This window comes from Muricoccus roseus (assembly GCF_900141905.1).
In the GTDB taxonomy this organism is placed as follows: Bacteria; Pseudomonadota; Alphaproteobacteria; order Acetobacterales; family Acetobacteraceae; genus Roseomonas; species Roseomonas rosea.
Genome location: NZ_FQZF01000037.1, coordinates 1 through 44,494, shown reverse-complemented (window position 1 = coordinate 44,494; position 44,494 = coordinate 1). Strand labels below are relative to the sequence as shown.

Genomic DNA, 44,494 nt, shown 5'->3' with positions numbered 1-44,494 from the left:
GGTGGAAGTCGGGTAACCGACGCAGCCGAGCGGTCCTAATCGCCCGATCGAACTCATCCCCCCCACCGCTGAGGCCTAAAAACCCTCGCCGTGCGCAGCACCAATACGCAAACCCCTCCCACACAACACACCAACCCATCCATCACACCATCCGTCCCCAAACCAAGATCTGGCCCGGTGGCCTGGTGCCTATAGCGAGGTTGCCACACCCGATCCCATCCCGAACTCGGCCGTGAAACACCTCCGCGCCTATGGTACTGCGTCTTAAGACGCGGGAGAGTCGGTCGGCGCCAGGCCACCAGACCAGATCTTGATCAAGGACGGATCACGCCGCTGCGCCTCATCGCGCAGCGGACATCGCGGGGTGGAGCAGCCCGGTAGCTCGTCAGGCTCATAACCTGAAGGTCACAGGTTCAAATCCTGTCCCCGCATCCAGAAATTAGCCCGCTAACTCAATGAGTTAGCGGGCTTTTTGATTCCTGTAACCAGCGCCGCAAATTCAACTCCGGAATCAAAACGGAATCACTGGGAAGAGAAATCCAGCGCGTTCTGGCGTACCATTGTATCAAGGATATCGGGCGAAGCTGTCACGGCGGCGGGTAACCGCGGGAGGAATTCGTCACCCACCGCCGATGGATGACCGAGGCGGCCTATGCCGGCTTCGTGGCGCCGGCGCAGTTCCTGCCCGGGCCGGCGAGCAGCCAGGTCGGCTTCTCCATCGGCGCGCTGCGTGGCGGATTGCCGGGCGGGCACGCCGGCTTGGCTCGGCTTCATCATGCCTTCGGCGCTGGTGATGCTGCTGGCGGCCTGCGGCGTCGATCTCGCGGCCGGCGGCACCGGGGCCGAGATCGTGCACGGGTTCAAGCTGGTGGCCGTGGCGGTGGTGGCGCAGGCGGTTCGGGGCATGGCGGGGCAACCTCTGCCCCGATCGCACGCGGGCGAGCATGGCCGTGCTAGCGGCGCTGGTGCTGTTCGCGGTGCTGCTGATCGGCCCGCCGCTGGTGGCGGCCTCCTCCCACGCGTTGGCGCTGTCCGAGGCCGCCTACCGCGCGGGCTCGCTGGTGTTCGGCGGCGGCCATGTGGTGCTGCCGCTGCTGGAGCGCGCCTTCGTGCCGGCCGGCTGGATCTCCGCCGATGCCTTCCTCGCCGGCTACGGCGGGGCGCAGGCGGTGCCCGGCCCGCTGTTCACCTTCGCGGCCTTCCTGGGCGCGGCGCAGGGGATGGCGCCGACCGGCGTGACCGGGTGCAACGATCGCGCTGGTCGCGGTCTTCCTGCCGGGGCTGCTGCTGATCTACGGCATGCTGCCCTTCTGGGCTGGAACAAGGGCCTACTCCAGCCTGATCGGCATCGTCGCCCTGGTGCTGGGGATCGCCGAATTCGTGAAGTACGTCTTCTTCCGCTGACGTGCGCCATGCGCACGTTGTATCGGTGGCCGGGCGCGAGAAAACAGCTAGCTGAAGGAGGAGCATCATGACTATTGAGCTGGACGCGACACGTCGGGCGCTAATGATCGGCGCCGCACAAGCGGTCGTCACGCTTGTGCTGTCGCGCCCCTCATGGGCGGCGGAAGCGTTGCCCAAGATGACCGTGACCCGCGACCCGAACTGCGGCTGCTGCGGTGGCTGGATCACGCATGTGAAGTCCGCCGGTTTTCCGGTTGAGGTGGTCGAAGCGCCTGACCTCGCACCCCTCAAGGCCAGGCTCGGCGTGCCCGAGACCCTGATCTCCTGCCATACGGCCGAAGTCGACGGCTATGTCGTCGAAGGACACGTCCCGGCCGACGCGGTCGAACGGCTGCTCATCGAGCGTCCACAGGCAACAGGTTTGGCGGTTGCGGGCATGCCGGTCGGTTCTCCGGGCATGGAAGTTCGAGGGGTGCCGCCCGAGACCTACGAGGTCGTTCTCTTTGCGCCTGGTGGGCAGCGCATATTTGCGCGTTATCGAGGGCCGCAGGCGGTCTGATCTCAAATCGTCAGTGGAGCAAAGCCTGTGACTACCTTGGAGGCCACTATCACTTGCCCGCAATGCGGTGCGACGTCGATAGAGACGATGCCAACGGACGCTTGCCAATATTTCTACGAATGTCAGGCTTGTGGGGGCGTGCTGAAGCCCAAGCCTGGAGATTGTTGCGTCTATTGCTCATATGCGGACGTGCCATGTCCACCGGTTCAGGAAAGTCGATCTGATTGCTGCAGGATCAAGCCCTGAGTCTCGTCCCATGCGCCGTATCGACCGCAGTGCTACGCTGGTAGATGCACCGCACCCGGGCAACGATTGATCCGTCCCCTCGTCCTGGAATTCAAGCCGTCAGCCACCCACGCCAGAACCGCTTCAGAATTTCCAGGACGACGACCAAACCTATGGCGGCGCCGAACGCGACGGCAAGATCATCGGCGTGCAATGGCCCGAAGCGGAAAAGACCGCGCGCCGGCTCCCATGCCAGAGCAATGCTCAGCAGGACAGCGGTCGCGGCGCTCACCCACCAGAGCGCGCGGTTGTCCCATCGCAGCGCCTCCCGTACTGAGCTGTCGAAGGACCGGTTGACCAGCACCAGCCCCAGATTGGCCAGCACGAGCGACACGAAGGTCAGCGCACGCACATCCCCTTCGGGCATGCCACGCTGCAGTGCCAGCAGATAGAGCACGGCGACCACTCCGAACGCGAGCGCGCCCTGCAACAGGCTCCAGAGCACGAGCCCCGACGAGAACAGGCGGCTTGTCGCCGCGCGCGGCGGCCGACGCATGATGTCCTTCTCCTCCTTCTCCGCCTCGAAGACCACCGAGCAGACCGGATCGATGATCATCTCGAGAAAGGCAATGTGGATCGGCGAGAAGATGATGGGCAGGCCAGTCAGCAGCGGCAGCAGCGCCAGGCCGGCGATCGGCACGTGCACGGCGAGGATATAGCCCATCGCCTTGCGCAGATTGTCATAGATCCGCCGGCCCAGGCGGACGGTCTTGACGACCGAGCCGAAATCATCGTCGAGAAGGACGAGCGCAGCGGCTTCCCGTGCCACATCGGTGCCGCGGCCGCCCATGGCGATACCGATATCGGCGGCCTTGAGCGAAGGGGCATCGTTGACCCCATCGCCGGTCATCGCGACGATCGCCCCCGTTGCTTTGAGCGCTCGGACGATTCGCAGCTTCTGCGCCGGCATCGTACGAGCGAAAACCGAGACCGAGGCGACGCGCCGACTGAGCTCGGCTTCGCTCATCGCCTCGATGTCGTCGCCGGTCACGACGGCATCGGTGTCGAGGCCCGCCTTGCCGGCGATCGTCAGGGCTGTCGCCGGGTAGTCTCCAGTGATCATGACGACGCGGATGCCGGCCGATCGGCATTCGCGCACGGCCTCGAGCACCGATGACCGCAGCGGGTCGGCAAGTCCGACGAGGCCGAGAAACGTGAACGCGAACCCTTTCGGCGATGTCGGCCAGTCTTCCCCGCGAAAGCGCGCCTCGGCCACCGCCAGGACCCGCATGCCCTCGGTGGCCATTCGGTCCACGTCGCGGGCAAGCGCGGCCAGCACTTCCGGATCGAACCGGCAGAGCGCCGCGATCGCCTCCGGCGCACCCTTGGCGGCCACCCTGCAATCGTCCGTCCCGGGGACCTTCCAAACCTGTGTTACCGCTAGGAGGTCCGGGCGCAGGCCATAGGTGCGTACGAGCTCTTCCTTACGCCCCGGATGACCCTCGCCGCGACCAAACTGCGCGGCCAGCGCGTGAAACGCCTTCTCCATCGGGTCAAACGGATCGGGGGCGCTCGCGAGTCGGCCGTAGTCGACGAGGCATCGGAACCGCTCTGGCAAGCTCCCCTCCCGTCTGGGCTCAAGACGGAGCATCTCAGCGCCGGCAGCGAGACAGACAATCGACATCCGGTTTTCGGTAAGCGTGCCGGTCTTGTCGGTGCATAGGACTGTAGCCGCCCCGAGAGTTTCGATGGCAGCGGCGCGGCGGGTGAGTACGCGCGCCTGCGAAATTCGCCAGGCGCCCATAACCATGAAGACCGTCAGGACAAGAGGGAATTCCTCGGGCAGCATCGACATACCGAGCGCAATGCCGGCCAGGAGTGCGTCGAGCCAGGATCCGCGCCAGAGGCCGAAGAGGATGACAGTCAGTGCGCATGCGGCGAGGCCGAAGAGGGCAAAGACCCGCACGAGTTGCCGGGTTTCCTGGGTCAGGTGGGGCGGCTCATGGTCGATCGCCTGCAGCGCCTGGCCGATTTGGCCGATCTCGCTGCGTGGCCCCGTGGCCTGAACCTCCGCCAAACCTTGGCCGCGCACCACGAGCGTGCCGGAGAAAACGAAGGGCAGATCGTCACCGCCTGGCCGTGAGGCGCGGCTCTCGACGTCCGCCACGACCTTGCGGACGGGGGCCGATTCGCCGGTGAGGAGCGATTCGTCGGCCTGCACGTCGGTTGCCGCGATGAGCCACGCATCAGCCGGCACCCGGTCGCCCTCGCCGAGAACGACGATATCGCCACGCACCACCTCGCGGCCTGGGATCCGTTCTCTCTCCCCGTCGCGAATGACGAGCGCACGCGGGCTCGTGAGATCGCGCAGGGCCTCGAGTACCCGCTCGCTGCGGCTCTCCTGCACAATTGCGATGATCACCGAAATCGACGCGAAAGCGAGAAGTATCAGCGCCTCGGTATGATCGCCGAGCAGCAGGTAGATCACGCCAGAACCGATGAGCAGGCCGAACATCGGCTCACGAACGACTTCGAGAGCGATTCGGAGCAGGGAGCGATGTCCTGCGCGTGGCAGCTCGTTGTAGCCTTCTGCCTTAAGCCGGGATTGCGCTTCCTCGCTCGTCAGTCCTTTCAAACCATCCCGCACGATGCCTGTCTCCTCGAGGTGCCGGGATGCCGCCGCGGCGTTGACAGCGAAGGATCGAACTTCGGCTGGTATGATGAGAGGTAGCTGCAGTTATCGGCAGCCGACCATCGTCCGAACGGGAGCGATGGCCAGCAGGCGGCGTGGCCTCCGATCACCCGCGTCCAGGCTGCCGTTCGAGGCGGCTGATGTCAGGCCGATCCGAATTTCATCGAACGTCCGATTCTCGATCGTACCCGTGCTGGGACCAAGCCGAACGGGCCAAGACCTTCATCCTAGCATCCATGTCGGTGGCGCTGCCGATGATCGTCGCCGCGATGGTCATCGATCGCTTGGCCCGCCGCCATCCCTACCAGATATTTTTCGGGAGCAGCCTCGAACGCCTCACGGTTTTCGCGATTCTCGAAATAGTAGGCGCGGTCCCGATAGACGGAAGAGATCGATGTACCGTCAACGGAATGCTTGCTCACTGGATCAAAAGCCGTTCGAGGGCTTGTTCCAGTGTCCGATGCTGCAGCGTCGTGCCCGCTTCCGTGGCTGTGTCGCATGGACCAGCCCATGCCGCAGCCGCCCATGCGGGTCATGAAGAAGAATGCGCCGACGGCAAGTGCGATCCATATCCAGTTCTGGGAGAACCAATTCATGCCTGCCTCCTGTCGGTTGAGACACCCAGGATCGCTCAAATCGTGGTGAGCGCTTTGAGGTAGGTTACAGATCGCCACCCGTCCTCGCGCTTCGCGGTGGACTGGGGAAAATCGCAGCGAACATCGATCGAAGACGTCGCGGCGCAGTCGGGTAATTGCCGCACGGTGCTTTTTTGAAGGCCCGGGAGCCGCCGAGCGGTCACGACGCGTCGGCTTGCCGGCTGTCTTGGGACTCCCAGTCGGTGATGTAATCGCGTATCAGGGGTACAGTATCCACGCGTTTGCTCAGCTGGATTTGGAACACGACGAGGCCCGCGTGCCGAAAGGCGGCCTCGCACCCCGCCAAGTAGAATTCCCACATTCGGCAGAACCGTTCATCATAGAGTGCGGCGGCACTTTGACGATTTTCGGCAAAGCGAAGCCGCCACGCCTTGAGGGTCTCAGCATAGTGTAGGCGAAGAACTTCGACGTCGGTGATGTAGAGGCCAGCCCGTTCGATGACCGGCACGATTTCCGAGAGCGCCGGGGTGTATCCGCCTGGAAAGATGTATTTATGGATCCACGGATTGGCGCCGCTGGGCCCCTCGGCAGAGCCGATCGTGTGGAGGAGCGCCACGCCATCGTCGGTAAGCAAGTTGCGGATCTTCTGAAAATATTCGCGGTAGTGACCGATCCCGACATGTTCGAACATGCCGACCGAGACGATGCGGTTGTATCGACCGGTCACCTGCCGATAATCCTGCAACAGGAACCGTACGTGATCGGCAAGACCAACCTCATCAGCGCGACGCTCGGCATAGGCATGCTGCTCGGTCGATAGAGTTACCCCGGTTACGTCGACGCTGGCGGTTTGCGCCATGTGAAGCGCCAGACCTCCCCAACCAGACCCGATATCAAGGACTTTCAGACCAGGACGAAGGAGAAGCTTGGTCGTGAGATGTCGCTTCTTCTGTGCCTGGGCTTGCTCAATTGAGTCGTCTAGTGAAGTATAATAGGCACACGAATACTGACGATCGGAATCGAGGAAAAGAGTATACAGTGCATCCGACAGATCATAGTGATGCGCCACGTTCGCGCGCGCCTTGGTCACGGGATTATATTGCGACACACGGCGCCCCAGTCGACGCAGGACGGCTTGTCCACGCCTTACCCAATGTCCGTATCCCCAACCGAGATTGGCGAGGCAGAGCTCCAGAAAACTGTAGATCTCGCCGCCCTCGATGATGATCGAGCCATCCATATAGGCCTCGCCGACCGCCAGATCAGGATTGACGAATAGCCGCCGGACAGTGGCCTGATTGGTGATCCGGATGGTGACGGATGGCAGGCCGCGCCCGACGTCGTGGATTTCGCCGCCGGGGCCGATGATAGTTAGAGAACCTTTGCGGATGATCCGACGAAAGAGATTCCGCAGAAGAAGCATGCTCCCGCTTGACCGAGAGCTTGTCCATGTGGCCAGAGGCGACGCGTCCAACGCTCTGCGCGGGCCGGGATCAGACAGCGGCGCTGCCTCAGGGTCATCGTTGACGGCTAGCATCATCATCCGCTCTGTCCCACGGTCATTGGTCATATCTTCAGAATTGCCTGTCTCAGATATGGTCAGGGGCTTGTTGCATGGCGCAATGCCATCAGGACGACAGTTCTCCGCTGGCAGGTCTTGAGCACCGTCATCCAATTCATAACGCTGCGCCGCAGAGAGAAGCTTGATCTGCGTTAAAGAACGCAGGCGGTACGGGACCGTAGGTTCAATCCGGTCTGGTGCTGTCAGAGGCCCTTGCTGTTCGCGGCATTTCCAGACGGGGTCTCGATCTTGGAAGAGCCGGCTGGACAATGACGAAAAGGCGCGGGGCCGATGACCAGCATTCGGAAGATGATGCGGAAGGACAAAGGGCCGCGAAGCCAGCGGACGCCGCTGTGCGACGTGCGCTTGTCGAGGCGCGGGAGGAATTCCTTGCTTTTCTGCGTCACCGATTGGGCAGCCGAGACGAGGCCGAAGAACTCCTGCAGCACTTCTCGCTTCGGGCGCTCGAACGTGCCTGGCAATTGCGGGATGTCCGCACGGTTCGCGGATGGCTCGGGCGCATACTCGCGACAACCCTCGTCGATCACCAGCGCCGTGTCATCAGACGCCGCCGCCGGGAGGTCAACATGGAACAGACCGCTGTGGAGAACCTGGCGATCGAGCCAGATCGGGAAACCGACGAGGCTGTCTGCAACTGCCTCCATAAGCTGCTGCCGACCCTCAAGCCTGAATATGCCGATGTCCTCTGGCGTTCCGACATCCTCGGCGAGCCCCGTGACCGGATCGCCGCCAGCCTCGGCACGACGCTCAACAACATCGCGGTCCGGCTTCACCGAGGGCGGCAAGCGCTCCGCAAGAGGCTCGAGGAAATGTGCCTGACCTGTCCGGTCCACGGCTTTCTCGATTGTCGGTGCGACGAGGCCGAGCGCATTCGCCAGCTCGCTCGAAGCTTCACTGACGAAACCAAGAAGCCGCCTCAGAACGGATGAGCACCATGGATGCGAAAGACCTCGCCAAGCGCGTGGCGATCATCACCGGCGGCACGCGAGGGATCGGCGCCGCGATTGCGCGCCGCTTCAAAGAAGGCGGATACGCGGTTGCGGCCGTCTACCACAACAATGCGGCGGCGGCCGACGCCTTCTCCCGCGAGACCGGCATCCCAGTCTACAAATGGGATGTTGCCGACTTTGACGCCTGCCAGGAAGGCGTGAGCCGCGTGGCGAAAGATCTCGGCGGACCGGTGGAGATCCTCGTCAACAATGCCGGCATCACGCGCGATGCCATGCTGCACAAGATGACCCCTGCCCAGTGGTGCGAGGTTATCGCAACCGACCTCACCTCCTGCTTCAACATGTGCCGTGCGGTCATCGGTGCCATGCGTAATCGCGGGCTCGGCCGGATCGTCAATATTTCCTCGATCAATGGTCAGAAGGGGCAGCGTGGTCAGACCAACTACGCAGCCGCAAAGGCTGGCGTCATTGGGTTCACCAAAGCGCTCGCACTCGAGACGGCATCGAAGGGCATCACCGTGAACGCGGTCGCGCCCGGCTATATCGCGACGGATATGGTCGGTGCCATGTCCAAGGATGTTCTCGCAACGATCGAGGGACAAATCCCCGTCGGGCGTTTGGGCGAAGCCGATGAGGTCGCGCGCATCGTCCAGTTCCTGGCGAGTGAAGAGGCCACGTTCATCACTGGCTCGACGATCACCGCCAATGGCGGTCAGTACATGGCGTAGCGGACCGGAAATCGAAAGGACATCCACATGACACCGTCGAGCGTCGTGCTCTGCATCCCGGTGCGAACAGCCATCGGCACGTATGGTGGAACGCTGAAGGACATAGCTGCGCCTGATCTCGGGGCCGTGGTCATCAAGGAGATACTGTCGCGTGCGAAGATCGCAGATGGCGCGATCGGCACTGTGGTGATGGGTCAGGTCGTCCAGGCCGGCGCCAAGATGAACCCGGCGCGGCAGGCGGCGATCAAGGCGGGCGTTCCCGTCAGTGTTCCGGCAATGACCATCAACCGGGTGTGTGGCTCGGGTGCTCAGGCGATCGCGACCGCCGCCCAAGAGATCATGCTCGGCCTTGCCGAAAGCGCCATCGCCGGCGGCATGGAGAACATGGACCAATCGCCGTACCTGATGGCCGGCGGACGGTGGGGCTACCGCATGGGTGACGCCCAGATCTACGACAGCATGCTGCGCGATGGCCTCAACGACGCCTTTTCCGATCACCACTCCGGCTTGGTGACCGAGGATCTCGTCAGCAAGTTTCAGGTGACGCGCGAGGCGCAGGACCGCTGGGCGGAGCGGACGCAGCAGCGCTTTGGCGCGGCACAGGCGGCCGGCAAGTTCAATACCGAGATTGCGCCCATCGAGATCCCCGGCCGCAAGGGGCCGACGGTCTTCGACAAGGATGAGCACAACCGTCCGGACGCAACGCTGGAGACGCTTGCCAAGCTGAAGCCTGCCTTTCGCAAGGATGGAACAATCACCGCCGGCAATGCGCCTGGCCTCAACAGCGGCGCCGCGGGCATGATCGTCGCGGATGTGCGCTGGGCCGAGAAGCACGGCCTGACGCCGATGGCTCGCCTTGTCGCGTTCGGGGTCGGCGCGGTTGAGCCGGGCTTGTTCGGGCTTGGGCCGGTTCCCGCGGTTCGGCAGGCCTTGGACCGCGCTGGCTGGAAGCTTGGCGACGTCGAGCGCGTGGAGATCAATGAAGCGTTCGCGGCGATCGTCCTCGCCGTCATCGGAGAGCTCGGGCTTCCAGAGGAGATCGTCAATGTCGAGGGCGGCGCCATCGCACATGGCCACCCGATTGGCGCGACAGGAGCTGTCCTGACAACCCGGCTGCTTCACTCCATGCGGAGGGACGGCGTTCGCCGCGGGTTGGTGACGCTTTGCATCGGCGGCGGCCAGGGGATCGCCTTGGCGATCGAGGCCGTCAACTAACCGCGGCAAAAGTAGAGCCCTCTCGCAGCGAGAAAGCTGCAGGTGAGCTTCTGAAGTCTGCAACAGAAATGATGAGGGATAAACAATGACAAGCAGGAATGAAGCACCAACTGGCTTGGATCACATGAACGCCGTGTTCGCTTGGTGGAGGCTATCCGATGTGAACCGGGCCGGTACGGTCGATGGTCAGTTCAAGCGGCTCCAGGTTTTCACGTCAGATCTGCAGAAGGCCTATGGCGATACGTACGGCGCTCAGGTGAGCGCTCTCCTCGGGGCCAATGAGCGGATCGGACGCTCGCTCCTGGAGTTCGTCCAGTGCCGGCAACCGCAGGACCTGATTGCTGCGGAGTCGAACGTCGTGGCGGTCGTTCTGAAGGAAGCATCGCTGCAGACGAAGGCTTGGCTCGAACTCTCGGAGAAGATCCAGCAATGCTGCGCAACCATGGCACGCGAGACGGCCGGAGAAATTCGAAAGCACGCAAACACGGGCACTGACGTCGAACGCAACGTCAAGGGCTCGTAGCCGCATACCGGCGGCAGAGTTTCTCGCCGGGCCTGATCGAGAGCTTTGCATGCAGCTGGTACGTCGCCTTGGTCTTGGGCCCGATGTTCAGCTTCTCCGCCGTGAAGATTAGATGATGGAGATGGTGATGCCGGAAGCGAAATCGGATTCCCCTCTGGTCGACCAGCCGAAGATTTCGCCGCGCCGGCAATTGTCTGTTCAACGGCGTATTGCGGCTGCCGCTATGGCGAATAACGTGAAACCGGCCGGGGAGGCGCATCCAGCTCCCGCGCTAGAGATCGTGCGTGATCCCTTGGCCTATCAGCGGGATCTCTTCGAACGGTCGATTCTGTTCTGGGATACGCTCCGTCGGCGTGCCAACAACATGATCGCGCATGAGCGGGCTGGAAAACCGCCGCTTCTCGACTTCGACTATGAGACGCTGGTCGATGCCCGCCGTTTCGAACGACCCGTCAACTACGCCCTGCTGCGGATCACCCGGATCGGCGACGATTGTATCGAGGATTGCGTCGATCCGGCGAAGCCACCCGTCGTCATCGTCGACCCTCGAGCGGGCCATGGGCCCGGCATCGGCGGCTTCAAACACGACTCCGAGGTTGGGATGGCCATGCACGAAGGCTATCCGGTCTATTTCGTTTCCTTCTTTCCTGAACCCTGCGCGGGCCAGACCCTGGCCGATGTGCTGCATGCGCTCGGACGTTTCGTCGACGACGTGGTCAAACGCCACCCCGGCAAGCCTCCCGTGCTCTATGGCAACTGTCAGGCGGGCTGGGCGATCACCTTGCTCTCGGCGGATTGCGAAGGCTTGGTCGGGCCAGCCGTGCTCAACGGCTCTCCACTCTCCTATTGGGCCGGAGAATCAGGCGTCAATCCGATGCGGATCGCCGGTGGGATGCTTGGCGGCGTCTGGGCTACCCATCTTCTCGCCGATCTCAACGACGGCCGCCTGGACGGTGCGTGGCTCGCCCTCAATTTCGAGAACCTTCAGCCCGAAGCCGTCTGGGAGAAATACGCCAACCTGTTCATGCATGTCGACACGGAGCGAGAGCGCTTCCTCGAATTCGAGCGGTGGTGGAATGGCTTCTATTTCCTCAGCCGCGAAGAGATCGTCGCCATCGTCGAGAACCTCTTCATCGGCAATCGCCTTGAGGAGGGCAAGATGCGGATCTGCGATGGTTGCGTCGCCGACCTTCGGCGCATTCGCAATCCGCTGGTGATCTTCGCGTCTTACGGCGACAATATCACCCCCCCGCACCAGGCGCTTGGTTGGATCCCGGCAGTGTACAAGGACACTGGCGATCTCAAGGCAGCCGGCCAGCGCATCGTTTATCTGACGAACCCGCATGCTGGCCATCTCGGCATTTTCGTGTCGGCCAAGGTCGCGCGGTTCGAACATCGCGCGATCCTCGAAAGCCTCGGCGAGATCGAGACCCTCGCTCCTGGTCTCTACGAAATGAAGATCGACAATCCGACAGGCAATCCCGACTGCCACAAGCCGGAATACTCGGTTCGCTTCGAAGAACGGCGCGTCGAGGATCTGCGGTTCGAGACGCCGCGGGCGGCATTCGAGCAGGTTCGCCATTTGTCGGAGGTGAACGAGCAATTCTACAAGACCATGGTCAGTCCATTCGTGCGCATGGCCTCCAATCCGTGGACGGCGGCCGCGCTCGAGTGGTTGCACCCGATGCGCACGAGCCGCTACCTGCTTTCCGAATCCTTCAGTCCGTGGATGCATGGCGTTGCCGCGCTTGCGCGTCTGATCGAGCCACGCCGGCAGCCACTACCGGAGGCCGATGCCAATCTCAGTCGCGAGCGGGAAGCGATCGGGCGGGTCTCGGAGGCGATCGAAGGCGGGCGCAAGCAGCGCGACATGACGGAGGAGCGGGTCTTCCGGTTGCTCTACGACTTTCCCGCCTTCGCACGGCCGGCAGCGCCGCCGGCCACCCAGAAGCATGATCATGGCCGGTGACGAGGCGCTCTCAGCGTCGCGGAGGCAGCCTTCTCGGCAACCCCATGCCATGGGCGCGCCGGAGAAAGGCTATGCGCCACTCGCTAATGCACCTGAAACTTATATGATGCAGTCGTGAGCGCCGTCTCGGCCAGCGCCCCGCTGGTGAATCGGACCTTCGACGAACTCGCCGTTGGCAGTACGGCCACGCTCGTGCGTCTCGTCAAGCCCGACGACATAAAACTGTTCGCGGCGGTGTCTGGCGACGTCAATCCGGCCCATCTCGACGCGCAGTATGCGGCGGGCGACATCTTCGGCCATGTCGTCATCCACGGCATGTGGACCGGAGCCCTGATCTCGATTCTGCTCGGCACCGAGCTCCCCGGACCCGGCACGATCTATCTCAGCCAGGACCTGCATTTCCGCAGACCCGTGGCGCCGGGCGACACCATCACCGCCACCGTCACGGTGCAGGAAAAGCGCCCGGACAAGCACGTCGTCCTGTTCGACACGCGCTGCACCAACCAGCATGGCGACGAGGTGCTGACCGGCACCGCGACCGTGATCGCGCCGACCGAGAAACTGTCGCTGCCACGCATGGCGGTACCCGAAGTGGCCTTGCGCCGGTCCAACCGGTTCGAGCCTTTCCTGTGGAAAGCACGCGACCTCCACCCGATGCTGACGGCGATCGTCCATCCCTGCAATGCGGAGGCGATCCAGGCCGCCATCGAAGCGCGCGACGAGGGCCTCATCACGCCGGTGCTGATCGGTCCCGAACCTAAGATTCGCGCTGCGGCCGAAAGAGCCGGCCTCTCGATCTCCGGATTTCGGCTGGAGTCGACCGAGCACAGCCATGCGGCGGCCGCGCGCGCCGTCGAACTCGCCGCGACAGGCGAAGTAGCCGCCTTGATGAAGGGCAGCCTGCATACAGACGAACTGCTGGGGGCGGTGGTCGCCGCGCAGTCGGGACTGCGCACGGAGCGGCGGATCAGTCATGTCTATGCTCTGGACGTGCCGGCCTATGCCAAGCCGCTGATCATCACCGACGCCGCAATCAACATTGCGCCGACGCTCGAACAGAAACGCGACATCTGCCAGAACGCGATCGATCTCCTGCATGATCTAGGCGTCGCCGAGCCTCTGGTCGCCATCCTAGCCGCCGTCGAGACCGTCAACCCCGCCATGCCGGCGACGTTGGATGCGGCCGCATTGACCGTCATGGCGGCGCGCGGCCAGATCACTGGCGCGAGGGTCGATGGGCCGCTCGCCTTCGACAACGCCATCAGCTTCGATGCGGCGCGGATCAAGGAGATCGTCTCGCCCGTCGCCGGACAGGCGGACATTCTCCTCGTGCCCAATCTCGAAGCCGGCAACATGCTGGCCAAGCAACTGATCTATCTCGCCGGGGCTGACGCGGCCGGCCTCGTGCTCGGCGCTCGCGTGCCCATCATCCTGACCAGCCGATCGGACTCTCTGAAAGTCCGACTGGCTTCCGTTTCACTCGCCAAGCTCGTGGTGGCGCGCCGCAAGGCCGAGACCGTCACGCCATGAGCGACCGAATCCTCCTGACCTTCGATCCTGGCTCCTCGACGATCAAGCTCGGCCTGTTTGCGGTCGGGGCAGAAGCACCGCGACGCCTCGGCAAGGGCGTCATCGACCTGCGTCACGAGCCCCTGACGCTGCACATCGTCGAAGGTCCAACGACCGCCGACTTTCCGCTCACGGCGACTGTCACCGACGACCTGCACGACGTGATCGACGAGACGCTTGGCTGGCTGGCGAGCCATTTTTCGCTAAGCGCGCTCGCCGGCGTTGGGCACCGGGTCGTCCATGGCGGGGACCGCTTCGTGGACCCCGAGGCGATCACCGACGACACGCTCGCGGCGATCGAGGCGCTGGTGCCGCTGGCGCCGCTCCATCAGCCGCAGAGCGTCCGGCTGATCCGGGCGATCCGCTATCTGCGTCCCGGCCTGCCGCAGAGCGCCTCCTTCGACACGGCCTTCCACCGGAGCCAGGGCGATCTGGTGCGGCGCTTCGCCTTGCCGCGCATGCTCTTCGACGAGGGCGTCAAGCGCTACGGCTTCCACGGCCTGTCCTACAAATACATCGCCGCGCGGCTTGCGCAGGTCGCGCCGGATATCGTCGGCGGTCGCGTCGTTGCCGCGCATCTGGGTAGCGGGGCGAGCCTGTGCCGGTTGGAGGCCGGCGTCAGCCGCGACACCAGCATGGGCTTCTCGACGCTCGACGGAATCCCGATGGCGACCCGTTGCGGAACCCTCGATCCCGGCGTCCTCATCCACCTCATGAAGGAGCGCGGCCTGTCGATCGAGGCGGTGGAGGACATGCTCTATCATCGCTCTGGCCTGCTCGGCCTCTCCGGCATCAGTGCCGACAGCCGCGACCTGATCGAGAGCGAGGCGCCGGAAGCGCGCGAGGCGCTCGACCTCTTCGCCTTCCGCATCGCCCGCGAGACGGCCGCAATCGCCAACACGCTCGGCGGGCTCGATGGCATCGTCTTCACCGCTGGCATCGGCGAGCATCAGCCGCAGATCCGCGCCGCCGTCTGCCGGCATCTCGCCTGGCTCGGCGTGGCGGTCGACCCTATCGCGAATTCACAGAATGCCATCCGGATCGAAAGCTCCACCAGCAAAGCGGCCGTCCTCGTCGTCCCAACCGATGAGGAGCGGGTAATCGCCGAAGAAGCCTGCTCCGTTCTCCTGACAGGGAAAGCTATCCGATGACGCCCATCGTCGATCTCACCGGCAAACGCGGCCTTGTCGTCGGCATCGCCAACGAGCACAGCATCGCTTATGGCTGTGCACGGGCATTCCGCGACGCAGGGGCGGAACTGGCCGTCACCTATGTCAACGCCAAGGCGGAACTCTATGTCCGGCCGCTGGCGGAATCCCTCGATACGCCGATTATCGTGCCTTGCGACGTGCGCGAACCCGGCCAGTTGGAAGCGGTGTTCGACCAGATTGCGAGCACATGGGGGCGGCTCGACTTCCTGTTCCATTCGATCGCCTTCGCGCCGCGCGAGGATCTGCAGACGGGCCTCGTCAATTGCTCGGCGGAAGGCTTCGCCCTGGCAATGGATGTCTCATGTCATTCCTTCATCCGCATGGCGAAACTGGCCCTGCCGCTGATGACGGAAGGCGGGAGCCTGCAGACCGTGAGCTTCTACGGCGCCGACCGGGTTGTCGAGAACTACAATCTGATGGGCCCGGTGAAGGCGGCGCTGGAGTCGACCGTGCGCGCCCTGGCTGCCGATCTCGCCCCGCGCGGCGTCCATGTGCATGCCCTGTCGGCGGGGCCTGTCAAGACACGCGCCGCCTCGGGCATCGACCGCTTCGACGAATTGCTCGATCGCGTCAGGGAGCGCACGCCGGCGAACCGGCTCGTGACGATCGAGCAGATCGGCCGTGTGGCCGCCTTCCTTGCTGGTGAAGCCGCCGCGCCCCTGACAGGCTCGGTCACCTATGCCGATCAGGGTTTTCACATCATCGCATGACCTGCGAGGCGCCATGACAATCGTCGACAAGTTTGCGCCTGAAAGACAATCTGAGAGCCTCACGACCTTTTGGATGCGGAACCCAGAGGCTCTATGCGCCGCGCTCCGTTGCGGGACCGATGGCCTGAGTTCGGCCGACGCCGAAGCGCGGCTTGCGCAATACGGCCCCAACAGCGACGTGGGGACGAAGAGCGATAGTGTCGCGCGGGCTATTCTCCGGCGGCTGTTCGAGCCGCTGTCGCTGATCCTCCTCGCGGCGGGCATCGTCTCGGTGGCGACGGGCGACGGGATCGGCGGCTCAATCATCGTCGCGATCCTCGTGGTGTCGATTGGGCTCGACACCATCCAGGAAGGCCACGCCGTGAAAGCGGCGGAGGTGTTGCGGCGCTCGGTGGCGCTGAAGGCCGAAGTCAAGCGCGACGGCGCCTTCCGCCAGATCGAAGTCACCAAGGTCGTTCCGGGCGACATCGTGAGGGTACGGGCCGGCGACATCATCCCCGCCGACGCGCTGATTCTCGACAGCAAGGCATGCACCGCCGGCGAAGCGGCGCTGACCGGTGAACCCTACGCCGTCGAGAAGCGTCCGGGTGCGGTCTCAGCGCCGAGCCCCGGCGAAGCGTCGAACGCGCTGTTCCGCGGCGCCGTGGTGCAGACCGGAGAAGCGATCGCGCTCGTCGTCGGCACCGGCCCGGCGACCGTGTTCGGCGCCGCCGCATCCGCGCTTTCCGCGCCGCAGGCGCTTTCCCCGTTCCAGCGCGATCTGCACCAGTTCGGTCTCGTCATCGCACGACTGACCCTGGGTCTGGTCGTCATCGTCCTCGCCACCCGGGTCCTGCTCGGACGCGAGGTCCTCGATTCCATGCTGTTCGCCGTGGCTCTGGCCGTCGGCCTGACACCCGAACTCCTGCCGATGATCACCACCGTCACATTATCGCGCGGTGCGATGCGAATGGCGCGCAAAAAGGTCATCGTGAAGCGCTTGGCCTCGATCCACGACCTCGGCGCCATGACAGTGCTCTGCACTGACAAGACCGGCACATTGACCTCGGCCGAGATCACGCTTGCACGCAGTCTCGACGCAGCCGGCACCGACGATCCCCGCGCCGCCAGGCTCGGCGCCATCGCCGCCGAGCTTGGCGGTGATCGCGGTTCGCTCGACGCCGCGTTGATCCATGGCACGGAAGCCTCTGCGACGGGTTGGACCCTCGCCGGTCGGCACGCTTTCGATTTCACCCGGCGGTTGGGCTCCGTGCTCGCGAGAGGACCGGAGGGTCCGCTGCTGATCGTGAAGGGCGCGCCGGAAACCGTGCTGGCGTTGTGCACGGCGCAGCGGACAGGTGGTACCTGCGGGCCGATGGGGGAAAGCGAGCAAGCGCGAGCGATCGAACTTGTCCATGCCTTGGCGGGAGACGGGTTGCGCACCATCGCGGTGGCTTCGCGCCCGTGGTCGGGAACCACCCATGAGGTCGAGCCGGCGGACGAGACGTGCCTAGTCTTTGAAGGGCTCTGCGCCTTCGCCGATCCGCCCAAAGCGACGGCTGCAGCGGCCATTGCCCGGCTTGCCGGTGCCGGCGTCAGGCTGAAGATCTTGTCCGGCGACGATCCCATTGTCGTCAGGCGTCTCGCCGGACTCGTCGGGCTGAACGCAGAGAAGGTTTTGTCTGGTGCGGATATCGCCGCCCTCAGCGATGATGCACTGGCGGTTCAGGTGCAAACAGTCGACGCCTATGGCCGCCTGGCCCCGGACCAGAAGTCACGCATCGTCAAGGCGCTACAGGCGAAGGGAGCGACCGTCGGCTTCCTCGGCGACGGCATCAACGATGCGCCGGGTTTGAAAGTCGCCGATATCGGGCTGTCCGTCGAGGGCGCGACTGGCGTGGCGCAGGCCGCAGCCGACATGATCCTGCTGGCATCGGATCTGGAAGTGGTCGCCGATGGCGTCGAGGAAGGTCGCCGGACCTTCGCCAACATCCTCAAATATGTGCGCATGGGCGCCAGCTCCAACTTTGGCAACATGCTGTCGATGGCGGTCGCGTCCATGGCGCTGCCATTCCTGCCCATGCTACCGACACAGATTCTCCTGAACAATCTGCTCTACGATCTGTCCGAACTCGGCATCCCATTCGACGGCGTGCGTCCCAAGGCGGTCGCACGGCCGCAGGTCTGGGATATGGGCGGCCTGATGCGGTTTGCAGGCGTCATGGGCCCGCTCTCTTCGCTGTTCGATTTCCTGACCTTCGGCGTGCTGCTGTTCGTGTTCCACGCTTCGCCGGCCGAGTTTCGGACCGCGTGGTTCCTGGAATCGATGGCGACGCAAATCCTCGTCATCTTCATCATCCGGACTAATGGCCGACCTTGGAAGGATTTTCCGCGGCCAGCGCTAGCGGCGTCCTCTCTTGTAGCGCTCGTCGTCGCGATGGCGCTGCAATTTACACCTGTCGGTTCCTGGTTTGGCTTCGAAGCGCCGCCTGCAATGGTGCTCTTCGGGATCGGCGCCATCATCATTGCCTATTTGGTCTCGGCGGAAATGCTGAAGCCTTTGGCTATAAAAGCACGGCGGCATTGAACTTCATCCATGCCCATCTAGCCCATTGGCGAACTTAACCTCGATCAAAGACATGATTCGCGAAATCAGCGACCAAGCAGACTCAGCATGAAGTGGTGCTCACGTTTCTGGCGCGGGCAAAATTTCGTTGAGCATTCCATAAGCGCCATGGTCTCCCGAAGGCCGCAACAAACAGCAGGATTGCGTAGAATGACCTCCGACCGGCCACATGCCCACGATCACAACGGTCATGCCGGTCATGCTGGCGGCCGGCGGCAAGACGATTCTCACACCGATCCCAAGATCGTGGCGGCGGCCGGTTCCAGCCATTCCGAACATGCCGGGCACGGCGGCCACGATCATGGTGCGATGGTCGCCGACTTCCGCCGACGGTTCTGGGTCACGCTCGTTCTCACGCCGCCCGTCCTGCTTCTGTCGCCGATGATCCAGCACTGGCTTGGCGTTGCCGAGACGCTCGCCTTTGGGGGAGACGGGCTGGTTCTCTTCGCTCTTTCAACGATCGTCTATGTTTATGGCGGATGGCCGTTCCTCACTGGCTTCACGTCCGAGCTGCGAAAATGGCAGCCCGGAATGATGACCTTGATCGCGCTGGCGATCTCGGCCGCCTACTTCTTCTCGGCCGCCACCACCTTTGGTTTTCCGGGAGAGCCATTCTATTGGGAGCTCGTGACTTTGGTCGCGATCATGCTTCTCGGCCACTGGGTCGAGATGCGCTCGGTGATGGGTGCATCGCGCGCGCTCGAGGAACTGGTCCGGTTGCTGCCCGACAGCGCAACGAAGATCGGCGCCGATGGCTCGATGCGCGAGGTCCCCATCTCCGCATTGCAGCCGGGGGATCGGGTTCTCGTCCGCCCGGGCGCCAAGGTGCCCGTGGACGGCAAGATCATCGAGGGGGCGTCCGGCTTCAACGAGGCGATGCTGACCGGCGAATCCCGCCCGGTCTCGAAGACGGTCGGCACCACCGTCATCGGCGGCGCGATCAACGGCGCCAACGCCGTGACCATCGAGGTGACGGCCACCGGCGATGCCACTTATCTCGCACAGGTCATCGACCTTGTGAGGAAGGCGCAGGCGACGCGCTCCAGGACGCAGGACATCGCCAACCGTGCTGCCTCGTGGCTCACTTACATCGCTCTCGCCGTCGGCTTCGGTACGCTCTTCGTCTGGTGGCTCGTTCTCGGCGCGTCGCTTGAATTCGCGATCGAGCGCATGGTGACGGTGATGGTCGTCGCCTGCCCGCATGCGCTCGGGCTTGCCGTTCCGCTCGTAGTCGCCGTCAGCACCTCGCTCAGCGCCGGAAACGGGCTTTTGATCCGTGACCGCGCAGCCTTTGAACGCGCGCGCAATCTGAACGCTGTGGTTTTCGACAAGACCGGAACACTGACGGAGGGTCGGTTTGGCGTCAGCGACATCGTGCTGCTCGCCGGCGGCAACGAAGACGAGGAGCTGGCTTACGCGACGGCGGCCGAGAGCCAGTCCGAGCATCCGATCGCCCATGGCATCGTCGTCGAGGCGAAGAACAGGGGCCTGACGATTTCGAAGGCGAGCGACGTCAGCAACATCACCGGTGAGGGCATCGTTGCAAAGGTCGACGGCCACGACATCCGCATCGTCAGTCCCGGCCACCTCGCAAGGCAGGGCAAGGCGATCGGCCACGAGCGGCTCAAGCAATTGGAGGCTCAGGGCAAGACGGTGGTGGTCCTCGTCCGCGACGGCGAGCCGCGCGCACTGTTCGCTCTGGCCGACATCGTCCGGCCGGAATCGAAGGAAGCCGTCGCCGAATTGAAGACACTCGGGATCAACTCCGTGATGCTCACTGGCGATGCCAAGGGGGTCGCGCAAGCAGTGTCAGAAGAACTGGGCATCAGCGAGTATTTCGCCGAGGTGCTCCCGGATCAGAAGTCCGAGAAGATCAAGGAACTCCAGGCGCGCGGACTTGCAGTGGCCATGGTCGGGGACGGCGTGAATGACGCGCCGGCGCTGGTCGTGGCCGATCTCGGGATCGCCATCGGTGCCGGTACAGACGTTGCCGTGGAATCGGCCGACGTCGTCCTGGTCAGGAGCGATCCGCGCGATGTGGCTGCAATCCTCGGCCTGTCACGCGCCACCTATCGCAAGATGGTGCAGAACCTGATTTGGGCGACTGGGTACAACGCAATTGCCATCCCGATGGCGGCTGGCATCACCTTCGGAACGGGTTTTCTCATGACCCCGGCCGTCGCCGCCGTCTTCATGTCGGCCAGCACCGTCATCGTCGCCATCAACGCCCAGTTCCTGCGTTTCTACAGGCGGCACAAATGAGGGCAACGTCAGATCGAACGAGCAGGCGTCCATGCGCCTGATTCTGCCCTTACCCGGAAACGAGACCTTCGCCCGTCATCTGGCAGAAACCGGAGGATGGGATCTTGGTAAGATCGAGACGCGCCGCTTTCCTGACGGCGAATCCCATGCGCGGCTTCTGTTCGATGCACAATCTGGCCGCTCTTCCAGCTATGTTCGGCACTGAGCGTCTCTCGCTCGGGCTTCGATGCCTGGCTTGTCACCATCAGCGGATCCAGGACATCACGAGTTGAGGGTCAAGCCCCGCAACGTCGACCAGTTTGTCTGGATCGAGGATTCGGAGTCGTCGATAATGGAATTCCAGGATCCCATCCTTTCGCAGTTCCCTCAGGACCCGGTTGACATGAACGGAGGTCAGACCCGTCGCATCTCCGATATGTTCTTGGGTCAACGGAAGATGCATTTCCTCGATCTGACTGCCAGGCCATTGTGCGCGGTAGCGGACGAACAGCTTGAGCAGCAGGTGGGCGACGCGCTCACGCGCTGAATGCCGCCCAATGCTGGTGAGACGATCGAAAGCCAAGGTGCAATCCCGTGCGATCAGGCAGGCGAGCCGCAAACCGAATTCAGGTTGCTGCTTGACAATCGGTAGTAGAGCCTTGTGCGGAATTGTGTTCACGACGGCATCCGTCAAAGCTTGCGCGCTGTATGTCATCATCGCGCCGCCGCCGGGATGGAATCCGAGCACGGCACCCGACAATGCGAAATGTAAAATCTGCCGCCGCCCATCTTCCAGTATATTATAAAGAATAATCCAGCCTTCCGTGAGATTGTAAATCGAATCGCACGGCTCGCCGAGGCTGAAAAGGTCTTGGCCGGCCTTGAATTCCCGATCAGCAGATTTGTAACTCGCGATCACACATGGCAATCCTGGTCGGCAATCTGCGCACAAACCCCGGTTAACCCGCGCGAAGCAAGCCTCACAACCCGAGGGTTGCTTCGTCGGGCCATTCCCAGGCATCGGCATACGGGTGTTCCTTTCCGCATCACTAATCGTGTTTGCGGCTCCCCAAGGAACCGGGGACCGGATCACCCCGGGTTGCAGATCTTCGTATCGTCCATGGGCGTGATCCCGCGACGCTCGGATGGTGCTCTCTGGATAAGACGCTTGGCTCGGAGCCATATTACAGTCCTCGATCTGGTCGGTTTCACCTGGAAGGTTGAATCCACATGACCAGGTCGTCCGGCTCAGCCGGCCGCCTTGGCGGCGCGGCGCCAGCGGGATTGATCAATCCAGCCGTGCCAACGGTCCGCGCAAGGCGTGGACCGTTGGCAGCAAGATCGCTTTCCGCTGGGCCGATCGACCCGCTAGGTCGAGCGTCGAGGAACTGGGGGGTCGAGTCCGAGGATGACTGAGCCTGGATCGTCTGCTTCGGGCTGCATCCTCGCTGAGGAGCGCCCGAAGGCTTGGACTGGCAGGCTGCCAGCCGGGAGCGCCAAGGTCGTCGAACAAGCCGCCGGGCAGAAGCAGTCAGTCATTGGGCAGCAGGGCTTGTCCGAATTTGGACACTCTGGACAGTGATCGCATCCGTCACTGTGGGTCTGATGATCAGAAGCGCTCACGACCGCCATGGAGGCAGATCCGCCGGCCCCGATCGGTACAACCGTGGTCACGCTCTGCCCACTCGGCATCATGATGATCGCCGCGGCAAAGATGAACATGGCGAGGAACCGCAGCATCCGCCTCTTCCGGTGATCCAAGAAGGCCCGAACCGGAAGCGACAACATGACCCCGGGAGCCAACACACAGCTCACCACAAATGTATACAGGGAAAGATCCGGCAGCCTTGATCGAGATCAAGGGAGCGAGGTGCCGTAAGCCGGACCCCTTGGGTCGTTCGTAGTCATAAGTGGAGGGCGCCTTCCTGATCGGCCACCGCTCACTTGGCAGATTTCTGATGCCGCGCAGCCCGAACGAATGTTTGATCGAGTTTAAAGTCAGATATGTTGCCAGGCCCCATAATTCCCTGACTTTGCTGGTCTTCCAGGGAGGAGTCGATGGCTATCGTCGCCTGCGTATCACCCCCGTCGGCAAGCCGTATCGCGATCACCGTGATGAAATCTGAAGCGAGCCCGGCGCTGTGCCCCTTCTTTGGCAAATGCGACGGCATCTGGATCGTCGACACGAGCACAGGCGTGACGGAGTTCCGCGCTAACCCTCAGCGCACGCCCGCTGCGCTATGCGATCTCATTTTATCCGCCAACCCGGGTCGGCTGATCTGCAGCTTCATCGGCGATGTGGAGAAGCGGAGGCTTTGCTCGGCGGGAGTCGATGTGCGGCTTGGCTCTTGCGTGAACGCGATCGAGGAACTCGTGGCCAGCTTCCAGCAACTCACTGTCGCATGAGACAGGCCCCACGGACGCGCAAGCCATCTGATCGGTCCGGCCGCTTCGACCGATACACGACACATGTTTAACCGGGATCAAAGATTCAGGACGTGTGGCCGATCATGGTCCGAGCGAGGTCGCTCCGTTCGGAGGATGGCGTTGGGCCGATACGGTCGGCGTCGTCCTGGTGACGTCTGCGCGGCTGCAAGGTGCATCGGAGCGCCTCGATCTGATGCGGATGGAGTTTCCATGGAACACGGCGGTCATGATGGTGAAGCACGCGGCTTCTTTCGCTCTCGCGCGAATTGGGTCCTGATCGGCTTTCTCGTGATCGGCGGCTTTTACCTGGTGACCGAGCACCGTGCCCATCTCATCCCGTATCTGGGGTATTTGCCCTTCCTGCTGCTCCTCGCCTGCCCCTTGATGCATCTCTTCATGCATGGTGGCCACGGCGGACACGGGGGCAGCGATAGCAGCGGCCGTGGATCGGCGGACGCCGGCCAGAACCAGCCTCATAAGTATTGAGCCGCGATCAAAGGTCTGGAGTCGATCATGCACGACGATGTTCCCGCTTATGGCCTTTGGTTGTTGGTCATTATCAATTCGGCGATCTTCATCTTCTTCGCCTTCAGTTTCTTCAAGCCGCAGACGAAGCGCGATTGGCGCTCCTTCGGCGCCTTCAGCGCCTTTCTGGTTGCGCTGTTTACCGAGATGTACGGGTTCCCGCTGACGATCTACCTGCTCTCAGGCTGGCTGCAGAGCCGCTTTCCGGGCGTCGATTGGTTTTCCCATGACGCTGGGCATCTTCTCGAGGAGATGTTCGGCTGGAGAGCCAATCCGCATTTTGGGCCGTTTCACCTCCTGAGCTTCGCTTTCATTGGCGGTGGCTTCATCCTGATCTCGGCGGGCTGGAAGGTGCTCTATGAGGCGCAGCGCCATCACACGCTCGCGACCGGCGGTGTCTATGCCTATGTGCGGCATCCGCAATATGTCGGCTTCGTACTGGTGATGTTCGGCTTTCTGTTGCAGTGGCCGACCTTGCTGACGCTCGCGATGTTCCCGGTCTTGGTGTTCATGTACACGCGCCTCGCGCGAACTGAAGAACGCGAGTCCCTGGCGGAATTCGGCTCTGACTATGAGCGGTACATGCGAGACGTACCGGGCTTCATTCCGCGGCTCGGTGGCCCGAAGCGCGATCACGTCGGTCAAGGTTAAGAGCGTGCAGCACGGAGATCACGCACGAGCATATGTGCTTCCTGATGGGTGCCGTTCGCCCATGATGGAGTAGATATCTTGGATGCCCGGCAGGGTCATGTGCCGCGATCAGCCTCCGCGCGTGCCGAGATAGCGCAGTTCCGTCGCCATCCCGGTCGCTAGATGCGGCATGTGATGGCAATGCAGCATCCAAGCACCAGGATTGTCTGCATCGAAGGCGACCGTCGCGGAGGCACCCGGCGGCACGTGCAAGGTGTCGCGGAGCGCGCCGGCGAAGCGCGGTCCGCCCAGAGCCACGACCTGAAAGCGATGTCCATGCAGATGCATGGGATGCGCCATAGGTCCTCGATTGACAAAGGTGATCTCCACCCGGTCGTCGAGTTCAATCTGTAACGGCTGCCGATCCTGCCAACTGCGGCCATCCATGCCCCACGCGTAGGGCGACATCTGCCCGGTGAGGGCTAAGTCCCTCCGCACACGGGCGGGCTTGGGCTCGAGGGGGTGGGCGGCGGTCAGGCGCCTTTCGAGTTCCAGGCCGAACGCACCAGCCCTTGCGCTGGCGTGATCGGCCAGCCGCCCGACGCGCGCGCCCGGGGTAGCGAGGATTATGCCGGTGCGCTCCAGTGCACCCTCGCGTTGGAAGAAGATTGGGAATGCTCCGCCTTCGCGTGGGATGTCCAGTTCGATGTCGAGCCGCTGCCCCATGGCGATTCCGAGTCGGTGTTCCACCCGCATCCGCACCTGCTCCCCGTCCACCGCCAGCAGATGTCCCGGAACGCCGCCGAGATCGACGAAGAACACCGTCGCGCCGGCGCCGTTGATGAGCCGCAACAGCACCCGCCCGCCGCGCTCGACGCGCGTCACCTGGGGATCGTCGAGCGTCCGGTCATTGGCGAGGTAGGCGTCGAATTCGATGTCGTTGAGATCGGCTACGGTGCCAGCTGTGACAGCAGGAGCCCCATGCACCGCGTGGCCTCCATGTGCAGCGGCGGTCGCGCGGAGCCCGGCCATCAACTCGGCGAAGGGGCGGAAGCTGAAATCATGCAGCAGCACCACGACTTCCTGTCGGTCGGCGCGTGCGTCCTCAATCGTCCGGACCACCAGAGGCGCGGCCATCAATGCCATTTCCTGGGGCGCGAGATGGCTGTGCATCCAATGCGTTCCGGGCCGCGGCACGAAATCGAAGTCGCGTCGCGTACCCGGCGGCAACACGGGGAGCGGCATATCTGGCGTGCCGTCCTGCCAGAAAGGCGGCGTCTGGCCGTGCCAGTGGATGATGGTGGGCTCGCGTGTTTCGTTGTCGACTTGCACACGAAACCGTTCATCGGATTCGAGCGTAAGACCCGGCCGCCCCCCAGCGTCGATCAGACCGAAGACGTCAGCCGGCCGGCGCCGAACCTCGATGATCCGATGGACTGCGCGGAGAAGGTGAGGCTGCCGCCCACCGGCTGCCGCATTGGGCTGGGCCTGGACCGGGCGGTGAAGCAGGCCGGTGGAGAGTGCTGCCCCGAGCAGGGCCCGGCGACCCGAGGCATTCGGCGCAGGGGCACTGGTCATGCTGATTCTCCATGGGTTATGCCGGGTCGCGATCCTCGGCGATCACGATCCGGCGGGCAGAGCGAAGCTTGGCAAGAGGGAACGGGCCGTGCGTGCGCGGCCCATCCAATACAGCCACGATCACAGCGTCGCACTATGCGCACCATGGTCTGCAGGGAGCTGCGCCATCGGCTTTGCGGATCATCGCCGACGCTGAATTCACTTAATGTCGAACACGCGACCGAGCCGGTCGTGACGTGGTTACGGCGGCTTCGGGAAATACCGAGAGCTGCCGCGGAGCCGGGGAACATCCCCATCTCGTCATGGAGGTTCAGAGCACGCCCGCCGCTCTCACATGCCCATCCTGGGCACGAGACTCAGGTGCTCGGCCATCAGCTCGTCGGCCATGAGCTTCTGTTCATCCGACAACGCGGCGTAGAGCGGGCCGGCGGCCGCAGCGACGACCCGCGCGGTGTCCAACTGGACGGATAGCAGCGCGATGCGTCGCTCCAGCTGCGCGATCGCCGGCACCGGCCGCTGCGACGCCGGCGTTGCCTCGCCAAAGGCGCGCCGCAACTGGCCTACAGCACCCCTTATGGCTTCGGCCAAGGTGTTCCACTGCGGAACCTGCGCGTCCGTGATGCGCAGCTCCGCACGGAAATAGGCCAGTTCGCCTTCGACGCGCTGGAACGGTCGCGTAGGTCCGGAACCACCAATCGCACCCTGTCCGGCCATCATCCGTCGCATCATCTGCATCATCATCGGCTGCATGTCGCCGCCCATCATGCCGGGGGTGCTGCCGGGAGGTCCTCCCGGCGCGCCGGCGCCGGGCATCGGCATGCCCTGGGGTGGTGCGGTACCAACAACCGGCGGGGCCGCCGTCGCGGGTGCCGTCTGGCTGGCACCTGGGGATGCCGGCTGGGTCACCTGCGCCCCACCCGGATGATGGGCCGTGTGGTCCTGGTCGTCCTGTGTCTGTGCTAGCGCGGACGGAGCAACGGCAAGAGAGATGACCAGGCTGGCGATCAGTCCCATCTTGGTTGGCGAGTTTGCGGTCATCACGTCCTCCGTGCTTGCCGAGATTGGCTTCGGAGCATCGTATTGTCCGATTGCCACGCGCGAATCTTTAAGTTGGATCAAGGATTGGCCGTTTACATTAAGACAAATGATGCCGCGCCTCGGTCTCGGGCGGCTATCGGTCGTCCGCGGCGCGCGCATCCGGGAAGCAGACCATCTTGGCCTCGGCCTGGGATGCGAAGCGTCGACGGCTGAGAAGTTCGGCTTCGAGGCTGGAGAAGAAGCTCTCGGCCATGGCGTTGTCGTAGGCATCACCGACAGAGCCCATGGACGGCCGGACACCGGCCTCTGCGCATCGCTTCCCGAAGGCGACCGAGGTGTATTGCTGCCCTGTCGCTGTGGTGGATGACGTGCTTCGGACGCCGCTGGCCGACAGCCATGTCCATGGCCTCCAGCACCAGCTCGGCACGCAGATGGTTTGCCGTCGCCCAGCCGACGATCCTGCGGCTCCAGGCATCCAGCACGACGGTCAGGTAGAGGAAGCCCGTCGCGGTCGGCACATAGGTGATGTCGGCGACCCAGAGCTGGTTCGGCCTGGATGCCGTGAAGTCACGGTCCACCAAGTCCGGCGCTGGCCGGGCATCCTTGTCGCGCCGGGTGGTCAGGCGGCCGCCATGCCGATGGCTGGCGCCGAACAACCCGGCGTCGCGCATCAGGCGGGCGATCCGCTCGCGGCCATGCTTCGCCCCACTTGCCCGCAGGTCGGCATGGACCCGTGGTGACCCGTAGGTCTGGCGCGAGCTGGCATACGAGGTCCTGACGCGTTTTAGCAATGCTGCGTCGGCCACTGCATGGGCCGAGGCCGGACGATGCAGCCAGGCATGATGATCTTCACGCCGGAGGAGGGCGACAATCCGCGCAGCTCGCTGACGGCCCTGCTGCTGATGGCGGCCGAGCGGCTGTTGGGCTGGAAGCAGATCGGGATGTTCCGGCTGATCTCGGCCGAGGGGAAGCGTTCGCCGAAGCTCGCCCGGGCCTTCCACCGGGCCGGGCCGCGGCGAGGGATCGCTGGAGCGCTGCATCGCCGGGCATGCGCGGAAGGGCAGGCTCCAGATCGATGACCCCGGCGAGGCCGCCGGGATGCTCTTCGGCTTGGCGATCGGCAAGATGCACATGATGCTGATGCTGGGCCGGCGGGAGCAGCCCTCCCCCGAGGAGATCGCCCGCCAGGTCGACAGGGCGGTCGAGATTTTCCTTCGCGGGACCGCGCCGCGGCCAGCCGGGCCGGGCTGAGCCCGGCTGTGGCTATCCTGCCCTGCCGAGCAGCGACAGCGCCTCGTCGGCGATGACCTGCTCCTCGTCCGTCGGGATCACGAAGGCCGCGATGCGGCTCGACGGCGTGCTGATGATCTCCGCATTCCGGTCATTGGCCGCGGCATCGAGCTCGAGGCCGAGCCATGCCAACCTCCCGCAGACCCCCAGGCGCACCGTGGGCTGGTTCTCCCCGATCCCGGCGGTGAAGACCAGGGTGTCCAGGCCGCCCAGTGTCGCCGCCAGCCGCGCGACCTCGCCGGCCGCGCGGAAGGTGAAGAGGTCGATGGCCTCGCGGGCCTCGGGCCGGCCGCTCTCCAGCAACTCCCGGCTGTCGGCGCTGAGGCCGGACACGCCGAGAAGCCCGCTCTGGTGATAAAGGATATCCTCGACCTCTCCGAGCGACCGCCCCGCCGTACCGAGCAGGTGCAGCAGCACGCCCGGATCGAGCGCCCCGCACCGCGTGGCCATCGGAATGCCGTCCAGGGTCGAGAAGCCCATGCTGCTGTCCTGGCTCGCCCCGTCCCGCAGGCCGCACAGGCTGGCCCCGCTGCCGAGATGCGCGATGACGACCCGGCCCGGTGCCGCCTCCGGCGCGCGCCGGGCCAGCTCGCCCGAGACGAACTTGTAGGACAGCCCGTGGAAGCCGTAGCGCTTCACCCCTTCCGCGTGGAGCGCGCGCGGGATGGCGAAGCGCCGGACGAGCTCCGGGTTGGTCCTGTGGAAGGCGGTGTCGAAGGAGGCGAACTGCGCGAGACCTGGCCGCAGCTCCCGGATGGCGCGGATCAGCCGGAGGCTCTGCGGCTGATGGAGGGGCGCAAGCGCCGTCAGCGCCTCCATCGCCGCCAGGGCCGCGTCGTCGATCCGCACCGGTCCGGCGAAGGCGTCGCCGCCATGCACCACCCGATGCCCGATGGCGGCGATACGGCTTGGGTCGAAATGCCCGGCCAGATGGCCGAAGGTCTCCACCAGCGCCGCCTGCATGTCCTTCGAGGCCTCGGGCGCGAGATCCACCTCGAAGAGGCCGGGCCCCTCCTGCATCCGGAGACGGGCCGGGTCCCGCCGGAAGTCGATCACGCCCCGGGCGGCGCGGCGCGGCCCGTCGGGTGCGATCTCGAACAGCCCGATCTTCACCGTCGAGGAGCCGGCGTTGAGCGTGAGCAGCAGATCGGCGCTCATAATATGGCCTTGCGTTCGGCGACGAGCTTGGCGAGCGCCGCCGAGGCGATGCGCGCGGACAGCGAATCGGCGCGGCTGGTCAGCACGATGGGGACCCGCGCGCCGAGCACCAGCCCGGCCGCCGTGGCCCCGCCGAAATAGATCAGCTGCTTGGCCAGCATGTTTCCGGCCTCCAGGTCGGGGACGAGCAGGATATCGGCCCTTCCCGCGACCGGGGAGACGATGCCCTTGGTCCGCGCCGCGTCGACGCTGATGGCATTGTCGAAGGCGAGCGGGCCGTCGACCTTCGCCCCCTCGATCTGGCCGCGGGACGCCATCATCGACAGCGCCGCCGCGTCGAGCGTCGACGGCATCTTCGGATTGACGGTCTCGACGGCGGCGAGCACCGCGACCAGCACCTCCTCCATCCCGAGCAGCCGGAGAAGATCGACCGCGTTCTGGCAGATGTCGCGCTTGTGCTCCAGCGTCGGCTGGATGTTGACCGCCGCGTCGGTGACGACGAGCGGCTTCGGATAGGCAGGCACGTCCATGACGTAGACATGGCTGAGCCGCCGCTCGGTCCGCAGGCCGGAACCCGCGGCCAGCACCGCCGCCAGCAGCTCGTCGGTGTGCAGGCTGCCCTTCACCAGCACCGCCACCCGCCCCGCCGCCGCGAGCTCGACGGCGCGGGCGGCGGCGGCGTGGCTGTGCGGCACGTCCTCGATCGCGATCCCGTCCAGCGCGACCTGCGCCGCCTCCGCCGCGGCACGGATCTTCGCCTCCGGGCCGATCAGCAGCGGCTCGAGCAACCCCTCGTCGCGGACCTCGATCGCGCCGAGGATCGCCGCCGGCGAGCAGGGATGCACGATGGCGGCGTGGATCGGCGGCCGGCTCCGGGCGTCCTTCACGAAGGCCTCGTAGCGCTCGTGTCGCCGGAGCGAGACGTCGGGCAGCCGCGTCCTCGGCCATTCGATGAGCCGGTCTGGCGCGATCACGGTCGCCGTCCCGGCCAGCACCGTCTCGCCGCGCTGGTTGGTGCAGGTGGTGTCCAGCAGGACGATGGCCTTCTCCGCCCGCTTCTCCTTCACGGTGACGGTCGCGGTCACGACGTCGCCCGGCACGACCGGCTTCAGGAATTTCAGGTCCTGCCCCAGATAGATCGTGCCGAGGCCGGGCAGCTTCGTGCCCAGCACGGCCGAGACCAGCGCGGCTGTCCACATGCCGTGGGCGACGATGTGCCCGAAGCGGTCGGTGGCCGCGAAGACGGCGTCGAGATGCGCCGGATTGACGTCGCCCGAGACGGCCGCGAACAGGTCGATGTCGTCACGCCCTATGCTGCGCACCAGGGATGCCGTGTCGCCGACCCGCAGTTCCGCGAAGTGCCGGTTGCGGAGGACCTCGTCGTTCATCGGGCCCTCAGCGCTGGAAGACATAGGTTCCGGGCGCGTCGCCGACCGGCGCGCAGCCCTTGTCGGCGGCGCCCATCGGCGGCGGCGCCACCGGCTCGGGCGAGGAGCGGGCGGACAGCCAGGGCACCCATTCCTCCCACCAGGAGCCTTCCTTGCGCTCCGCCGCCGTCGCCCATTCCTCGGCGTCGAGGCACTTGTCGTCCATCCGCCGGGTGGCGACCCGGAAGCGCCGCCTGGCCCGGCCCGGCTCGCTGACGATGCCGGCATTGTGGCCGCCGCTCGTGAGCACGAAGGTGACGTCGGTGTCGGCGAGGAAATGGATCTTGTAGACCGACCGCCAGGGCGCGACGTGGTCGCGCTCCGTGCCCACCACGAAGAGCGGCACGCGGATGTTCTGCAGCGCCGCCGGCCGTCCCTCCACGAGGAAGCGCCCGGCCGCGAGCTCGTTGTCCAGGTACAGGCGCTGGAGGTATTCCGCGTGCATCCGGTAGGGCATGCGCGTGGAATCCGCGTTCCAGGCCATGAGGTCGATCATCGGCGTGCGCTCGCCCATCAGGTAGTCGTGCACGAGGCGCGACCAGATGAGGTCGTTGGTGCGCAGGAGCTGGAAGGCGCCGGCCATCTGCTCGGCCGAGAGGTAGCCCTTGTTCCACATCATGCTGTCGAGGAAGTGCATCTGGCTGTGGTCGATGAACAGGGCGAGCTCGCCGGGCTCCGTGAAGTCGGTCTGCGCCGCGAGGAGGGTCACGGAAGCGAGCCGGTCGTCATCGGCCCGCGCCATCGCCGCGGCCGCGATGGCGAGCAGCGTGCCGCCCAGGCAATAGCCGGTCGCGTGAATCTTCCGCCCCGGAAGGATGGCCTGGACCGCGTCGAGCGCGGCCATCACGCCCATCCGGCGATAGTCGTCCATCGCGAGGTCGCGGTCCTGCGCCGTGGGATTGCGCCAGGAGACGCAGAACACCGTATGGCCCTTCGACACCAGGTGCCGCACCAGCGAGTTCTGCGGCGACAGGTCGAGGATGTAGTACTTCATGATCCAGGCCGGCACGATGAGCACCGGCTCGGCCAGCACCGTCTCCGTCGCCGGGGCGTACTGGATCAGCTCGATCAGGTGGTTCCGGTAGACGACCTTGCCCGGCGTCACCGCCACGTCGCGGCCGGGCAGGAAGGATTCCGCCCCCACGGGCGGCTGGCCCGTGGCGAGCCGGCCGACATCCTCGAACCAGTTCCGGAGGCCGTGGAGCAGGTTCTCCCCGCCCGTCTGGAAAGTCTTCTCGAGGATCTCCGGATTGGCGAAGGGGCTGTTCGACGGCGAGAACACGTCCAGCCATTGCCGCGCCGCGAAGGAGACGACGTCCTCATGGTGCGGCGCCATGCCCGGAACCTCGCGGGTGACGTTGTGCCACCATTGCTGGTTGAGCAGGAAGGCCTGCGCCCAGAAGGCGAAGGGCTGCTTGCGCCAGGCCTCGGCGCGGAAGCGGTAGTCGCCCGGCAGGGGCTCGATGCAGGGCGGCACCTCCTGCTGGGCGCAGGAGGCCGCGAGCCAGGTGAGCAGCCGGACGGCCTTTCGTCCCGCCTTGTCGGCCAGTTCCATCCGCTTGCCCGGCGCCGAGGCGAGATGGAGGGACCAGTCGAACAGCGCCAGCGCGAGCGAGGCCGGGGATACCCCTCCCGTCGCGCGCGCCGTCATGGCCTCGCGCATCCGGTCGATCGCGCGGAAGGCCTCGCTGCTCACGCTCTCGTCGTCGCCGGCCGGAAAGGCGGTTGGGCTCATGGGCGCATCTCCATCGTGGCCTGCGGTGCGCGGCCGTCATCCGCCTCCAGGATGGCCTGGAGGGTCCGTTCGATCAGCCGGTGAAGCGCGCCGCCCTCCGGCTCGCGCAGCGGCCCGAGGGCGAGCACGTTCCGCAGGATTCCCATCCCTCCCAGGAAGGCTGCGATCACCGCGGCCTGCTGGGCGGAGGGATGCGGCGACGTTCCGGCCGGGGGGGCGACGAAGGCCGTCGCGATGCACTCCCGCAGCACGCGCGCGCCATCCGGGCTCGACAACGAGCGGACGACGATGTCGAACGGACCGGCCGCGCCAGCGGCGTGCGCGGCGTCCTGCGCGAAGACCTGCCTCGCCAGGGACGAGGCCAGGCCATCGGGTTCCGGGAGGATGCGGCCGGGCCGAAGCGCCGTCTCCACGGCCCGGGCGAAGAGCTCTTCCTTGGAGCCGAAGCAGCGATACATGCAGGCGATGTCGACGCCGGCATCGGCGGCGATGTCCCATAGCCCGATGTCCTCGTAGGCGTGCCTTGAAAATCGCCGTCTGGCGGCCTGCAGGATGCGGTCACGCGCCGCAAGCGGCGCCTGTTGCGCGGGTTCGCGGCGCATGGATGCCCTCATCCGGGTTTGTTGGCTTGTCATGGCTAAACCTTGGGGCCCGCGTCAGTCAACAATCGTTGACATAGATCAGTGCGGCGCTCATTCAGGGCAGGCAGAACAAGCGGGTTGCCGGACTGGGCATCGCGATTCAGAGGAGCTTCGGAGATGGCTGAGAAGAAGATCGAAGGCGGGACGGAGATCATGACGGCCGTCGGGCTCGATTGGCTGAAGCCCTTCTCGGAGGCGCCCACAGCCCTCTACACGAATCTCTACCATGAGAGCTTCGGCGCTCTCGCCCGTGCCCTCCAGGCGCAGGCGGACTTCGCGAGGAAGCTGTCGGAGTGCAAGGGGCCGGCCGAGGCGCTCGCCTGCCAGTTCGATTTCCTGCGATCCGCCTCGACGACCTGTGCCGACGAGGCACGTCGCAGCTTCCAGTCGCTGCAGTCGGCGCTTACCTCCGCCTCGGGCACATGAGGCTGCGCGGATCGGGACGGTTCCTGGCCGGCTTCGAAAAGGTTTCACGACGGTGACACCTCTGCGTAGAGGTCTGCTCCTGGCTGCGGCGGTCGCGGTCGTGGCCGGCGGCGGCTATTTCGCCTGGGAGCGGCTCGGGACGGGCGGGCTGCCGCCGGGCATCGCCAGCGGGAACGGGCGCCTCGAGGCCGTCGAGATCGACGTCTCGACGAAGACTGCGGGGCGCATCCGCGAGATTCTCGTCAACGAGGGCGATTTCGTGGAGGCCGGCCAGCTGCTCGCGCGGATGGACACCGCCCCCCTCATGGCCCAGCGCCGCGAGGCCGAAGCCCAGTTGCAGCGGGCGCAGATCGCCATAGGCACTGCGGAGAGCCTGGTGACCCAGCGCGAGGCGGAGCGCAGGGCCGCCGCCGCGACCGTCGCGCAGCGCGAGGCGGAGCGCGACGCCGCGAACGGGCGGCGCGCGCGCACCGAGCAGCTCGCCAGGACCAACAACGCCTCCCTCCAGCTCCTGGACGACGACCGCGCGCGGGCGCTGGGCGCGGTGGCCGCAGTCGGAGCGGCACAGGCGCAGCTCGCGGCCTCGGACGCCGCGATCAACGCGGCGCGCTCGCAGGTCGTCGATGCCCGGTCCGCGGTCGATGCGGCCCGGGCCACCCTCGAGCGCATCGACGTGGACATCGCGGACAGCGACCTGAAATCCCCGAGGGACGGCCGCGTGCAGTACCGCGTGGCGCAGCCCGGCGAGGTCCTCTCGGCCGGCGGCCGCGTGCTGAACCTCGTCGATCTCGGTGACGTGTACATGAACTTCTTCCTCCCCGCCGAGCAGGCCGGACGGCTCTCCTACGGGGCGGAGGTGCGCCTCGTCCTGGACGCGGCGCCGCAATACGTCATCCCCGCGACCATCTCCTTCGTCGCCGATGTCGCCCAGTTCACGCCGCGCAGCGTCGAGACGGCGCAGGAGCGGCAGAAGCTCATGTTCCGGGTCAAGGCGCGCATCGCGCCCGAGCTGCTGCGCCGCTACATCACCCAGGTGAAGGCCGGCATCCCCGGCGTCGCCTATGTCCGGCTGGTGCCGGACGCCGCATGGCCCGCCAGCCTGACCGGGACGCTGGTGCAGTGAGCGGCCCGCCGGGCGGGGAGGTGGAGCCGTCGCCCATCGCGCGGCTGCGGGAGGTGGGCCTGTCCTACGGCAAGGCCCGCGCCCTGGACGCCGTGACCCTCGACATCCCGCGGGGCCGCATGGTCGGGCTGATCGGCCCCGACGGCGTGGGCAAGTCGAGCCTGTTGTCGCTGGTCGCCGGCGCCCACGCCATCCAGTCCGGGCAGGTCGAGGTGCTGGGCGGCGACATGGCCAGCGCCGCGCACCGTGCCGCGACCTGCCCGCGGATCGCCTATATGCCGCAGGGCCTGGGCAAGAACCTCTACCCGACCCTCTCGGTCTTCGAGAACGTGGACTTCTTCGGCCGCCTCTTCGGCCAGGGCCGGGCCGAGCGCGAGCGCCGCATCGCCGAGCTCCTGCGCAGCACCGGCCTCGCCGCCTTCGCGGATCGCCCGGCGGGCAAGCTCTCGGGCGGCATGAAGCAGAAGCTCGGCCTCTGCTGCGCGCTGATCCACGACCCCGACCTGCTGATCCTCGACGAGCCGACCACGGGCGTCGATCCGCTGTCGCGCCGCCAGTTCTGGGAGCTGATCGACCGCATCCGCGGCGGCCGCGACGGCATGAGCGTGATCGTCGCCACCGCCTATATGGAGGAGGCCGCGCGCTTCGACTGGCTCGTCGCGATGGATTCCGGGCGCGTGCTGGCCACCGGCGCGCCCGCCGAGCTGCTGGCGCGGACCGGCACGGCGACGCTCGACGCCGCCTTCATCGCCCTGCTGCCCGAGGAGCGGCGCCGCGGGCATGAGCCGCTCGTCATTCCGCCCCGTCCGGTGGCGGACGGGGAGGACGCCGCGATCGAGGCCGAGCACCTCTCCATGCGCTTCGGCGACTTCACGGCGGTGGACGATGTGAGCTTCCGGATCGGCCGGGGCGAGATCTTCGGCTTCCTCGGCTCCAACGGCTGCGGCAAGACGACCACCATGAAGATGCTCACCGGCCTGCTGGCCGCGAGCGAGGGCAAGGCCCGACTGTTCGGCCGCGAGGTGGATGCCACCGACATGGAGGTGCGGCGCCGCGTCGGCTACATGTCGCAGGCCTTCTCGCTCTATTCGGAGCTGACGGTCCGGCAGAACCTCGACCTCCATGCCCGGCTCTTCGGCATGCCGGCGGCCGGCATCCCCGCGCGGATCGGGGAGATGGCCGCCCGCTTCGACCTGGGCGGCGTGATGGACAGCCTTCCGGAAGCCCTTCCCCTGGGGATCCGCCAGCGCCTGTCGCTCGCGGTGGCGATGATCCATTCGCCCGAGCTGCTGATCCTCGACGAGCCGACCTCGGGCGTGGATCCCATGGCGCGCGACGCCTTCTGGCGCATCCTGTCCGACCTCTCCCGGAAGGACAGCGTGACGATCTTCGTCTCGACGCACTTCATGAACGAGGCGGAGCTGTGCGACCGCATCTCGCTCATGCATGCGGGCAAAGTCCTCGTCAGCGACACGCCCGCCGCGATCGTCCGGAGCCGGTCCGCGCCCACGCTCGAGGAGGCGTTCATCGCCTATCTGGAGGCAGCGGGCGGATCGCAGGAGGAGGCGCCCACCGCCCCGCCGGTCCAGGCCGCGGCGGAGGCGAAGCAGAACGCGGGCCTCGCGCGCTTCTTCAGCCCGCGCCGGATGTTCGCCTATGCCCGGCGCGAGGCGCTGGAACTGCAGCGCGATCCCATCCGCGCCGCCCTCGCCCTGCTGGGCAGTGTCCTGCTGATGTTCGTCGTCGGCTACGGCATCAACCTGGACGTCGAGAACCTGTCCTTCGCCGTGCTCGACCGCGACGACACGACGGTGAGCCGCGACTACGCGCTGCAGATCTCGGGCTCGCGCTACTTCACCGAGAAGGCGCCCATCGCCGACTATGCCGATCTCGACCGGCGCATGCGCAACGGCGAGCTGAGCCTCGCGATCGAGATCCCTCCGGGCTTCGGCCGCGACGTGGCGCGCGGCCGGAACGTCGAGATCGGCGCCTGGATCGACGGCGCCATGCCGTCGCGCGCGGAGACGGTGCGCGGCTATGTGCAGGGCATGCACGCGGCCTGGCTGACGCAGAAGGCCCGGGAGCTCTACGGCGAGGCCGCCACCCTCGGCGCGTTCCAGCTCCAGGTCCGCTACCGCTACAACCCCGACATTCAGAGCTTGGTCGCGATGGTGCCCGCGGTGATTCCCCTGCTGCTGATGATGATCCCGGCCATGCTCGCCGTCCTCAGCGTGGTCCGCGAGAAGGAGCTCGGCTCGATCGTCAACTTCTACGCGACGCCGGTGACGCGGCTGGAGTTCCTGCTCGGCAAGCAGCTCCCCTACGTCCTGCTCGCCATGCTGAACTTCCTGATGCTGACGGCTTTCGCGGTGCTGGTCTTCCGCGTGCCCATGACCGGCAGCTTCCTCGCCCTGAGCGCGGCCGCGCTGCTCTATGTCATCAGCAGCACCGGCATGGGCCTGCTGATCTCGACCTTCATGAACAGCCAGATCGCGGCCATCTTCGGCACGGCGCTGATCACCCTGATCCCGGCCGTGCAGTATTCCGGCATGATCGACCCCGTCTCCTCGCTGGAGGGCGCGGGGGCCGTGATCGGCCGCATCTATCCGGCCACCTACTTCGTCACCATCTCGCGCGGAACCTTCTCGAAGGCGCTCGGCTTCACCGAACTGGCGGGGGACTTCGTGCCGCTCCTGCTCGCCATCCCCGTGCTGCTGGGGCTGGCGGCGGTCTTGCTGCGCAAGCAGGCGCACTGAGCATGCGGCCGGCGAACGTCCTCCAGCTCGGCGTCAAGGAACTGCGCGGCCTCGCCCGCGATCCGATGCTGCTGATCCTGATCGCCTACGCCTTCACCCTCTCGATCTACACGGCCTCGCGGGCCATGCCCGAGACGCTGAGCCGTGCCGCCATCGCCATCGTGGACGAGGACCGCTCGCCGGTCTCGGGGCGCATCGCGCTGGCCTTCTACCCTCCTTACTTCGCCATCCCCCGCCTCATCTCGGCCCAGGAGATGGACAGCCGCATGGATGCGGGGCTGGACACCTTCGCGCTGGACATCCCGCCCAACTTCCAGCGCGACCTGCTGGCCGGCCGGTCGCCTGCGATCCAGCTCAACGTGGACGCCACGCGCATGACGCAGGCCTTCACCGGGGCCGGCTACGTCCAGTCCATCGTCACGAGCGAGGTGGCCGAGTTCCTCAGCCGATACCGCTCGGGGGCGGCGGTTCCGGTGGAGCTCACGTTGCGCGCGCGCTTCAACCCCGAGCTGAACAAGAGCTGGTTCGGCGCGATCAACAACGTCATCTCCTCCATCACCATGCTGTCGATCGTCCTCACCGGCGCGGCCCTCATCCGCGAGCGCGAGCACGGCACGATCGACCACCTCCTGGTCATGCCCGTCACGCCGGTCGAGATCATGCTGAGCAAGATCTGGTCCATGGCCCTCGTCGTGCTGCTGGCCTCCGCCTTCTCGATCCTGGTGGTGGTGAAGGGCGTGCTGGCGGTCCCGATCGAGGGCTCCGTCGGCCTTTTCCTGTTCGGCGCGGCGCTGCAGCTCTTCGCCACGACCTGCATGGGGATCTTCCTGGCCACCATCGCCGGCTCGATGCCCCAGTTCGGCCTGCTGCTGATGCTCGTGCTCCTGCCGCTCCAGGTGCTGTCCGGCGGCGTCACGCCGCGCGAGAGCATGCCCGAGGTCATCCAGACCATCATGCTGGCGGCGCCCAACACGCATTTCGTGATCCTGGCGCAGGCCGTGCTGTTCCGCGGCGCCGGGCTCAGCGTCGTCTGGCCCCAGCTCGTGGCGCTCGTCGGAATCGGGGCGGCGCTGTTCCTGTTCTCGCTCCGGCGGTTCCGGCGGTTCCTGAGATGAGCCGCGCGGCCGGGGCGAGCCCGAAATGAGGAGGTTACCGATGGAACCCATCGCAGGCCGGTTTGCCGGCCATACGGTCATCGTCACTGGCGCGGGCGCGGGGATCGGGCACGCCACCGCCTTGCGGCTCCTGGCCGAAGGCGCGCGGGTCGTCGCCACCGACATCGAGGAGGAGCGCCTGGCGTCGCTGGCAGAGGAGCGCGGCGCCGGCGCCGTCGTCATGGTGGCCGGCGACATCTCCCGCGAGGCGACCGTGCAGGACGTCGTCGCGGCCTGCGCCGGCCGGGTGGACGCGCTCGCCAATGTCGCGGGAATCATGGACGGGTTCCTGCCGGTCGCGGAGATCGACGACGGAACCTGGGACAGGGTGCTGGCCGTCAACCTGACCGCCGTGATGCGGTTGACCCGTGCCGTTCTGCCCGCGATGCTCGTGGCGGGACGGGGCAGCATCGTCAACGTCGCCTCGATCGCAGCCCTGCGCGGCTCCGTCGCTGGCGTCGCCTACACCGCCTCCAAACACGCCCTGCTGGGGCTGACCCGGAGCACGGCCTTCATCTACGGCCCGGATGGCATACGGACGAATGCGGTGGCGCCGGGAGGAGTGCAGACCTCCATCGTCGCGACGCCCCGCTCGGAGAGCGCCTGGGCGCGGATCGGGCCCGTGATGCAGGCCAGCGCGCCGCCGTCGGTCGATGCGGCCTCGCTCGCCGCCAACATCCTCTGGCTCATGAGCGACGAGGCGCGGAACGTCAACGGAGCGGTGCTGTCGTCGGACGGCGGCTGGTCCGCCTGCTGAAGATGCCCCTGCTGAAGATGCCAGGGAAGCTCCCCGCCATCGCCAACATGGAGAAGCCGCCCATGCAGGATGTTCATCGTGTCGTCGTCCTGGGCGGGGGCGTCGCCGGTATCGAGCTGGCCACCCGGCTCGCGGGGCGCGCCACCAGCCGGGGACGGCTCAGGGTCACCCTGGTCGATCGCGAGACCGCCCATGTCTGGAAGCCGATGCTGCACACCATCGCGGCCGGCACGCGCGACGTCCATCAGCAGCAGACGGCCTACGTGGCGCAGGCGCGGACCCACGGTCTCGTCTTCCAGCCGGGCGAGCCCGTGGGCATCGACCGGGCGGCGCGGGTGGCCCGGCTGGCGCCCTGGTTGTCCGCGCAAGGGCAGGACTGCTGCATGCGCGCGAGGTGCCCTACGACACGCATGTCCTCGCCCTGGGCCGCGAGGCGAATGACTTCGGCACGCGATGCTGTACCGGAGCCACCGGGCCCGCCTGAACGGCTTCTGGCATGGCAGCCTGCTCTGGCTGGTGGACCGCCTCAACGCGCGCATCCGCCCGGCCATTCGTGTCGACTGAAGGCTGAACCGGGGCCCCGCCACCGGGGCCGAATTCGCGATGGGAATCTTGCATGACGATGCGAGAGGTCGACCACCTTCTTCTCGGCGGAGGCGGCGCCAGCGCGGCCGCCGCCGCGACGCTCCGGCTCGAAGGCGCGACGGGTCCGGTCATGATCTTGTCGGCCGACGACATCGCGCCCTATTACCGGCCGTCCCTCTCGAAGCAGATCTTGCTCGGCACCGTCGATGAAAGCCGGATCCTGCTGCGTCCCGAAGGCTTCTACCGGGACCAGGCGATCGAGCTCCTGCTAAACAGCGCCGCGGCCTCGGTCGATCCCGGACGGCAGGTCGTCACGACCTCGGCAGGCGAGGAGATCCGCTATGGCCGGCTGCTGATCGCGACCGGCTCCAGGCCGAAGCGCCTGCTGGTTCTGGGAGAGCGGCTTCCCGGCGTGCACTACCTGCGCCGCAAGGCCGATTGCGACGCGGTGCGGGCGCGGATCGCCACGGGCGTGCAGCACGCTGTCGTGCTGGGCGGGAGTTTTCTCGGCCTGGAGATCGCCATGTCCCTCTTGGAGCTCGGCCTGGAGGTCATGATCATCGAATGCGAAGGCTTCGTGCTGCCGCATGTCGAGGCACCGGACGTCTCGGCCTACTTCCGGCGGCACGCCGAGGACCGGGGTGCCCGCATCTTGCTGGGCGAGACCATCACGGCGATCCATGGCGACGACTGCGTCCGGGAGGTGGAGGTCTCGTCCGGGCGCCGGCTTCCCTGCGACCTCCTCGTCGTCAGCATCGGCGTCGAGCCCGCCACGGACTTCCTCGGGGGAAGCGGGATCGCGCTCGAGGGCAGCCTCGTCCTGGTCGACGAGCTGCTGAGGACGAGCGCCCCGAACGTCTTCGCCGGGGGCGACGTCACCAGCTTCTACGACCCCGTCTTCGCCCGCCGCCGCCACATCGAGCATTGGGACAATGCCGAGAAGCAGGGCCGGCTCGCGGCGAGGAACATGCTCGGGCAGCGGCGGCGCTACGACGAGGTCTCCTACTTCTTCTGCGACGTCGGCGACGTCAGCTTCAGCATGCTGGGCGCGCCGGAGGAGGCGGAGGAGCGGATCGGCCGCGGATCGCTGGAGGAAAAATCCTTCGCCCTGTTCTACCTGAAGGGCGACGTCCCCCGCGCGCTGTTCACGGTCGGCCGGCCCGTCGAGGAGACCAACGGCGCCAAGGGGCTGATCCGCTACCGGGCCAATCTCCGCGGGGTGAAGGGCAGGCTCCATGATCCTGCATTCTCCCTCGATCACCTTCCGACCCAGACCGTCCTCGTCCTGCAAGGCGGCGGCGCGCTCGGGGCCTTCGAATGCGGGGTGGTGAAGGCGCTGGAGGAGGAGCGTATCTTCCCCGACGTGGTCGCGGGCATCTCGATCGGTGCCCTGAATGGCGCGATCATCGCGGGCAATCCGCGCCACGCCACGGAAGCGCTGGAGGCCTTCTGGTCGGAACTCTCCGTGAAGACCCCTGTGATGCCGTGCGAGGCGGCGGCCAGGGCGGCGACCTCCCTCGGGATTCTCATGTTCGGCGTGCCGAACTTCTTCCGGCCGCGCTGGATGCCCTCTTTCTCCACGCCGATGATGCTGCCGGGAAGCTGGACCAGCTTCTACGACATCGCCCCCATGAAGGCGCTGATCGCGAAATACGTGGACTTCCCCTCGCTTCGGAACAGCCCCGTCCGGCTGCTGGTCGGCGCGGTCAACGTCACCACCGCCGAGCTCGAGATCTTCGACAGCTATGTCGACGAGTTGACGCCGGACCACATCCTGGCCAGCGGCAGCCTGCCGCCCGGCTTCCCCTGGACCGAGATCGACGGCAAGGCCTATTGGGACGGCGGCGTCGTCAGCAACTCGCCGCTCGACATTGTCATCGACCGCTGCGGCCCGGACGGGAAGCGGGTCTTCATCGTGGACCTTTTCGCGGGGCAGAGGCCGCTTCCGACGAACCTGATGGAGGTGATGGCCCGCCGCGACGAGATCGTCTATTCCGAGCGCGTGCGCAGCGACCTGCGCCTCCGCGAGCTGGTCGGCGCCTATCGGGGGCTGGTCAACGGCATCCTCGGCTTCGTCGATCCAGCCATCCAGGCGAAGATCCGGCAGCGGCCGCTCTACCTGGAGCTGATGGGGGACGGGGCGGCGACACGCATCACGCGCTTCGTCCGCGCCGGACGGGCCGGCGAGCCCGCCTCGCGGGACTATGATTTCTCCGAGTCCTTCATCCGGGCCAACCAGGCGGAAGGCTACGCCCTGGCCAAGACCACCCTTGGCGCGCCCAGCGAGCAGCAGCTCAACGCCGGCCCGGTCTCGGGCCACCGTGCGGTTCCGAGAAACCGGTCCCTGCCGAAATTCGGCGACGGCGATCGCCTGTCGGGCCCGGAACCGCAGCCGCCGGACACGGCCGCGGCTCCCGCCGAGCGGGCGCCGGCGAAGGGACGTACCCGGCGCGTCAGGTGAGGTATTGCCCGCCGTTGACCGTCAGCGTCGAGCCGGTGATGAAGCCGGCCTGCTCCGAGGCGAGGAACAGCACGCACCGCGCGATCTCCTCGGGCTGGCCCAGACGGCCGACGGGGATCTGCGACAGAATCGATTTCTCCAGCACGTCCTGCGGCACGGCGCGCACCATGTCGGTCTCGGTGTAGCCGGGGCAGACCGCGTTGACCGTGATCCCCTTCCGCGCGTTCTCCTGCGCCAGGGCCTTGGTGAAGCCGATGTCGCCCGCCTTGGAGGCGGAGTAGTTCGTCTGCCCGATCTGCCCCTTCTGCCCGTTGATCGAGGAGATGTTGACGATGCGGCCGAAGCCGCGCTCCCGCATGCCCTCGATGACCGGGCGGGTCATGTTGAAGAGGGAATTCAGGTTGGTGCCGATGACGGCCCGCCACTGCTCCAGCGTCATCTTGTGCAGCATGCTGTCGCGCGTGATGCCGGCGTTGTTGACGAGAATGTTGACCAGGCCGAGCTCGTCCGCGACCCGGGCCACGCCTGCCGCGCAGGCGTCGAAATCCGAGACGTCCCATTTGAACACGGCGATGCCCGTGTCGCGATGGAACGCCGCTGCCGCCTCTTCATTGCCGGCGTAGTTCGCGGCGACCTTATGGCCTTCCGCATGGAGGGCCCTGGAAATCGCGGCGCCTATGCCACGCGTTCCCCCCGTGACGATCGCCACTCTAGACATCTTCCCAATCCTCTCTTCGCAGGCACCCGAAGGCATTTCGGACGATCCCTCCCTCGGGGGAACGACCAGCCGCGTAGCCGCCGGCCGGCCGGTCGGCCTTGATTTAGGTCAACCGTCGTTGACATGTACAGGAAACAGGAGTTGGACCGACATGGCCCTTACGGCGCAGGATGAGGGGATGATGCAAAGACTCGGTACTTCACGCCCAGGGCTGGATACGCGCGGCCGTATCCTGGAAGCTGCGCTCCTCCGGTTCGCGCAGTATTCCTACGAAGAGACCAAGCTCCGTGACATCGCCGCCGATGTCGGAATCGACGTTGCCCTGGTCCACCGCACCTTCGGCTCGAAGGAACGGCTCTTCACCGAGGTGGTCACCATCGCCTTCCAGCCTCGGCAGCTCTTCGCCGTCGATCGGGGCGAGCTTTCCGCCCGCCTCACCGCCCGGCTCCTCGAGCCCAGCCTCGACCAGGCGCTCCGGGTGGTCGATCCGCTGGACATCCTGGTCCGCAACCTGCTGAGTCCCGAGGCGATCCCGATCCTTCGGGCTGCCATGGCCAGGGACGTCGTCGAGCCGCTCGCCTCCAAGCTCGACGACCCGTCCCCCCAGCGGGCGGCGCTGCTCGCCGCCTGCCTGGCGGGCATCGGCATCTTTCGCCACGTGCTTCGCACGGAGCCACTCCTCGAGGAATTCGACGACCACATCGGCCCCCTCGTCGCCAGGATCATCGATCTAATCATCGGCGACGCGCCTGCCGCCGATCCTCGGTCCGCCACGCCCTCCGATCGGTCTCATCAACAGGCGGCCTCTTCACCGGAATGAATCCCTCGACTTCCTGTCGAGGGATTCATTCCCTTCGGTGAGGGCTCGTCGAACGTGAAGAGCGGTTTCAACGGCGCCTCCGCGTCGACAAGTCTGGAGTGGCAGCGGCCAATATCGCGAAGACTTATGTCATCCCGGTTGTTGAGTTTCGCTGAGAACTGACCCGGGGTTTTCATCGAGAACTGACCCGTGCAGGGATATGTCCCGCGGGCTGTGGCCGCGGGTCAAGCGGGTGCTTTGGCCCTCCTGTTCCTGGGTTCGGCCGAGCTGCTCCTGAACCGGAAACTGTCGTTGCCGGTCTCCAGGATGTGGCAGTGGTGCGTGAGCCGGTCGAGCAGGGCCGTGGTCATCTTAGCGTCGCCGAACACGCCGCCCCACTCGCTGAAACTCAGGTTGGTGGTGATGACCACGCTGGTGCGCTCGTAGAGCTTGCTGAGCAGGTGGAACAGCAAGGCGCCGCCCGAGG

General features: G+C 65.9%; 39 protein-coding genes, 1 tRNA gene, 1 rRNA gene and 1 pseudogene. 28 read left to right on the top strand and 14 right to left on the bottom strand.

Annotated elements, in window-relative coordinates; translation table 11 throughout:
* Positions 1-181: 181 nt before the first annotated feature.
* The 6 genes from rrf to BUB97_RS27315 all read left to right on the top strand — a co-directional run bounded on the left by rrf (position 182) and on the right by BUB97_RS27315 (position 2,209).
* Positions 182-296, top strand: a 5S ribosomal RNA gene (gene rrf / locus BUB97_RS22250).
* A 62-nt stretch (positions 297-358) separates the two neighbouring features.
* Positions 359-435: transfer RNA gene (locus tag BUB97_RS22245), tRNA-Met, on the top strand.
* Positions 436-636: 201 nt separating this feature from the next.
* Positions 637-957 (top strand): hypothetical protein, encoded by a 321-nt coding sequence (locus tag BUB97_RS27040; protein ID WP_073139122.1) that lies wholly within the window; start codon positions 637-639, stop codon positions 955-957.
* A complete protein-coding gene (locus BUB97_RS27035; protein ID WP_073139116.1) occupies positions 945-1,475 on the top strand; it encodes a chromate transporter in 531 nt (176 codons plus the stop codon). Before BUB97_RS27040 ends, BUB97_RS27035 begins: the two co-directional genes overlap by 13 nt.
* The gene (locus BUB97_RS22230) at positions 1,472-1,963 is read left to right on the top strand and encodes a DUF411 domain-containing protein (protein WP_073139113.1); all 492 of its coding nucleotides are present in this window, start codon (positions 1,472-1,474) and stop codon (positions 1,961-1,963) included. Before BUB97_RS27035 ends, BUB97_RS22230 begins: the two co-directional genes overlap by 4 nt.
* A 27-nt stretch (positions 1,964-1,990) precedes the next feature.
* Positions 1,991-2,209 carry a GDCCVxC domain-containing (seleno)protein gene (locus tag BUB97_RS27315; RefSeq protein WP_073139110.1) on the top strand — a complete coding sequence of 73 codons (219 nt, stop codon included), beginning with the start codon at positions 1,991-1,993 and terminating at the stop codon, positions 2,207-2,209.
* 91 nt (positions 2,210-2,300) lie between these two features.
* Here BUB97_RS27315 and BUB97_RS22220 read toward each other — a convergent pair whose 3' ends face one another.
* From BUB97_RS22220 to BUB97_RS26615, 4 genes are all read right to left on the bottom strand, one after another.
* On the bottom strand, positions 2,301-4,835 hold the full coding sequence (locus BUB97_RS22220; protein WP_073139107.1) for a cation-translocating P-type ATPase: 2,535 nt from the start codon (positions 4,833-4,835) through the stop codon (positions 2,301-2,303).
* Positions 4,836-5,107: 272 nt separating this feature from the next.
* Entirely contained in the window at positions 5,108-5,476 is a 369-nt protein-coding gene (locus tag BUB97_RS26000; protein WP_139281425.1) for a hypothetical protein, read from the bottom strand.
* A 199-nt stretch (positions 5,477-5,675) separates the two neighbouring features.
* Entirely contained in the window at positions 5,676-6,899 is a 1,224-nt protein-coding gene (locus BUB97_RS22215) for an SAM-dependent methyltransferase (RefSeq protein ID WP_073139105.1), read from the bottom strand.
* A 341-nt stretch (positions 6,900-7,240) separates the two neighbouring features.
* Positions 7,241-7,585 carry a hypothetical protein gene (locus tag BUB97_RS26615; protein WP_217659737.1) on the bottom strand — a complete coding sequence of 115 codons (345 nt, stop codon included), beginning with the start codon at positions 7,583-7,585 and terminating at the stop codon, positions 7,241-7,243.
* Positions 7,586-7,624: 39 nt separating this feature from the next.
* Between BUB97_RS26615 and BUB97_RS26610 the strand changes: the two genes are divergently transcribed.
* The 11 genes from BUB97_RS26610 (at position 7,625) to BUB97_RS25995 (ending at position 21,005) form a co-directional block, all read left to right on the top strand.
* Positions 7,625-7,987, top strand: coding sequence for an RNA polymerase sigma factor (locus tag BUB97_RS26610; protein WP_217659736.1), 363 nt, complete (start codon positions 7,625-7,627; stop codon positions 7,985-7,987).
* A 5-nt stretch (positions 7,988-7,992) separates the two neighbouring features.
* The gene (gene phbB / locus BUB97_RS22205; protein WP_086062473.1) at positions 7,993-8,736 is read left to right on the top strand and encodes an acetoacetyl-CoA reductase; all 744 of its coding nucleotides are present in this window, start codon (positions 7,993-7,995) and stop codon (positions 8,734-8,736) included.
* Positions 8,737-8,763: 27 nt separating this feature from the next.
* The gene (locus BUB97_RS22200; RefSeq protein WP_073139101.1) at positions 8,764-9,951 is read left to right on the top strand and encodes an acetyl-CoA C-acetyltransferase; all 1,188 of its coding nucleotides are present in this window, start codon (positions 8,764-8,766) and stop codon (positions 9,949-9,951) included.
* A 124-nt stretch (positions 9,952-10,075) separates the two neighbouring features.
* The gene (locus tag BUB97_RS22195; RefSeq protein WP_073139099.1) at positions 10,076-10,474 is read left to right on the top strand and encodes a hypothetical protein; all 399 of its coding nucleotides are present in this window, start codon (positions 10,076-10,078) and stop codon (positions 10,472-10,474) included.
* Between the two features lie 112 nt (positions 10,475-10,586).
* Positions 10,587-12,443: a DUF3141 domain-containing protein gene (locus tag BUB97_RS22190; protein WP_073139096.1), complete on the top strand. Its 1,857-nt coding sequence runs from the start codon at positions 10,587-10,589 to the stop codon at positions 12,441-12,443.
* Positions 12,444-12,557: 114 nt separating this feature from the next.
* Entirely contained in the window at positions 12,558-13,973 is a 1,416-nt protein-coding gene (locus BUB97_RS22185; protein ID WP_073139093.1) for a bifunctional enoyl-CoA hydratase/phosphate acetyltransferase, read from the top strand.
* Positions 13,970-15,163: an acetate/propionate family kinase gene (locus BUB97_RS22180; protein WP_073139092.1), complete on the top strand. Its 1,194-nt coding sequence runs from the start codon at positions 13,970-13,972 to the stop codon at positions 15,161-15,163. Before BUB97_RS22185 ends, BUB97_RS22180 begins: the two co-directional genes overlap by 4 nt.
* Positions 15,160-15,933: an enoyl-ACP reductase FabI gene (gene fabI, locus BUB97_RS22175; protein WP_073139090.1), complete on the top strand. Its 774-nt coding sequence runs from the start codon at positions 15,160-15,162 to the stop codon at positions 15,931-15,933. The genes BUB97_RS22180 and fabI overlap by 4 nt, the downstream gene beginning before the upstream one ends.
* Positions 15,934-15,946: 13 nt before the next feature.
* Positions 15,947-18,499: a magnesium-translocating P-type ATPase gene (gene mgtA / locus BUB97_RS22170; protein WP_073139086.1), complete on the top strand. Its 2,553-nt coding sequence runs from the start codon at positions 15,947-15,949 to the stop codon at positions 18,497-18,499.
* 189 nt (positions 18,500-18,688) lie between these two features.
* Positions 18,689-20,800: a heavy metal translocating P-type ATPase gene (locus BUB97_RS22165; RefSeq protein ID WP_073139083.1), complete on the top strand. Its 2,112-nt coding sequence runs from the start codon at positions 18,689-18,691 to the stop codon at positions 20,798-20,800.
* Between the two features lie 31 nt (positions 20,801-20,831).
* The gene (locus BUB97_RS25995; RefSeq protein WP_217659735.1) at positions 20,832-21,005 is read left to right on the top strand and encodes a hypothetical protein; all 174 of its coding nucleotides are present in this window, start codon (positions 20,832-20,834) and stop codon (positions 21,003-21,005) included.
* 39 nt (positions 21,006-21,044) lie between these two features.
* Here BUB97_RS25995 and BUB97_RS22160 read toward each other — a convergent pair whose 3' ends face one another.
* Complete coding sequence (locus tag BUB97_RS22160; protein WP_073139080.1) at positions 21,045-21,698, bottom strand: Crp/Fnr family transcriptional regulator; 654 nt, start codon at positions 21,696-21,698, stop codon at positions 21,045-21,047.
* A gap of 1,139 nt (positions 21,699-22,837) precedes the next feature.
* On the opposite strand from BUB97_RS22160, the gene BUB97_RS22155 reads away from it, so the two are divergent.
* The 3 genes from BUB97_RS22155 (at position 22,838) to BUB97_RS22145 (ending at position 24,382) form a co-directional block, all read left to right on the top strand.
* On the top strand, positions 22,838-23,185 hold the full coding sequence (locus BUB97_RS22155) for a NifB/NifX family molybdenum-iron cluster-binding protein (protein WP_073139077.1): 348 nt from the start codon (positions 22,838-22,840) through the stop codon (positions 23,183-23,185).
* 231 nt (positions 23,186-23,416) lie between these two features.
* Positions 23,417-23,692 carry a DUF2933 domain-containing protein gene (locus tag BUB97_RS27030; protein WP_073139075.1) on the top strand — a complete coding sequence of 92 codons (276 nt, stop codon included), beginning with the start codon at positions 23,417-23,419 and terminating at the stop codon, positions 23,690-23,692.
* A 27-nt stretch (positions 23,693-23,719) separates the two neighbouring features.
* Entirely contained in the window at positions 23,720-24,382 is a 663-nt protein-coding gene (locus BUB97_RS22145; protein WP_073139072.1) for a methyltransferase family protein, read from the top strand.
* A 108-nt stretch (positions 24,383-24,490) separates the two neighbouring features.
* On the opposite strand, the gene BUB97_RS22140 is transcribed toward BUB97_RS22145, so the two are convergent.
* From BUB97_RS22140 to BUB97_RS22130, 3 genes and pseudogenes are all read right to left on the bottom strand, one after another.
* The gene (locus BUB97_RS22140; protein ID WP_073139069.1) at positions 24,491-25,939 is read right to left on the bottom strand and encodes a multicopper oxidase family protein; all 1,449 of its coding nucleotides are present in this window, start codon (positions 25,937-25,939) and stop codon (positions 24,491-24,493) included.
* A 330-nt stretch (positions 25,940-26,269) separates the two neighbouring features.
* The gene (locus tag BUB97_RS25620) at positions 26,270-26,977 is read right to left on the bottom strand and encodes a Spy/CpxP family protein refolding chaperone (RefSeq protein ID WP_175562715.1); all 708 of its coding nucleotides are present in this window, start codon (positions 26,975-26,977) and stop codon (positions 26,270-26,272) included.
* 163 nt (positions 26,978-27,140) lie between these two features.
* A pseudogene (locus BUB97_RS22130) lies at positions 27,141-28,017 on the bottom strand (IS3 family transposase); the annotation flags it as partial.
* On the opposite strand from BUB97_RS22130, the gene BUB97_RS27545 reads away from it, so the two are divergent.
* Positions 28,004-28,228 (top strand): TetR/AcrR family transcriptional regulator C-terminal domain-containing protein, encoded by a 225-nt coding sequence (locus BUB97_RS27545; protein WP_338141792.1) that lies wholly within the window; start codon positions 28,004-28,006, stop codon positions 28,226-28,228. The pseudogene BUB97_RS22130 and the gene BUB97_RS27545 sit on opposite strands and share 14 nt — an antisense overlap.
* 12 nt (positions 28,229-28,240) lie before the next feature.
* On the opposite strand, the gene BUB97_RS22120 is transcribed toward BUB97_RS27545, so the two are convergent.
* Genes BUB97_RS22120 through BUB97_RS22105 form a run of 4 tightly spaced genes read right to left on the bottom strand, consistent with a single transcriptional unit; the run spans position 28,241 to position 33,189 of the window.
* A complete protein-coding gene (locus tag BUB97_RS22120; protein WP_073139064.1) occupies positions 28,241-29,425 on the bottom strand; it encodes an acetate/propionate family kinase in 1,185 nt (394 codons plus the stop codon).
* Complete coding sequence (locus tag BUB97_RS22115; RefSeq protein ID WP_086062464.1) at positions 29,422-30,813, bottom strand: bifunctional enoyl-CoA hydratase/phosphate acetyltransferase; 1,392 nt, start codon at positions 30,811-30,813, stop codon at positions 29,422-29,424. The genes BUB97_RS22120 and BUB97_RS22115 overlap by 4 nt, the downstream gene beginning before the upstream one ends.
* 7 nt (positions 30,814-30,820) lie before the next feature.
* Positions 30,821-32,587, bottom strand: a complete 1,767-nt coding sequence (locus BUB97_RS22110; RefSeq protein WP_073139058.1) for a PHA/PHB synthase family protein — start codon at positions 32,585-32,587, stop codon at positions 30,821-30,823.
* Positions 32,584-33,189: a TetR/AcrR family transcriptional regulator gene (locus BUB97_RS22105; RefSeq protein WP_073139055.1), complete on the bottom strand. Its 606-nt coding sequence runs from the start codon at positions 33,187-33,189 to the stop codon at positions 32,584-32,586. The genes BUB97_RS22110 and BUB97_RS22105 overlap by 4 nt, the downstream gene beginning before the upstream one ends.
* Before the next feature lie 156 nt (positions 33,190-33,345).
* Here BUB97_RS22105 and BUB97_RS22100 point away from each other — a divergent pair, with 156 nt between their 5' ends.
* From BUB97_RS22100 to BUB97_RS22070, 6 genes are all read left to right on the top strand, one after another.
* Positions 33,346-33,654, top strand: a complete 309-nt coding sequence (locus tag BUB97_RS22100; protein ID WP_073139053.1) for a phasin family protein — start codon at positions 33,346-33,348, stop codon at positions 33,652-33,654.
* A gap of 52 nt (positions 33,655-33,706) precedes the next feature.
* On the top strand, positions 33,707-34,777 hold the full coding sequence (locus BUB97_RS22095; RefSeq protein WP_073139050.1) for an HlyD family secretion protein: 1,071 nt from the start codon (positions 33,707-33,709) through the stop codon (positions 34,775-34,777).
* Positions 34,741-37,533 (top strand): ribosome-associated ATPase/putative transporter RbbA, encoded by a 2,793-nt coding sequence (gene rbbA, locus BUB97_RS22090; protein WP_086062463.1) that lies wholly within the window; start codon positions 34,741-34,743, stop codon positions 37,531-37,533. Before BUB97_RS22095 ends, rbbA begins: the two co-directional genes overlap by 37 nt.
* A gap of 2 nt (positions 37,534-37,535) precedes the next feature.
* On the top strand, positions 37,536-38,648 hold the full coding sequence (locus BUB97_RS22085; protein WP_073139044.1) for an ABC transporter permease: 1,113 nt from the start codon (positions 37,536-37,538) through the stop codon (positions 38,646-38,648).
* Positions 38,649-38,688: 40 nt separating this feature from the next.
* Entirely contained in the window at positions 38,689-39,444 is a 756-nt protein-coding gene (locus tag BUB97_RS22080) for an SDR family NAD(P)-dependent oxidoreductase (protein WP_073139041.1), read from the top strand.
* A 616-nt stretch (positions 39,445-40,060) separates the two neighbouring features.
* Positions 40,061-42,490 carry an FAD-dependent oxidoreductase gene (locus BUB97_RS22070; protein ID WP_073139035.1) on the top strand — a complete coding sequence of 810 codons (2,430 nt, stop codon included), beginning with the start codon at positions 40,061-40,063 and terminating at the stop codon, positions 42,488-42,490.
* Here the strand turns inward: BUB97_RS22070 and phbB (BUB97_RS22065) are convergent.
* Complete coding sequence (gene phbB, locus BUB97_RS22065; protein WP_073139032.1) at positions 42,483-43,208, bottom strand: beta-ketoacyl-ACP reductase; 726 nt, start codon at positions 43,206-43,208, stop codon at positions 42,483-42,485. The two genes, BUB97_RS22070 and phbB (BUB97_RS22065), sit on opposite strands and share 8 nt — an antisense overlap.
* A gap of 178 nt (positions 43,209-43,386) precedes the next feature.
* On the opposite strand from phbB (BUB97_RS22065), the gene BUB97_RS22060 reads away from it, so the two are divergent.
* Positions 43,387-44,028: a TetR/AcrR family transcriptional regulator gene (locus BUB97_RS22060; protein ID WP_175562712.1), complete on the top strand. Its 642-nt coding sequence runs from the start codon at positions 43,387-43,389 to the stop codon at positions 44,026-44,028.
* A 224-nt stretch (positions 44,029-44,252) separates the two neighbouring features.
* Here the strand turns inward: BUB97_RS22060 and BUB97_RS22055 are convergent.
* Positions 44,253-44,494: ATP-binding protein (locus BUB97_RS22055; RefSeq protein ID WP_175562711.1), on the bottom strand; the 242-nt coding region annotated here is incomplete at its 5' end.

Coding starts and splice junctions, on each gene's coding strand:
- BUB97_RS27040 (WP_073139122.1), top strand. CDS start 637: ATGACCGAGGCGGCCTATGCCGGCTTCGTGGCGCCGGCGCAGTTCCTG.
- BUB97_RS27035 (WP_073139116.1), top strand. CDS start 945: ATGGCCGTGCTAGCGGCGCTGGTGCTGTTCGCGGTGCTGCTGATCGGC.
- BUB97_RS22230 (WP_073139113.1), top strand. CDS start 1,472: ATGACTATTGAGCTGGACGCGACACGTCGGGCGCTAATGATCGGCGCC.
- BUB97_RS26000 (WP_139281425.1), bottom strand. CDS start 5,476: ATGAATTGGTTCTCCCAGAACTGGATATGGATCGCACTTGCCGTCGGC.
- BUB97_RS22215 (WP_073139105.1), bottom strand. CDS start 6,899: ATGCTTCTTCTGCGGAATCTCTTTCGTCGGATCATCCGCAAAGGTTCT.
- BUB97_RS26610 (WP_217659736.1), top strand. CDS start 7,625: ATGGAACAGACCGCTGTGGAGAACCTGGCGATCGAGCCAGATCGGGAA.
- phbB (WP_086062473.1), top strand. CDS start 7,993: ATGGATGCGAAAGACCTCGCCAAGCGCGTGGCGATCATCACCGGCGGC.
- BUB97_RS22200 (WP_073139101.1), top strand. CDS start 8,764: ATGACACCGTCGAGCGTCGTGCTCTGCATCCCGGTGCGAACAGCCATC.
- BUB97_RS22195 (WP_073139099.1), top strand. CDS start 10,076: ATGAACGCCGTGTTCGCTTGGTGGAGGCTATCCGATGTGAACCGGGCC.
- BUB97_RS22190 (WP_073139096.1), top strand. CDS start 10,587: ATGATGGAGATGGTGATGCCGGAAGCGAAATCGGATTCCCCTCTGGTC.
- BUB97_RS22180 (WP_073139092.1), top strand. CDS start 13,970: ATGAGCGACCGAATCCTCCTGACCTTCGATCCTGGCTCCTCGACGATC.
- fabI (WP_073139090.1), top strand. CDS start 15,160: ATGACGCCCATCGTCGATCTCACCGGCAAACGCGGCCTTGTCGTCGGC.
- mgtA (WP_073139086.1), top strand. CDS start 15,947: ATGACAATCGTCGACAAGTTTGCGCCTGAAAGACAATCTGAGAGCCTC.
- BUB97_RS22165 (WP_073139083.1), top strand. CDS start 18,689: ATGACCTCCGACCGGCCACATGCCCACGATCACAACGGTCATGCCGGT.
- BUB97_RS25995 (WP_217659735.1), top strand. CDS start 20,832: ATGCGCCTGATTCTGCCCTTACCCGGAAACGAGACCTTCGCCCGTCAT.
- BUB97_RS22155 (WP_073139077.1), top strand. CDS start 22,838: ATGGCTATCGTCGCCTGCGTATCACCCCCGTCGGCAAGCCGTATCGCG.
- BUB97_RS27030 (WP_073139075.1), top strand. CDS start 23,417: ATGGAACACGGCGGTCATGATGGTGAAGCACGCGGCTTCTTTCGCTCT.
- BUB97_RS22145 (WP_073139072.1), top strand. CDS start 23,720: ATGCACGACGATGTTCCCGCTTATGGCCTTTGGTTGTTGGTCATTATC.
- BUB97_RS22140 (WP_073139069.1), bottom strand. CDS start 25,939: ATGACCAGTGCCCCTGCGCCGAATGCCTCGGGTCGCCGGGCCCTGCTC.
- BUB97_RS25620 (WP_175562715.1), bottom strand. CDS start 26,977: ATGACCGCAAACTCGCCAACCAAGATGGGACTGATCGCCAGCCTGGTC.
- BUB97_RS22120 (WP_073139064.1), bottom strand. CDS start 29,425: ATGAGCGCCGATCTGCTGCTCACGCTCAACGCCGGCTCCTCGACGGTG.
- BUB97_RS22115 (WP_086062464.1), bottom strand. CDS start 30,813: ATGAACGACGAGGTCCTCCGCAACCGGCACTTCGCGGAACTGCGGGTC.
- BUB97_RS22110 (WP_073139058.1), bottom strand. CDS start 32,587: ATGAGCCCAACCGCCTTTCCGGCCGGCGACGACGAGAGCGTGAGCAGC.
- BUB97_RS22105 (WP_073139055.1), bottom strand. CDS start 33,189: ATGCGCCGCGAACCCGCGCAACAGGCGCCGCTTGCGGCGCGTGACCGC.
- BUB97_RS22100 (WP_073139053.1), top strand. CDS start 33,346: ATGGCTGAGAAGAAGATCGAAGGCGGGACGGAGATCATGACGGCCGTC.
- rbbA (WP_086062463.1), top strand. CDS start 34,741: ATGGCCCGCCAGCCTGACCGGGACGCTGGTGCAGTGAGCGGCCCGCCG.
- BUB97_RS22085 (WP_073139044.1), top strand. CDS start 37,536: ATGCGGCCGGCGAACGTCCTCCAGCTCGGCGTCAAGGAACTGCGCGGC.
- BUB97_RS22080 (WP_073139041.1), top strand. CDS start 38,689: ATGGAACCCATCGCAGGCCGGTTTGCCGGCCATACGGTCATCGTCACT.
- BUB97_RS22070 (WP_073139035.1), top strand. CDS start 40,061: ATGACGATGCGAGAGGTCGACCACCTTCTTCTCGGCGGAGGCGGCGCC.
- phbB (WP_073139032.1), bottom strand. CDS start 43,208: ATGTCTAGAGTGGCGATCGTCACGGGGGGAACGCGTGGCATAGGCGCC.
- BUB97_RS22060 (WP_175562712.1), top strand. CDS start 43,387: ATGATGCAAAGACTCGGTACTTCACGCCCAGGGCTGGATACGCGCGGC.